55 protein-coding genes and 2 pseudogenes (1 of these 57 running past the window's edge) are annotated in these 57,671 nt (G+C 41.1%); 28 read left to right on the top strand and 29 right to left on the bottom strand.

The genetic code is table 11. From position 1 onward, the window contains the following. The 6 genes from VB836_RS06510 to VB836_RS06485 all read left to right on the top strand — a co-directional run. Positions 1 to 287, top strand: the 3' portion of a protein-coding gene (locus VB836_RS06510; protein ID WP_323218560.1) for an RNA-guided endonuclease InsQ/TnpB family protein. Its footprint begins 934 nt before the window's first position; 287 of the gene's 1,221 nt are visible here — the last part of the coding sequence; the start codon falls outside the window, past its left edge; the stop codon is at positions 285 to 287. A gap of 188 nt (positions 288 to 475) precedes the next feature. Next, positions 476 to 1,069 carry a thioredoxin family protein gene (locus VB836_RS06505; RefSeq protein ID WP_323218559.1) on the top strand — a complete coding sequence of 198 codons (594 nt, stop codon included), beginning with the start codon at positions 476 to 478 and terminating at the stop codon, positions 1,067 to 1,069. Positions 1,070 to 1,519: 450 nt separating this feature from the next. After that, the gene (gene msrA, locus VB836_RS06500; protein ID WP_046282370.1) at positions 1,520 to 1,987 is read left to right on the top strand and encodes a peptide-methionine (S)-S-oxide reductase MsrA; all 468 of its coding nucleotides are present in this window, start codon (positions 1,520 to 1,522) and stop codon (positions 1,985 to 1,987) included. Between the two features lie 97 nt (positions 1,988 to 2,084). Continuing rightward, complete coding sequence (locus tag VB836_RS06495) at positions 2,085 to 2,903, top strand: tetratricopeptide repeat protein (protein ID WP_046282371.1); 819 nt, start codon at positions 2,085 to 2,087, stop codon at positions 2,901 to 2,903. A gap of 41 nt (positions 2,904 to 2,944) precedes the next feature. Next, complete coding sequence (locus tag VB836_RS06490) at positions 2,945 to 3,496, top strand: cyclic nucleotide-binding domain-containing protein (RefSeq protein ID WP_046282372.1); 552 nt, start codon at positions 2,945 to 2,947, stop codon at positions 3,494 to 3,496. 175 nt (positions 3,497 to 3,671) lie between these two features. Further along, on the top strand, positions 3,672 to 3,911 hold the full coding sequence (locus tag VB836_RS06485) for a helix-turn-helix domain-containing protein (protein WP_046282373.1): 240 nt from the start codon (positions 3,672 to 3,674) through the stop codon (positions 3,909 to 3,911). A gap of 652 nt (positions 3,912 to 4,563) precedes the next feature. Here the strand turns inward: VB836_RS06485 and VB836_RS06480 are convergent. From VB836_RS06480 to VB836_RS06470, 3 genes are all read right to left on the bottom strand, one after another. Then, on the bottom strand, positions 4,564 to 5,091 hold the full coding sequence (locus VB836_RS06480; RefSeq protein ID WP_046282374.1) for a cold shock domain-containing protein: 528 nt from the start codon (positions 5,089 to 5,091) through the stop codon (positions 4,564 to 4,566). Between the two features lie 66 nt (positions 5,092 to 5,157). Further along, on the bottom strand, positions 5,158 to 6,051 hold the full coding sequence (locus tag VB836_RS06475; RefSeq protein WP_323218555.1) for a metal ABC transporter permease: 894 nt from the start codon (positions 6,049 to 6,051) through the stop codon (positions 5,158 to 5,160). A gap of 21 nt (positions 6,052 to 6,072) precedes the next feature. Further along, a complete protein-coding gene (locus tag VB836_RS06470; RefSeq protein ID WP_046282376.1) occupies positions 6,073 to 6,873 on the bottom strand; it encodes a metal ABC transporter ATP-binding protein in 801 nt (266 codons plus the stop codon). Positions 6,874 to 6,978: 105 nt separating this feature from the next. On the opposite strand from VB836_RS06470, the gene VB836_RS06465 reads away from it, so the two are divergent. Next, complete coding sequence (locus tag VB836_RS06465) at positions 6,979 to 7,938, top strand: metal ABC transporter substrate-binding protein (RefSeq protein WP_407659581.1); 960 nt, start codon at positions 6,979 to 6,981, stop codon at positions 7,936 to 7,938. A 241-nt stretch (positions 7,939 to 8,179) separates the two neighbouring features. Then, positions 8,180 to 8,461: a hypothetical protein gene (locus VB836_RS06460; protein WP_323218554.1), complete on the top strand. Its 282-nt coding sequence runs from the start codon at positions 8,180 to 8,182 to the stop codon at positions 8,459 to 8,461. A gap of 135 nt (positions 8,462 to 8,596) precedes the next feature. On the opposite strand, the gene VB836_RS06455 is transcribed toward VB836_RS06460, so the two are convergent. After that, entirely contained in the window at positions 8,597 to 9,883 is a 1,287-nt protein-coding gene (locus VB836_RS06455; protein ID WP_323218552.1) for a Glu/Leu/Phe/Val family dehydrogenase, read from the bottom strand. 404 nt (positions 9,884 to 10,287) lie between these two features. Between VB836_RS06455 and VB836_RS06450 the strand changes: the two genes are divergently transcribed. Further along, the gene (locus VB836_RS06450) at positions 10,288 to 11,442 is read left to right on the top strand and encodes a hybrid sensor histidine kinase/response regulator (RefSeq protein WP_323218551.1); all 1,155 of its coding nucleotides are present in this window, start codon (positions 10,288 to 10,290) and stop codon (positions 11,440 to 11,442) included. A gap of 81 nt (positions 11,443 to 11,523) precedes the next feature. Here VB836_RS06450 and VB836_RS06445 read toward each other — a convergent pair whose 3' ends face one another. The 4 genes from VB836_RS06445 to VB836_RS06430 all read right to left on the bottom strand — a co-directional run bounded on the left by VB836_RS06445 (position 11,524) and on the right by VB836_RS06430 (position 13,344). Further along, positions 11,524 to 11,784, bottom strand: a complete 261-nt coding sequence (locus VB836_RS06445; protein WP_323218550.1) for a DUF2584 family protein — start codon at positions 11,782 to 11,784, stop codon at positions 11,524 to 11,526. Between the two features lie 12 nt (positions 11,785 to 11,796). Then, positions 11,797 to 11,997: a type II toxin-antitoxin system HicB family antitoxin gene (locus VB836_RS06440; protein WP_323218549.1), complete on the bottom strand. Its 201-nt coding sequence runs from the start codon at positions 11,995 to 11,997 to the stop codon at positions 11,797 to 11,799. 92 nt (positions 11,998 to 12,089) lie between these two features. Beyond that, the gene (locus VB836_RS06435; RefSeq protein ID WP_323218548.1) at positions 12,090 to 12,830 is read right to left on the bottom strand and encodes a class I SAM-dependent methyltransferase; all 741 of its coding nucleotides are present in this window, start codon (positions 12,828 to 12,830) and stop codon (positions 12,090 to 12,092) included. Positions 12,831 to 12,951: 121 nt separating this feature from the next. Further along, positions 12,952 to 13,344: a winged helix-turn-helix transcriptional regulator gene (locus VB836_RS06430; protein ID WP_323218547.1), complete on the bottom strand. Its 393-nt coding sequence runs from the start codon at positions 13,342 to 13,344 to the stop codon at positions 12,952 to 12,954. A 372-nt stretch (positions 13,345 to 13,716) separates the two neighbouring features. Here VB836_RS06430 and ppsA point away from each other — a divergent pair, with 372 nt between their 5' ends. Then, on the top strand, positions 13,717 to 16,146 hold the full coding sequence (gene ppsA / locus VB836_RS06425) for a phosphoenolpyruvate synthase (protein WP_323218546.1): 2,430 nt from the start codon (positions 13,717 to 13,719) through the stop codon (positions 16,144 to 16,146). Positions 16,147 to 16,361: 215 nt separating this feature from the next. Here ppsA and VB836_RS06420 read toward each other — a convergent pair whose 3' ends face one another. Further along, on the bottom strand, positions 16,362 to 16,748 hold the full coding sequence (locus VB836_RS06420; RefSeq protein WP_049557642.1) for a nuclear transport factor 2 family protein: 387 nt from the start codon (positions 16,746 to 16,748) through the stop codon (positions 16,362 to 16,364). A gap of 313 nt (positions 16,749 to 17,061) precedes the next feature. Between VB836_RS06420 and VB836_RS06415 the strand changes: the two genes are divergently transcribed. Further along, positions 17,062 to 18,993 carry an ABC-F family ATP-binding cassette domain-containing protein gene (locus VB836_RS06415; protein WP_323218544.1) on the top strand — a complete coding sequence of 644 codons (1,932 nt, stop codon included), beginning with the start codon at positions 17,062 to 17,064 and terminating at the stop codon, positions 18,991 to 18,993. Positions 18,994 to 19,003: 10 nt separating this feature from the next. On the opposite strand, the gene VB836_RS06410 is transcribed toward VB836_RS06415, so the two are convergent. Beyond that, positions 19,004 to 21,754 carry a CHAT domain-containing protein gene (locus VB836_RS06410; protein ID WP_323218543.1) on the bottom strand — a complete coding sequence of 917 codons (2,751 nt, stop codon included), beginning with the start codon at positions 21,752 to 21,754 and terminating at the stop codon, positions 19,004 to 19,006. Positions 21,755 to 22,029: 275 nt separating this feature from the next. Between VB836_RS06410 and VB836_RS06405 the strand changes: the two genes are divergently transcribed. Then, the gene (locus tag VB836_RS06405) at positions 22,030 to 23,973 is read left to right on the top strand and encodes an FAD-dependent oxidoreductase (RefSeq protein ID WP_323218542.1); all 1,944 of its coding nucleotides are present in this window, start codon (positions 22,030 to 22,032) and stop codon (positions 23,971 to 23,973) included. Continuing rightward, complete coding sequence (locus tag VB836_RS06400) at positions 23,970 to 24,995, top strand: aromatic ring-hydroxylating dioxygenase subunit alpha (protein ID WP_046278418.1); 1,026 nt, start codon at positions 23,970 to 23,972, stop codon at positions 24,993 to 24,995. Before VB836_RS06405 ends, VB836_RS06400 begins: the two co-directional genes overlap by 4 nt. On the opposite strand, the gene VB836_RS06395 is transcribed toward VB836_RS06400, so the two are convergent. After that, entirely contained in the window at positions 24,977 to 25,561 is a 585-nt protein-coding gene (locus VB836_RS06395; RefSeq protein ID WP_323218541.1) for a cyclic nucleotide-binding domain-containing protein, read from the bottom strand. The genes VB836_RS06400 and VB836_RS06395 overlap by 19 nt on opposite strands. Before the next feature lie 77 nt (positions 25,562 to 25,638). Next, complete coding sequence (locus VB836_RS06390) at positions 25,639 to 26,262, bottom strand: alpha/beta fold hydrolase (protein ID WP_323218540.1); 624 nt, start codon at positions 26,260 to 26,262, stop codon at positions 25,639 to 25,641. Between the two features lie 141 nt (positions 26,263 to 26,403). Here VB836_RS06390 and VB836_RS06385 point away from each other — a divergent pair, with 141 nt between their 5' ends. The 5 genes from VB836_RS06385 to VB836_RS06365 all read left to right on the top strand — a co-directional run bounded on the left by VB836_RS06385 (position 26,404) and on the right by VB836_RS06365 (position 31,067). After that, positions 26,404 to 27,885 carry a BCD family MFS transporter gene (locus tag VB836_RS06385; protein ID WP_323218538.1) on the top strand — a complete coding sequence of 494 codons (1,482 nt, stop codon included), beginning with the start codon at positions 26,404 to 26,406 and terminating at the stop codon, positions 27,883 to 27,885. A 341-nt stretch (positions 27,886 to 28,226) separates the two neighbouring features. Beyond that, positions 28,227 to 28,496: a 30S ribosomal protein S15 gene (gene rpsO, locus VB836_RS06380; protein WP_046278411.1), complete on the top strand. Its 270-nt coding sequence runs from the start codon at positions 28,227 to 28,229 to the stop codon at positions 28,494 to 28,496. 65 nt (positions 28,497 to 28,561) lie between these two features. Next, positions 28,562 to 29,083 carry a PAM68 family protein gene (locus VB836_RS06375; protein ID WP_323218536.1) on the top strand — a complete coding sequence of 174 codons (522 nt, stop codon included), beginning with the start codon at positions 28,562 to 28,564 and terminating at the stop codon, positions 29,081 to 29,083. 131 nt (positions 29,084 to 29,214) lie between these two features. Continuing rightward, on the top strand, positions 29,215 to 30,276 hold the full coding sequence (gene aroF / locus VB836_RS06370; protein ID WP_046278409.1) for a 3-deoxy-7-phosphoheptulonate synthase: 1,062 nt from the start codon (positions 29,215 to 29,217) through the stop codon (positions 30,274 to 30,276). 113 nt (positions 30,277 to 30,389) lie between these two features. After that, positions 30,390 to 31,067 carry a class I SAM-dependent methyltransferase gene (locus VB836_RS06365; protein WP_323218534.1) on the top strand — a complete coding sequence of 226 codons (678 nt, stop codon included), beginning with the start codon at positions 30,390 to 30,392 and terminating at the stop codon, positions 31,065 to 31,067. Positions 31,068 to 31,145: 78 nt separating this feature from the next. Here the strand turns inward: VB836_RS06365 and VB836_RS06360 are convergent, their stop codons facing one another. The 3 genes from VB836_RS06360 to VB836_RS06350 all read right to left on the bottom strand — a co-directional run bounded on the left by VB836_RS06360 (position 31,146) and on the right by VB836_RS06350 (position 33,861). Next, on the bottom strand, positions 31,146 to 31,664 hold the full coding sequence (locus VB836_RS06360) for a KGK domain-containing protein (RefSeq protein WP_323218533.1): 519 nt from the start codon (positions 31,662 to 31,664) through the stop codon (positions 31,146 to 31,148). Positions 31,665 to 31,684: 20 nt separating this feature from the next. Further along, positions 31,685 to 32,617, bottom strand: a complete 933-nt coding sequence (locus tag VB836_RS06355) for an NAD-dependent epimerase/dehydratase family protein (protein WP_323218532.1) — start codon at positions 32,615 to 32,617, stop codon at positions 31,685 to 31,687. A gap of 134 nt (positions 32,618 to 32,751) precedes the next feature. Continuing rightward, the gene (locus tag VB836_RS06350; RefSeq protein WP_323218531.1) at positions 32,752 to 33,861 is read right to left on the bottom strand and encodes an S-(hydroxymethyl)glutathione dehydrogenase/class III alcohol dehydrogenase; all 1,110 of its coding nucleotides are present in this window, start codon (positions 33,859 to 33,861) and stop codon (positions 32,752 to 32,754) included. A gap of 284 nt (positions 33,862 to 34,145) precedes the next feature. On the opposite strand from VB836_RS06350, the gene VB836_RS06345 reads away from it, so the two are divergent. After that, positions 34,146 to 34,820 (top strand): phosphoribosyltransferase, encoded by a 675-nt coding sequence (locus tag VB836_RS06345; protein WP_323218530.1) that lies wholly within the window; start codon positions 34,146 to 34,148, stop codon positions 34,818 to 34,820. Positions 34,821 to 34,824: 4 nt separating this feature from the next. On the opposite strand, the gene VB836_RS30475 is transcribed toward VB836_RS06345, so the two are convergent. The 3 genes from VB836_RS30475 to VB836_RS06330 all read right to left on the bottom strand — a co-directional run bounded on the left by VB836_RS30475 (position 34,825) and on the right by VB836_RS06330 (position 38,667). Further along, a complete protein-coding gene (locus VB836_RS30475) occupies positions 34,825 to 36,987 on the bottom strand; it encodes a helix-hairpin-helix domain-containing protein (RefSeq protein ID WP_323218529.1) in 2,163 nt (720 codons plus the stop codon). A 61-nt stretch (positions 36,988 to 37,048) separates the two neighbouring features. Further along, entirely contained in the window at positions 37,049 to 37,564 is a 516-nt protein-coding gene (locus tag VB836_RS06335) for a GNAT family N-acetyltransferase (protein ID WP_323218528.1), read from the bottom strand. A gap of 104 nt (positions 37,565 to 37,668) precedes the next feature. Beyond that, positions 37,669 to 38,667, bottom strand: coding sequence for a zinc-dependent alcohol dehydrogenase family protein (locus tag VB836_RS06330; protein WP_323218527.1), 999 nt, complete (start codon positions 38,665 to 38,667; stop codon positions 37,669 to 37,671). A gap of 213 nt (positions 38,668 to 38,880) precedes the next feature. On the opposite strand from VB836_RS06330, the gene VB836_RS06325 reads away from it, so the two are divergent. The 3 genes from VB836_RS06325 to VB836_RS06315 all read left to right on the top strand — a co-directional run bounded on the left by VB836_RS06325 (position 38,881) and on the right by VB836_RS06315 (position 40,280). After that, positions 38,881 to 39,432 carry a dihydrofolate reductase family protein gene (locus VB836_RS06325; RefSeq protein ID WP_323218526.1) on the top strand — a complete coding sequence of 184 codons (552 nt, stop codon included), beginning with the start codon at positions 38,881 to 38,883 and terminating at the stop codon, positions 39,430 to 39,432. Between the two features lie 72 nt (positions 39,433 to 39,504). Beyond that, positions 39,505 to 40,029 (top strand): GrpB family protein, encoded by a 525-nt coding sequence (locus VB836_RS06320; protein ID WP_323218525.1) that lies wholly within the window; start codon positions 39,505 to 39,507, stop codon positions 40,027 to 40,029. Between the two features lie 26 nt (positions 40,030 to 40,055). Next, a complete protein-coding gene (locus VB836_RS06315) occupies positions 40,056 to 40,280 on the top strand; it encodes a DUF433 domain-containing protein (RefSeq protein WP_323218524.1) in 225 nt (74 codons plus the stop codon). Positions 40,281 to 40,437: 157 nt separating this feature from the next. Here the strand turns inward: VB836_RS06315 and VB836_RS06310 are convergent, their stop codons facing one another. The 4 genes from VB836_RS06310 to VB836_RS06295 form a co-directional block, all read right to left on the bottom strand. Beyond that, a complete protein-coding gene (locus tag VB836_RS06310) occupies positions 40,438 to 41,745 on the bottom strand; it encodes a dihydrolipoamide acetyltransferase family protein (protein ID WP_046279116.1) in 1,308 nt (435 codons plus the stop codon). A 379-nt stretch (positions 41,746 to 42,124) separates the two neighbouring features. Then, a complete protein-coding gene (locus VB836_RS06305) occupies positions 42,125 to 42,574 on the bottom strand; it encodes a YlqD family protein (RefSeq protein WP_046279115.1) in 450 nt (149 codons plus the stop codon). A 169-nt stretch (positions 42,575 to 42,743) separates the two neighbouring features. Next, entirely contained in the window at positions 42,744 to 44,690 is a 1,947-nt protein-coding gene (locus tag VB836_RS06300; RefSeq protein WP_323218522.1) for an AMP-dependent synthetase/ligase, read from the bottom strand. A gap of 157 nt (positions 44,691 to 44,847) precedes the next feature. Further along, entirely contained in the window at positions 44,848 to 46,176 is a 1,329-nt protein-coding gene (locus VB836_RS06295) for a dihydroorotase (protein ID WP_046279113.1), read from the bottom strand. 411 nt (positions 46,177 to 46,587) lie between these two features. Here VB836_RS06295 and lepB point away from each other — a divergent pair, with 411 nt between their 5' ends. Together lepB and cowN are read left to right on the top strand one after the other, a co-directional pair. Then, a complete protein-coding gene (gene lepB, locus VB836_RS06290) occupies positions 46,588 to 47,208 on the top strand; it encodes a signal peptidase I (protein WP_046279112.1) in 621 nt (206 codons plus the stop codon). Between the two features lie 88 nt (positions 47,209 to 47,296). Next, the gene (cowN, locus tag VB836_RS06285) at positions 47,297 to 47,584 is read left to right on the top strand and encodes a N(2)-fixation sustaining protein CowN (RefSeq protein WP_046279126.1); all 288 of its coding nucleotides are present in this window, start codon (positions 47,297 to 47,299) and stop codon (positions 47,582 to 47,584) included. Between the two features lie 171 nt (positions 47,585 to 47,755). Here cowN and VB836_RS06280 read toward each other — a convergent pair whose 3' ends face one another. The 5 genes from VB836_RS06280 to tnpA form a co-directional block, all read right to left on the bottom strand. Next, entirely contained in the window at positions 47,756 to 49,045 is a 1,290-nt protein-coding gene (locus VB836_RS06280) for a dihydroorotase (protein ID WP_323218521.1), read from the bottom strand. Positions 49,046 to 49,103: 58 nt separating this feature from the next. Then, a complete protein-coding gene (locus tag VB836_RS06275; RefSeq protein ID WP_323218520.1) occupies positions 49,104 to 50,462 on the bottom strand; it encodes a histidine phosphatase family protein in 1,359 nt (452 codons plus the stop codon). A 164-nt stretch (positions 50,463 to 50,626) separates the two neighbouring features. Next, positions 50,627 to 51,646, bottom strand: a complete 1,020-nt coding sequence (locus VB836_RS06270) for an AI-2E family transporter (protein WP_323218519.1) — start codon at positions 51,644 to 51,646, stop codon at positions 50,627 to 50,629. A 164-nt stretch (positions 51,647 to 51,810) separates the two neighbouring features. Beyond that, a complete protein-coding gene (locus VB836_RS06265; RefSeq protein ID WP_200906382.1) occupies positions 51,811 to 51,960 on the bottom strand; it encodes a hypothetical protein in 150 nt (49 codons plus the stop codon). A 327-nt stretch (positions 51,961 to 52,287) separates the two neighbouring features. Beyond that, a complete protein-coding gene (gene tnpA / locus VB836_RS06260; RefSeq protein WP_323218517.1) occupies positions 52,288 to 52,692 on the bottom strand; it encodes an IS200/IS605 family transposase in 405 nt (134 codons plus the stop codon). A 65-nt stretch (positions 52,693 to 52,757) separates the two neighbouring features. Here tnpA and VB836_RS06255 point away from each other — a divergent pair, with 65 nt between their 5' ends. The 4 genes from VB836_RS06255 to VB836_RS06240 all read left to right on the top strand — a co-directional run bounded on the left by VB836_RS06255 (position 52,758) and on the right by VB836_RS06240 (position 57,125). Continuing rightward, positions 52,758 to 54,044, top strand: a complete 1,287-nt coding sequence (locus tag VB836_RS06255; RefSeq protein ID WP_323218516.1) for an RNA-guided endonuclease InsQ/TnpB family protein — start codon at positions 52,758 to 52,760, stop codon at positions 54,042 to 54,044. Positions 54,045 to 54,667: 623 nt separating this feature from the next. Continuing rightward, positions 54,668 to 54,907 carry a DUF3134 domain-containing protein gene (locus tag VB836_RS06250; protein WP_046279109.1) on the top strand — a complete coding sequence of 80 codons (240 nt, stop codon included), beginning with the start codon at positions 54,668 to 54,670 and terminating at the stop codon, positions 54,905 to 54,907. A 125-nt stretch (positions 54,908 to 55,032) separates the two neighbouring features. Further along, entirely contained in the window at positions 55,033 to 56,148 is a 1,116-nt protein-coding gene (gene mraY, locus VB836_RS06245; RefSeq protein ID WP_323218515.1) for a phospho-N-acetylmuramoyl-pentapeptide-transferase, read from the top strand. 59 nt (positions 56,149 to 56,207) lie between these two features. Continuing rightward, complete coding sequence (locus VB836_RS06240) at positions 56,208 to 57,125, top strand: glycosyltransferase (protein WP_323218514.1); 918 nt, start codon at positions 56,208 to 56,210, stop codon at positions 57,123 to 57,125. A 17-nt stretch (positions 57,126 to 57,142) separates the two neighbouring features. Here the strand turns inward: VB836_RS06240 and VB836_RS30320 are convergent. Then, positions 57,143 to 57,259, bottom strand: a pseudogene (locus VB836_RS30320) (Uma2 family endonuclease); the annotation flags it as partial. An 89-nt stretch (positions 57,260 to 57,348) separates the two neighbouring features. Then, a pseudogene (locus tag VB836_RS06235) lies at positions 57,349 to 57,537 on the bottom strand (Uma2 family endonuclease); the annotation flags it as partial. Between the last annotated feature and the right edge of the window lie 134 nt (positions 57,538 to 57,671).

Genomic DNA, 57,671 nt, shown 5'->3' with positions numbered 1-57,671 from the left:
TAGATCGCTGGTTTCCCAGTTCAAAGCGATGTTCCAATTGTGGGTATATCGCCGAAAAAATGCCGTTGAATATCAGGGAATGGGATTGCCCTAAATGCAACTCTCACCATGATCGAGATATCAACGCCAGTATAAATATTTTGGCGGCAGGGCAAGCCGTGTCAGTCTGTGGAGCGAGTGTAAGACGAAGTCTTCGCAGCTCTCGGAGCTTGCATCCGAGAGAACGAAGACCCGAAGAGAGTAAATCTCGCAAGGCAACTGCTAAGAAGCAGAAACCCAAATCGTAAGGTTTGGGAATCCCCTTCGTTTACGGAGGGGAGGATGTCAAAAGAGGGAGAATGGACAACAAGGGCGATGGCGTGGACAGTTTCAACACCTGTACATCCCTCAATCATAGTGGCTCGCCACTGGGAAAAATGTAGATCTGATTTGTCAACTAAAATCAAGATGTGATTATTTTTTAATTTCGATATCAATGAACGATCAGTCCTCAACATCCTCCTCTTCCCCCACTCAGCCATCAACCTTGGCGACTCGCTTGAGAAACCTGTTAATCACTCTAGTCGCTGTTATTTTAAGTGTAGCTATCCTGGTGGGTTTACGAACAGATGTGACTTCAACTTCTCTGCCTGAACTCGCAGAAGAGTCAACCCCACTTGAAGTTGCTTTGAATAATGGAAAGCCAAGCTTAATCGAATTTTATGCGAACTGGTGTACCACTTGTCAAGCAATGGCACCCGAACTCAATAGGATTAAGCATGAGTATGAAAATAAACTCAATTTTGTCATGCTCAATGTTGATAATAGTAAGTGGTTGCCCGAGGTTTTGCAATATCGAGTCGATGGCATTCCCCACTTTGTCTTTCTCAATGATCAAGCCTCAGCGATCGCCCAAAGTATTGGAGAAATTCCGCCTGCTATTATGGAAGCTAATCTGGATGCTTTAATTGCAGGTATTCCTCTCCCTTATGCCGAAGCGACTGGACAAGTTTCTGCCTTTAAACCTTCTGTTACTCCTCAGCAAAGCAATACCGATCCTCGCGCTCATGGTTCAACGATTGTCAATTAAATAGACGGAGTTCCCGTAATAATTGGTAACTTCATAAAAAAAATCAGGGAATCGGTTCAAGCAAAATTCCCTGATTGATTCAACACAAAGCTTGGATTGAGTTGTGGATGCACCTGATTAAACGCCTAGTCTACTCCTAAGAATCTGCTAACTATAAAGCAGTATCTTATCAAGTTCTGATCTTAAAATATTTTGAATGACAAAAATAGAGAGTAGTGTAAATTCTAGTCGAATTAGATGTAAAGCTTTAGTAAAGAGCATTGTTTAAAATAGCGGGTCAGGTTGTGTTGCTCAAAAAGGAGATGAACGGGTGATCGTGACTGTTTGAGCAATATCGGGGAATGATAGCCGTTCAGGGAATATCAAATCAAATTTGATCTAACATTTTAGAGAGTCCCTTAATCTATATTAAGTCCGACTCATCAATTATATCTAAAAAGGTTCAAAACGATGGAAACAGCAACATTTGGAGCCGGATGCTTTTGGGGTGTAGAAGCAGCATTTCGCCGGATCAAAGGCGTGACATCTACATCAGTTGGATATATGGGCGGACATTTTCCCAACCCTTCCTACCTCGATGTTTGCGCCCGAATAACGGGTCATGCAGAAGTCGTTCAACTCCAGTATGATCCCGATACACTTTCCTATGAGGAATTATTAGCAATTTTCTGGACGATTCACGATCCGACTTCTTACAACCGCCAAGGGCCTGATCGAGGAGAACAGTATCGTTCAGTCATCTTTTACCATAGTCCCGAACAAGAACAACTCGCCAGACGATCCAAACACAAACTGCAAATGTCGGGACGCTATGAAAAAGACATTACAACTGAAATTCAGGCGGCTTCAGACTATTATCGAGCCGAAGAGTACCATCAACAATACTATGAAAAGCAACGGAACAGCAAAAATCCTTAACGGAGAATCGGTTAAAAACAGATTCCGGGGGCTAATTTTCCCCAACGGGTTTAAAATTTTAGGTATCTAATCATCATTCGTCAAGAAGAGTAGTTCAATGGGATATAGCATAGAAGTCAACAGTGACAACTTTGAACGTGAGGTTTTGCAAAAGTCAGATGAACAGATCATTTTAGTGGACTTTTTCGCAACCTGGTGCGGGCCATGTCAACTGATGAAGCCCTTACTCGAAAAGCTTGTCGAAGAATATGATTTTATTTTAGCGAAAGTTGATATTGACAAAAATCCCGATCTCGCTAATACTTACAACGTTGAGGGTGTTCCCGACGTGCGAATTGTTCAGCAAGGGGAAGTTCTACCTGGATTTGTGGGTGCATTAAATGAAGTCCAACTGCGTCAACTGTTAGGACAGCTTAATTTTAAGTCGGAAGTTGATCAAGAATTTGCCAAGATTAAAACGGCAATTGTTAATCGAGATTTAGACTTAGCCCAAAATCTGTTTAAACAGTTACTCAAAAAATATCCTAATCAACCTGATTTAACCTTACAAGCGGCCCTCTTTTTCATCGAGATGAAACAAAGCGATGAAGCGACTCAGTTATTAACAACAATATCTGAAGATCAACGAGAGTATTATCCTAAAGCTCAAGCTTTAAAACAGTTAATCGAGTTTCAAGCTGTCGTTCAACAGCCTGGGACAACTGAACTCGATCAGCTTTATGCTCAAGCTTGTCGTTTCACCTTAGAAAAAAATTATCCACAGGCTCTCAAAACCTTTTTAGAAGTTGTCAAGATTGATCGCAGTTACAAAAATGATGGCGCTCGCAAAGCCATGTTGAGTTTGTTTGAATTGCTGGGCGATGATCATTCGTTAACAAAAGAGTATCGCAAACAGCTTATGCTACAGTTATACTGAAAATTTTGTGATTCTCCCTCCAGAAATCTTCACTGGATCTAATGAACAAAGCGTTAGTAATTTTAAGCGAATTAAATGATCGCGATATTGATTGGATGGTTAAGCATGGAAACCGTGAAAAGGTTACGGCTCAGACGATTCTCATCCATGAAGGTCAGCCCATTTCAGCACTTTATATTGTTTTGGAGGGGACTCTCAGCGTTTCAGTCGCCGCAGTCGGAAATCAAGAAATTGGGAAAATCGGCTGCGGGGAAGTTCTCGGGGAAATGTCATTTATTGATGGACGTCTGCCCTCCGCGACGGTGAAAGCCGTTGAAGATTCGGTGGTATTAGCCATTCCCCGCCAACAATTAGCCGAAAAACTGGATCGAGATGTGTTGTTTGCTCTGCGGTTCTATCGCGCTGTCACGAAATTTCTGTCTTCTCGACTGCGAAATACAGTTAACCGTTTTAGCGAAGACTCTAAAACATCCCCTCGAACTCCGTCCAACTCTGAGGTGAATTCTCAGTTTGATCACGCCACCGAACCTAATTTGTGTCGGTTTGATTTAATTATGAAGCGTTTGCGAGGAATTGATTCTTTTTCTCCCTAAATTTAGCTTGGGCTACTCTTACGACGGGGAAAGACTTTCGAGAGTTGCATCCGTATTTTCTCGGAGATTGTGTTTTAAAAAGACACAAACCACTTAGCTCAAAGTTCAGTATCACCACTGTTGAATATAAGGGGTGTTATATCTTAACTTGGAGATAGAGTTTAGGAAAAAAACGATGCCCGTGATTACTCCAGTTTCAGATATTCCCTATCTTGTTCGTACCCTTCGTGAACGCTTAGGCTTATCCCAAGAAAAGTTAGCCATTACCTTGGGTGTTTCTTTCCAGACTGTGAACCGATGGGAAAGAGGACACGCCAAACCTTCTCAGCTCGCGTTAAACGCCATTGAGCAAAAACTTACCGATATGGGGGGACAAGGAGCTGATCTGCTACACCAATATTTTAAGAAAAAGTAGCCGCTCAAAATTCAATCCCCAAAGTTGTACTTATTCTCCTTTATTTTTCTGAAAAACAATCTGAGTGCATCAATGTCAATCAAACCGCTCAATATTCAACGCTGCTACTTGCTCTAAAACAGCGTTCATTCCATTTTTATTGGTGAATCATTAGCGGTAAATTTAAGCCTAAAAAAGACCCTAGTTAAACCTTTCCATTTATTGAGGGTGAAATCAGAGAAAGATAGCAGAGAACAGGGAAGATCAATCCCTTAAACTGCTAGAACCGGTAAAATTAGTCATCGGATTAACTCTGAAATTCACCTTCATTTGAGGTTTTACTCAACTCAAAACAGATGGAACATCTCAGACCGCTTTTAGTCTAGAATAACAACCATCTTGTTTGATTGGAGGTTATTCTCTTGCATTTAAGCAAACTGGTCAACTCAATTAAAACCGCCACCAGTCGAGTTCTTTCTAAGCAGTTTGAAACTCAATTGAAAGAGATTTATTGTGGAGGCGTAACCGTTGAGATACTGAAAGAGTACATTGAGGAGCAATAAAGACCCAATTAATTGTTTTGTTGGTCGCGATTCATCCCACCGCCAACGCGCTTCTTATGGCGTGGGTGCAACGAGGCGACCTTTTGATAAACCTTGTTGGACTGCTGCGCCTACCTCGGTGCTTTGCGCCAACCTGATGCGATCGCTTCTGACTCGGTACAAAACCACCTTTCTCCCCTTGCTGGATCGATAACTGTTGACTCGTAATCTTCCATCCCGGGAAGGTGATAAAGCTTGTCGCCTGTATTATGGGAAATGTTCCCTTTGATCAGACATTCTGGTTTTGTGATGGAGCTAATGACAGAGGGAGAGCGACTCGGACTAAATTCCATTGTAAAAAGCGCAGCAACAGCCAGAATTCCAAGACCAATAACAGTTTTGAGTAAACCTCGTTTCCTGGGTTTCTGCTGGGTTGCTAAGGGTCGAGATACAACACCCTCAATAGAAGCTTTAACAGCCTGAACCTTCCCGTTGGCTTCCGTAACTCGCTCGTACAAAATCCTATCTCCAACTTTTGGGCGACGACCTGATCCCTTCAGCGCACTAATATGCAGGAAAACTTCTTTACCGCCATCATCCGGTTTGATGAAGCCAAAACCTCTCTCATCAAACCATGTTGTTAGTTGCCCTTTATTCATAGCAGCTTCCTTGATACGCCACTATATATAATCTAGCGCTATCAATTTAACGATGGGAGAGCGGTTTTAGGAACGATTAATTAAGTTTTTTAACTCTTTAATAAATGCGGGTTGCTTGCTGGTTGTGGGTGGATGGGTGAGAATTCCTTGACTCGGACTAAATAGAAAGGCTAAAGTAAATAATCCCGATGCCACTAATACAATAGCAGGGCCTGAAGGAAGATTATAAAAATAACTCAGATACATCCCGCTAATACTGGAAAATACCCCAACTCCTACGCCTAAAAACATCATCAGATGTAAACGACTCACGAGTAAATAAGCTGTCGCCGCCGGAGTAATTAACAGCGATAAAACTAACACCACCCCAACCGCTTTTAAACTGGCGACGATGGTTAACGCAATTAACACCATTAACCCAAAGTTGAGTAAGTTCACAGGTAAACCGACGGCTTCTGCACCCAAAGGATCAAAGGTATAAAAGAGCAGTTCTTTATAAATTAAAACGATAATAAAAATAACAATAACAGCAATAATCGCTGTATCTCTAACCTCTCCTAATGTCACGCCGAGAATATTCCCAAATAAAAAGTGATTGAGGTCAATTTTGTTGTCTTTTTGAATCAGGGTAATTAACGTAATTCCGAGCGCAAAAAAGGCAGAAAATACAATGCCCATCGCCGCATCTTCTTTAATATTGCTGCGAGTTCTAATTAAGTTAATAAAAACGGTGCTAATTACCCCCGCAATAAACGCACCAATAAAGATATTGGCTCCAATAATATAGGCAATCGCTAACCCCGGCAACACCGAATGACTAATTGCATCTCCCAATAAAGCCAGTCGTTGCACCATTAAGTAACAGCCAACGACAGCACAAATAACACCGACTAAAATTGCAACAATCAAAGATCGTTGCATAAAGCTATATTGTAAGGGTTCTATTAAAATATTCCACATTTTATTTCACTCAGTTTCAGCTTAGGCAGCATTTTCTGAAAAGAAAATCACCTTTCCGCCATAAGCACGACTCAAATTTTCCTCTTGGAGAACCTGTTGACGGCGACCCGCAGCAATTAGTTCTTTATTCAGCAAAATGATCTCATCAAAATTGGTAATGGATTCTCCTAAATCGTGATTAATCACTAAAACAATTTTACCGGAATTTGCTAAATCTCGAAAGATTTTAAAAATGATATTCTCGGTTTTTTGATCAATTCCCACAAAGGGTTCATCAAAACAGAAAATTTCTGCTTCTTGAGCGAGCGATCGCGCTAAAAAGACACGCTGTTGTTGACCTCCTGATAATTGACCAATGGGACGATTTTTATACTCTGTCATTCCCACTCTTTCTAACGCTTCCGACGCCTGACGACGACTCACGGTAGAAAAGCGACGAAACCACCCCGTTTTACGAATTCTCCCCATCATAACCACATCCCAAACTGTCGCTGGATAGGTCCAGTCAATTTGCGATCGCTGGGGAACATAAGCCACTCGTTGACGCTGTTGACTCAAGGGTTGACTTCCATACAACACGGGTTCACCCATCGCCGGAATTAAGCCTAACATCGCCTTCATTAATGTACTTTTTCCCGCTCCATTGGGGCCAATAACTCCGGTTAGGCGTCCGGGTTTGATTTCCAAAGAAATGTCTTGCAACGCCTCAACGCCTCGATATTGGACGCTGAGATGGTTGATGCTAATCGCTGAAATCCCCATAGAGACGGATGTCAGTTGAGCCGAAGTCGCGCTATCGTCAAAGAATCGTAGGGTGTCCATCGCTTGATTATTCGTCGCTACAAGTTCTAGGATAACGCAAAAATGAAAGAATTATGAAATAATCAATGAAAAGAATATGAAAATCCTTCGGAAGTGAGGTTAAACGTGAGTATTCATCAGGCTTGGAACTCTGTCTTCAGGTGGACGACGGCGGGGATTCTATGGGGAACTTTATTAAGTAGCTGTACCCAAGAAGTTACAAATAATTCCGACAATGATCAACCCCAAGTGGTTTCAACGAGTACGATTATTGCGGACTTAACCGAAACCATTGGCGGTGATGAAATTGAACACCAAGGAATTTTAGAAGCGGGTGCTGATCCTCATGTTTATGAACCTGTTCCTCAAGATAGTATTGCCTTTGAAAAAGCCGATTTAATTTTTTATAATGGCTACAATTTAGAACCGGGATTAATTAAGTTAATGAATGCCGCAGGAGTCGGAGCCAAAAAAGTCGCTGTTGGGGAGATAGCCTCACCTTTAGAGATGGAATATAAAGGACAAACTGAACCCGATCCCCACGTTTGGGGAAATGTTGAAAATGTTATAATAATGGTGAATACGATTCGAGATAACTTGATAGAAATTTCTCCAGAAGACCGAGAAATATTCACCAAAAATGCAGCAAAACTCACCCAAGAATTGCAACAACTCGATAGTTGGATCGAACAACAAATTGCAACCATTCCTGAAAACCAACGTAAATTAGTCACCACTCACGATGCTTTTCAATATTATGCCCGTGCTTATGGTTTAGAGATAACAGGAACTTTAATTGGAATTAGTACCGAAGAACAACCCAGCGCCCAAACGGTTAGTCAGTTAGCAGATTCTATTCGGAAAAGTCAAGTTCCCGCTATTTTTGCAGAAACCACAATTAACCCAAAATTAATCACAACTGTAGCTGAAGAAGCCGGCGTAAAATTAGCCGAAAATGAACTTTATTCTGATTCAATTGGTGCGCCGGGAAGTGACGGGGATAGCTATATTAAAATGTTAGTGTCAAATACTGAAACGATTGTTGAAGCGTTAGGGGGAAAAGTCACTGCTTTTGAACCTCAGTAGAGTGGGTGACATTAGTTTAGCGATAATCTCAGCAATTGAATTAGAAATAGTCACCCAGCCTAGAACTCTTTGTGTCTTCGCGTCTTTGTGGTCAAAAAAGCCGACAGCAAAGGGACAAAAACAATACACTGACTTCCTGCACGGTGGCTACTCAACCCCCAATTATTACTAAAGAGAGAGGGTAGAGATTCCCAGAACCCAGTAGACTTAAATTAAGAAAAAATAGTTCATTTGATGATTCATGGAAAATAGCTTATTCGATCAAACTTTTCGAGACAACTCTGGCAATATTGTGATTGCTCAACCCCCAAATTTACCACTAATAGTCGGGATTACAACAACGGTACTCACATTTGTTTTTCCAAGTGGTAATCTCCATACAGGTTTAGATGCAATTGCTTTTGGTTCTTGGTTTACTTGGGCTTGGCTAGAACTTTTTGAAGGTGTTAACTACTTTCGTCGGGCGCTGGGTTTAATCGCGCTGCTAGGTATTATCGCTTTGAGATTCCCCAACACCTTCTAAATTCCCCTAAAATTAATCAACATTTGTAGAGACATACAAGGGTATATCTCTACATCTCAAATTAGCATGAACAATCCTTTTTCAAATCCCGGTTTCGCAGAAGTTACCGGGATTTTATTATACACTCATCAAACTTTATGGATACAAACCGCGATCGCTTAAGGCTTGCGCCACACGACCCACCCCCAAAGTATAAGCCGCCAAACGCATGGAAACACCTTGTTTTTGTGAACGTTCACTGACTCGATGATAAGCGTGTACCATCAATTTTTCCATTTCTCGGTTCACCCGTTTTTCATCCCAAAAAACATAAGATTGACCTTGCACCCATTCCAGATAACTGACCACAACACCCCCGGCATTTGCGAGAATATCTGGTAATACCATCACGCCTTTGGCTTCTAACATTTGATCGGCGATTAACGTAATGGGCGCATTTGCCGCTTCTACCACAATTTGTGCTTGAATTTTATCTGCATTGTCTTCCGTAATTTGATCTTCTAACGCCGCCGGAATTAGCACTTCACAGGGTAAGGTCAACAAATCCGCATTAGAAATCATTTCACCACCCGAAAATCCAGCAATACTATAATTATTTTGGGCGGCATATTGTTGCAATGCCGGAATATCTAACCCTTGTTCGTTAAAAAGTCCGCCGGAAACATCAGAAATCGCTAATATTTTAGATCCCGCTTCATGCAAGAGTTGTGCTGCTGCTGCCCCAACTTTTCCGAAGCCTTGAATCACTATTTTTACGCCTTTAAGACTGCGATTTTGTTCGAGTAACGCTTCTCGTACCGCAATCATTACGCCTCGTCCTGTGGCTAAATCTCGCCCTTTAGAACCGCCAATAGACAAGGGTTTTCCGGTGACAACTCCAGGAATTGCCCGACCCATATTCATTGAATAAGTATCCATCATCCAAGCCATTTCCCTAGATGAAGTTCCAATATCTGGGGCGGGAATATCGAGTTCGGGGCCGATATCTTTAATCAGTTCACTCACATAGCGACGGGTAATGCGTTCGAGTTCTCCTAAACTATAATGATTAGGATTAATGGCAATTCCACCTTTGGCACCGCCGTAAGGAATTCCCAGTAAGGCGCATTTCCACGTCATTAACATGGCAAGGGCGGATAATTCTTGTAAACTAACCGCAGGATGATAGCGGGTTCCGCCTTTGTAGGGGCCAAGAACATCGCAATGTTGCACCCGATGTCCGGCGAGGACTTTGACTTGGCCGTTATCGAGTTTAATGGGAATAGAAACGGTGACAACTTTGCGGGGTTGTTCGAGAATGACGATCACATTTGGATCGATTTGCAGTTGATCGGCTGCTTGTTGTAGATAGCTACAGGTGCGATCATAAGGGCAAATATAGGCGGGAGTTGGTGCGACGGGGACTTGCAGTGATGAAACCATGAGTTTTAACCTCTTAGCGTGTCGTTAAGACTGAGATAGGGGAAATCGATCATTGCACCCCAAAAAGGGACAGGAGGGCAGCTATTTTTCGGCTCCTGTACTTGTACTTATCAATTTATTGTACTAATTCCTTGATCCCTGACTGGATTTCCTCTATTTCTAGATTAACTTAAATTTTTGAGTTTGAGAGAAAATTGTAAAATTTGTTACAGTTTTTGATTTCAACCTGTAGTGCGTCGGCAAATAGGACTGGGGGGCAGAGGATCATGATCACCGATAAGGTTGTCTGAATAACGATAAGATTTAACTCAAGGTAGATGTGCTATTGTTCACAACGAGTTCTAGCTAAGTTTACCTCATGGGTGTTCACGATTTCTCTAGGCGTTTAACAGGTTGTGTGAGTGATGAGTGAGGCTAAAATTCTTATTGTTGAAGATGAATTTTTGATTGCTCAGGGGTTAGCCCGTAAACTCAAAAAGTTAGGCTATCAAGTTATGGATATTGTGGCTTCGGGGGTGGAAGCCATTCAACGAACCCGTGAGTTTCACCCCGATTTGATCTTGATGGATATTTTAATAGAAGGAGACAGAGATGGCATAGAAACGGCGGCTGAGATTTATCAATCTTATTTCGTTCCGGTGATTTATGTCACAGCTTATGCCGATGATCAAACCTTAAAACGCGCTCAAGGTACTGGGTCTTACGGTTATATTCTCAAACCCATTAACGAACGAGAATTGCACGCGACGATTCAAATTGCACTCAGCAAACATCAACAGGCGGTTCAACTCCAAAAGTCAATATTTGATGCTGAAGCCAAAAGCCAAGAAAAATCTCGACATCTTTCTCGGGCTTCTCATAATTTACGCAACCGCATGACGGTTATTCAGGCTATAGCAGGAATTTTGCATGAATATGGAGAGCAGTTATCTTGTCAGAAAAGGCAGAAACATCTGGACTTAATTCGCACTTCTATTCAAAATATGAATGATATCCTCGAAGATGTTTTATTTCTGATTCGCTCAGAAGCGGCGAAACATCCGTTTAATCCTGAGCCTCTAGATCTGATAAAATTTTGCCAAGATTTGCTGGATGAATGCCTTGCGATCGCCACAGACAAGCATACCCTGAAATTTACCTGTCATAGTAATTGTTCTCCAACTTCTCTGGATATTAAACTGTTGCATTATATTCTAACAAATTTACTCTCAAATGCGATTAAGTATTCTCCGAATGGGGGCTGCATTAACTTAGAGGTAAACTGTGATTTAAAACAAGTGATCTTTCGAGTAAAAGATGAAGGTATTGGCATTCCTAAAAACTATTATCAAAAACTCTTTCAGCAATTTGAACGGGCTTCTAATGTGGGGAATATTAAGGGAACTGGGTTAGGATTGTCTATTGTTAAGCAAGCGGTTGATTTACATCAAGGTGAAATTAGCGTTGAAAGTGAACTCGGGAAAGGAACAACTTTTACCGTCAAATTACCTCACGTTACATCATCTGAAAAAATAGAAGTTCAACCCGATCAAATTTCGGGATGTTTAGAGAAAAAATGATCAAGATTTAAGGAATTAAATTAAGCTAATTTTTGTTTAATTTATAGCAGAAAATCCGGCTATATTCTCATTTGAGATGAGCTATTTTACTTGAAAAGATTGACTGTATATTCTATCGATTTCAAATACTATAAATGTCTGATTTTTTTCCCATGTAAGCTTATGAATAACAATATCAGCGTGAGCAGTCCAATTCTCATCAACTAACAGAATAGGGACATCAATCGGGATAATTCTATAGCCCTCCTTGCAAACTTGATATTGTGATCCTAGATTCAATTCTTTTGGATAACTTTGTGGTGGCAGTTTTAAAATGCTATTAACTTCACAGGGCATACCCATTGTTTTTTCCTTTTAATTGACTTCCACAATCTGACTATTTGGTTCAGGAGTGTAAGAATTACTTGCAACCTCTAACCAACCTTCTATCGCATCCTGAAGATTGGTTAAAACTTCCTCCATTGTATCTCCTTCAGTAATACAGCCCGGTAACGCTGGAACTTCTGCCCAATATCCACCTTCTTCTGCGGTATGTATCACTGCTTTAATCTGCATAAGCCTTGTTTAGCTAGAGTTTTTATGATAATTATTATAACATTCTACACCCCAAAAACCCGGCGATCGCGAAAGTTACCGGGTTTTTCATTTCAAACTTGCATGAGATAAAAAACATACCCATAATAAGCGGAATATTGACGATAGAGATCAATTTCCTGTTGATGAAGTTCAACAACTTCTAATTTATCAGCATCATCTTTGTACTTTTGAGATAACGTAATTAATTTTTGTTCAAGCGGGGTGTAATAATGCACCCACCAAGCCGACTCAGGAAGCACAAAATAGCCGATTTCTTGATATCCCGCCCGTTGAATAATCAATCGATTCGCTTCAATATCCCGCATATGAGGATATTCTTGATCCCAAAATTGTTGTAATTCTTCTGGGGGGTTAGGTGCAAGCCAAGAAATCTCCGTTGCTGCTAAATAGCCTGGTTTTTTTAACAACGGTTTCCAACAAGAAAGCGCATTTTCAAAGCCAATACTATAAGCTGAACCTTCCGCCCAAATCACATCAAAACTGCTGTGATGAAATTCAAGTGCTGACATATCGGCGTTAACAATTTGAATCTGATCTGCAACACCTTTTTCCACCGCTTTTTGATGCAATTGATCGAGAAAAGGTTGATGATTATCAACAGCGATGACTGTTCCGTTTGAGAGTTCAACCAAATCCAGAGTTTGCATCCCTGGCCCACAACCCAAGTCCAAAATAAGCGGTTGGGGCGGTAAATGGGTTAACAAGGAATAGGCTTTTTGGGTGGACTCAAAATCACCTGGCCCTTCACGGGGTAAACCTTGATGAATCTCGAAGAAAGTCTCTAGGTTCATGTTAAAAAACACTCTCGTTTAAAAAATACAAACCACTAAGACACGAAGAAATAAAATCTTTGTGTATTAGTGTCTTGGTGGTGAATTCAGGATGCCAACTCAAGCAATCCTACAGTTCATCTCACCCGCTCAATTCTAACGGACAAACATGAGACTGTTGTTGTAGCCATTGTTGTCCGACTTGTTGTAACGCTTCGATAACGGGTTGAAGTTCTTCGCCTTTTTCAGTTAGAGAATATTCTACTTTGGGCGGAATTTCGGGATATACCGTGCGTTTAACCAAACCATATTGTTCGAGTTGTCGGAGTCGAATCGTTAAAGTTTTCGTACTAATTCCGGGTAACGCCTCAAGGAGTTCATAGGTTCGGCGACTTCCCTGAAACAGTTCTCTGAGAATCTGAAGCGACCACTTCCTCCCGACCCGATCCAAAATAAATTCGATAGGAGAGGTGATCTCTAGACACTGAGGGACATTCAGCAGCAAAGGGGTAGAATCGTCTGTTTTGACCTTCATCGAACCATCCTCATAAACTTCATCTTTTTTAATAATAACCTAAAAATCCTTGTCCTCGCTATTCTTTTCGTTTTGTAACTATGAGGAAGCACTCAAGGATGATGGCAATTTGCAGAGAAAAGAATAGGATAAAAGTAGAGTCAATCAAAAACCGATTGAACCTCCACTCCCCTTCAAGCCTTTCGTTAAAAAGACGTAACATTCGGCGAATAACCATTGGGGATCAATGTTTTTAAATTTTAAAGACTTGTTTTAACAAGATTGAAAGGAACGGTCAGCCCGTTTCCGTTTTTAGCCAAACCTGCAAAGAACTCTACTGAAAGATAGAGGCTTTGCGGGAGACTATCACTTTAGTTCGGAGTGAATTTACTGATGTTAAAAACTTTAGCCCTGCAAAATATCTCCCCAGTCAAAGAACAAGCACTCGTGTTATGGTTCGATCAAGTAGGAATCAATGATATTAGCTTTGTCGGCGGAAAAAATGCCTCTCTAGGCGAAATGATCCGGCAATTAACGCCCAAAGGAGTGAATGTTCCGCAAGGGTTTGCCATTACCGCTTATGCTTATCGCTACTTTTTGAAATCGGCGGGTTTAGATGTAAAATTACGTCAACTCTTGGCAGGTTTAGATGTCGATGATTTACCGAATTTGAGAACTCGCGCTGAACAAGCGAGAAATTTATTAATTAATACTCGATTTCCAGTAGACTTAGAAAGTGCGATCGCCCAAGCTTATTTAAAGTTATGTGATCTCTACGGAATGAAGGTAGATGTTGCAGTGCGTTCGAGTGCAACGGCTGAAGATTTACCCGATGCAAGTTTTGCCGGACAGCAAGAAACATACCTGAATATTCAAGGCTGTAAAGCTGTTATTGAAGCGACTCATAAATGTTTTGCTTCAGTCTTTACAGATCGGGCAATTTCTTATCGGACAATTAAAGGTTTTAATCACTTCGATGTTGCGTTATCAGTAGGCGTTCAGAAGATGGTTCGTTCAGATTTAGCGACTTCTGGGGTGATGTTTTCGATTGATACAGAAACCGGATTTAAGAATGCAGCTTTAATTACTGCCGCTTACGGTTTAGGGGAAAATGTGGTGCAGGGGGCGGTTAATCCTGATGAATATTTAGTGTTTAAACCAACATTACGAGAAGGTTTTAAACCCATTTTAGATAAACGTTTGGGAAGCAAAGCCATCAAAATGGTATATGATGCTGAGGGAACGACTAAAAATATTAGTGTGTCTTCAACGCAACAACAAAAATTTGCTCTTAATGAGTATGAAATACTGCACTTAGCGAAGTGGGCGATGTTAATTGAAGACCATTATTCCCGAGTAAGGGGATGCTATTCGCCGATGGATATTGAATGGGCAAAAGATGGTATCAGTGGAGAATTATTTATTGTTCAGGCGCGTCCAGAAACCGTACAATCACAAAAATCAACGCAGGTTCTCCAGCAATATAAACTTCAACAAAAGGGTAAAATATTAATCACAGGTCGGGCGGTTGGCGATCGCATTGGTCAAGGTAAAGTGAGGGTGATTTTGGATGTTAAAGACATGGATCAATTCCAAGCTGGGGATGTATTAGTTACTAATAAAACCGATCCAGATTGGGAACCGATTCTGAAAAAAGCCAGTGCAATTGTTACGAATTCGGGCGGAAGAACCTGTCATGCGGCGATTATTGCGCGAGAATTAGGCATTCCAGCAATTGTTGGTTGTGGCGATGCAACGACGGTTTTACAAACAGGTGAAACGGTGACAGTTTCCTGTGCGGAAGGCGAAGAAGGTCACGTTTATCAGGGTTTTTTACCGTTTGAAATCGAAGAAACAGTATTAGAAAATCTGCCAAAAACGCGCACCCAAATTTTAATGAATGTGGGGAATCCTGAAGAAGCGTTTCGTTTAGCCGCGATGCCTGCTGATGGCGTAGGGTTGGCGCGTTTAGAGTTTATTATTGCCAATCATATTAAGGTTCATCCCTTAGCATTGATTCATTTTAATCAATTAACAGATGAAAAAGTCAAAGCGCAAATTGAGCAATTAACTGTTCAATATGATTATAAACCGGATTATTTTGTCGATAAATTGGCACATGGAATCAGTATGATTGCGGCTGCTTTTTATCCCCATCCGGTGATTGTCCGAATGAGTGATCTTAAAAGCAATGAATATGCCAATTTATTGGGGGGTCGTGAGTTTGAACCGAATGAAGAAAATCCGATGATTGGATGGCGAGGGGCATCCCGTTATACTGACCCGAAATATCGAGAAGCCTTTGGGTTAGAATGTCAAGCGATTAAGCGAGTTCGAGATGAAATGGGGTTGGCGAATGTGATTCCGATGATTCCCTTTTGTCGCACTCCCGATGAGGGAAAACAAGTGTTAGCAGAGATGGCAAAATATGGCTTAGTTCGGGGTGAAAATGGATTACAAGTTTATGTGATGTGTGAATTGCCGAGTAATGTTTTATTAGCAGATGAATTTTGTCAGGTGTTTGATGGATTTTCGATTGGTTCTAATGATTTAACCCAGTTAACATTAGGTTTAGATCGAGATTCTGGCTTAGTGGCACATCTATTTGATGAACGTAACCTTGCTGTCCGCCGCATGATCAAAATGGCAATTGAAACGGTTAAACAGCAAGGACGGAAAATCGGAATTTGTGGTCAAGCGCCCAGTGATTATCCTGAATTTGCTCAGTTCTTGGTGAAATTAGGAATAGATTCGATCAGTTTGAATCCAGATTCAGTCGTCCCAATGATTCTTAATATTGCTGAAATGGAAAGATCGGCGTAATCGAATGATATAGTTTTGGTGGTGTAAGTCAAGTTCTAGAATTTGGGAGGAGTCCTAAGTTCTAGAAAAGCTGAGGCTGCTGAGGTTAGAGTATGACCAAAGCAGTCTTTTTTTTGAAAATCTTCGGGGAAAAAATAGAATTATAGACTCAAGATAGATAGAGGCTATCGGGTCTAGGACTCGGGAGAAGAGTCAAAATTCTACATAAAATGAACTTAACCCATTAATTTTGCTTTCATTGCGGCTTCATCCCAATAGGATTGCAATTTTTGAATTTTTCCGGCTTCATTGAATTCAATGATAGCAATTCCTTCAGCTTCAGCCGTGCGACCATTTTTGGTAACAACATTCATTTTCCAGTTGACTGCTGCTGCATGACCCGCCACAAAAATTTTCTCAGGTGTAACGTCTAATTTATCATAAAATTTCGATAATATTTCAAAAAACTTGTGAGCATCTTGTTGGACATTAAGCGGGGGTTTTCCCACCGGGTCATAAACGAGTGCGTCTTCAGCAAAGGTTTGTAGCCAGTTTTCAGGATTTAAAGTCGCGACTTGATGATAGTATTGGATTAAAAGCTGTTCAATCTCGGTTGGGGACATAGCAAGATGCTCTGAGGTATTGGTTTCAATTATAGATGTATTTTTAATTTTTTCCAAGCGATCGCAGTCACAGGTTTTGTGAATTATTTTTTAAAATTTAAAGCGTTGAATGCAGCTTTAAACTCCCGCTCATTTTTTGATGATCAGGGAAAAAATGTTCACCTAAAATCTAGCATTTTAATTTTAAATGCTAAAATTGGATTTTAAATAGAAATGTTAGAGTTGTCCGAAAGGTGATCACAGATGATAAAATAGGATAAACCCTTTTCACCCGTCTATATTTCTAGATAGAGAACACCACCCCAAACGCTGCATGAGTATCTTTACACTACAATCAGTCAAAAAAGATTTTGGAATCAAGGAAATCCTCAGAGATGCCAATCTCAGTCTTGATGCAACCGATAAAATCGGTTTAATTGGCACCAATGGATCAGGAAAGTCTACCTTATTAAAAATAATTGCTGGGTTAGAACCCATTGATAGCGGTCAAGTCTTAGTTAATTCTAAAGTCAACATTGTTTATTTATCTCAAGATCCTGAGTTAGACGAAAATAGCACAGTTATTGAACAGGTTTTTTCCAAAAGCGGCGAACAAATGAAGCTGATTTGGGAGTATGAAGAACTCTCAACAAAAATCGCTAAACATCCTGAAGATAGCCAGTTAGTCACTCGTTTATCAGCCGTTACTCAAGCCATCGATTCGGGTAATGCTTGGGAACTCGAAACGCAAGCTAAAATTATTTTAACTCAACTGGGAATCGAAGATTTTGAAGCAAAAGTGGGAAGTTTATCAGGAGGATATCGCAAACGAATTGCCTTAGCCTCAGCCTTACTTTCTAACCCGGATGTATTGTTAATGGACGAACCCACAAACCATTTAGATGCAGATTTAGTCGAGTGGTTGCAAGGGTATTTGAATACTTATCGCGGGGCTTTATTATTAATTACCCATGATCGTTATTTTTTAGATCGAGTCACCAATCGAATTATTGAACTCGACCGAGGAGATTTGTACACTTACACTGGAAATTATTCTTATTTCTTAGAAAAGAAAGCCGAATCCGAAGATATTGCAGTCAGTCAACAGCGCAAGCATAAAGGCGTTTTACGGCGAGAATTGGAATGGTTAAAACGAGGGCCAAAAGCCAGAAGTACCAAACAAAAAGCCCGAATTCAACGCATCGAAGGAATGCAGGAAACTGAATTCAAGCAAGCCCAAGGAAAAGTCGAAATTTCTACCCCAGGTCGTCGAATTGGCAAAAAGGTTATTGAGTTAAAAAATATCTCCAAATCCTACAACGATAAACCCATTGTACAGGATTTTACTTATACCTTTGAACCGGATGATCGCGTCGGAATTATTGGTAAAAATGGCGTTGGAAAATCAACGTTACTCGATATGATTACCGGGCGACTTCAACCGGACTCGGGAACCGTTGATATTGGTTCAACCATTCATATTGGTTATTTCGATCAACATTCAGAAGATTTAACCCAAGCGTTAAACGAAGAACAGCGAGTGATTGACTACCTCAAAGAAGTGGCTGAATATGTCAAAACAGCCGATGGGACGCAAATTACCGCCTCTCAAATGTTAGAACGATTTCTGTTTCCTCCCAGTCAACAATATTCACCCATTCATAAACTTTCTGGCGGTGAAAAACGGCGATTATTTTTATTACGAGTGTTAATGAGTGCGCCGAACGTGTTAATATTAGATGAACCGACAAACGATTTAGATGTACAGACGTTATCGGTTTTAGAGGAATATTTAGAAGAATTTAACGGTTGTGTGATTGTTGTTTCCCATGATCGCTACTTTTTAGATCGAACGGTTGAGATGATTTTCGCCTTTGAATCTGAGGGAAATTTACGTCAATATCCGGGGAATTATTCAGTTTATTTAGACTATAAAGCGAGAGAAGAAGAAGAAGCCGCAAATCTAGCCACAACCGTTAAAGAAAAAACGTCAGAAGCCCAGGACACAGAAAAATCTCAACGTTATTCTTGGGATAAAGACGGAAACCGCAAACTGTCTTCTAAAGAAAAAAAGGAGTATCAAGCGTTAGAAAAGAAAATTGCAAAATTAGAAGCTGAAAAAGCGAAGTTAGAAGCTGAATTATACAACGTTGCACCTGGAAAAGTCAGTCAAGTTCAAGAACTGCATCACAAGGTTGAACAGTTAACCGCAGAAATTGATCAAGCCACCGAACGTTGGTTAGAATTAGCGGAAATTGATTCTTAAACTCCTTCAACTACTGCCAATTCCCCACTAAAACAAACGGCGCCCAATAAAAAGGATGGCGAGTTCTGTCCTCATTTAAAAGATTCAGTTGAGCGGTTCGTAAGGCTTGCGCTTTATTGGATTTTTGTTGAGGATTGGCTAACTCTTGATAAAAATCAACCATTAAATTAGCGGTACTTTGATCTTCGACTGTCCATAACGTTGCGAGGGTGCTACGCGCTCCGGCTCTCACTGCAATTCCGGCTAATCCTAACGCCGCTCGATCATCACCTTTTACCGTTTCACAAGCGCTTAAAACCAACAATTCAATCGGAGTATTTTCATCAGGTTTCCGTAAGAGTTGATCGAATGTTCTCACATCTATTCTATCATTATACGTCAAAATAAATGTTTCTTCAGCATTAGAACCAAACTGACCATGAGTGGCTAGATGAACCACCGGAAAGGGAAGCTGATTAATTAAGTTTTGCAGATTTTCACGGGTAAATTCTTCGTTCTGACGCTTTTCGTGATTGGGAATGGTTTCTGCAATTTGATTTAATTCTTCATCAACGGCTGGAAGCGTTCCAAATTCCCCAAAAGTTGGGGCATCTGTTGCACCCCCTAAGAATGCTCTTAAGTCTTCCTGAGTCAAGGGTTGGGGGTTTAATAATTGTAAACCGGGAGTGAGTGCGATCGCATATTTTTCGACTAAAAACTCCTGACCATCATATAAACTTCCCATCGGAATATTGCGTAAACTGCCATCTAAAACAAACACTAAAGTATCAACTTGGCTATTCTTTAAATCCACTTCAGCCGGACGAATTAACCAGTCATAAACTTGTCGAGTTAATGTAAAAATTTCTGGCGTTGTTGCCGTGTTTCCATCCGTCGGAGGTTGAATTAATTCTCCTTGCAGTTTTCTGACTGTTTGATTGATTTCTTCTCGGTTTACTTGGGTTGTATAAAGTTTAAAGGTTGCTTCGGGTTCTGTCGGAAAACTGACAATAATTTCTAAGCGATTGGGTAAAATAATCGGATAAATAATAGCAGCAGTTTTAGCGACTTCATCAATGATTTTTGGGTTTGCATCAACACAAGCATCTCGAAAGAAATTATTGAGTTCTGCTAACTGCAAAGACTCAATCACTTGCCGAATTTCTCTAATTTGTAGCTGTAAGTTTTGCGAATCTCCCGCAATTTGAAATCCATTCGCTTCTTGTAACTGTAAATCAACTAATTCACGATAAACAGGTTCCACACTTTCACGGAAAGAAAACTGTACTTCGGGGTTAATGGCGACTAAATCACTGCGTAGAGATTGTAAGGTATTAAAGGCATTTTTATAAGCAGCAATTGCCCCTTTTCGATCCCCTTGTTGTTTACGAATTCGTCCCAGTTGCCAAGAAAATAGATAAGCAATATCGGGTGAATTGTAAGTCGGAGCAATACTCAAGGCTTGTTGAGTAAAATCTTCTGCTATTTTCCATTGTTGAGCCTGTTCATAGAGTTTTCCAAAGGTTCCAAACGCATAAGCTTGACCTTTAATATCTCCTAAATTTTGGGCTTGAGTCACTGCATTTTGTAAAATTTTATCGATTGTTTCCATCGTCAGATTTAGAGGGGAAGTTGCTAATTGCAGAGCCAATAAACTATTAGCAAAATTAACCTGAGTATAAATTACGCTTCGGCTAGGCGGCAAGGTTTTTAAAGGTTCATAAACTAAAGGCCATAATTGTTCTGCTTCTGACCATTGTTGACTATCAATTAATAAACTGAGTTGATTTAATTGGGCTTGTATTTGAGTTTGTAAGACTGAAGAAGATTCGACAGCCGCTTGATACAAACTTGAAGCTTTTTCTAAATTTTCTAAATGGGCTTGACGTTTAGTTTGTCGAACCCGATCTGAATCTCCATCCTTCACAGAAAGGCGACGTTCTCGTTCAGCGATGGATCGTTCTGTATTGCCTAAATTCAAATAAATTGTGGCGATCGCTTCTTGATTTTCCTGTTGTTTCGCGATTTGTAAACTCGCTTCTAAAAGCATCTGAGACTGTTCGATCTGACCCACAACCAGCAGTAAATTTCCTAAACTTCTTAGTCCTTCTAACTTCCAGGCAGAATTGGGTTGATCTAATAATAAATTGACCGTATTTTCTGATAAATTGCAGCCCTGTTCAATAGACTGTTCAACCTCAAGAACCTGTAATAAAGTTTGACAAACTTTCGGATATAAACCTAAATCTTGAAACCCTTGAGCTTGGTTTAATTTATTTTGTGCAAGTCGAGCTTGATCTCCCATCTCTTGATGAATTTTAGCCGCTTCTCCCCAAGTATCAATTGCATTTTGGATTTGTCCTGTCTCCCACTGCAAGCGTCCTTTAATATCAAGAGTTTGAGCTAAAATCTTTGAATTTTCCCGCGACTTTTTTAGAGATTGCAGTAAAGTTAAACTCTGGGTAATTGTTGATTCTGCATCTTGCCATTGATTCAATTTTTGATAGGTTAAAGCTAAATTACTCAACGCCATTGCTTGATTAATTGGATCACGGTTTTGAGCAAAAAACGTTGCCGCATCCTGCCAATACTCCACCGCTTTTTCAAACTGTCCCGCTTGATATAAATCTTTAGCTTGTTGAGTGAGTTGTAAGCCATCTTCCTGAGTTTGAACAGTAAGAACTTCCTGAGAAGCACGAGCTAAAACAGGCTGTATTACCATCGAAACAATAAATAAACCAATCAGTAAAAATTTGAAGTATTTTTTTAACTTTTTTTTCATCTTTTTGAGCGCTCATTCAATCATTTTTAAACTTGGATAATTCTGGTTATACTATTTTGGGTTGAATTCTAGATTTTTTAATAAAAAACTCAGAATTCCACAACTAAAATCATCAATCAAAAATTTAAACTTTAAGTAAGATTATCAATCTCCCAGATGCTCAACAGAATGCTACTATCAAATGGGTTTCCTTAGAATTTAAAATTTCAAAGTATAATTCTGAGGACTCCCAAACTCCCTGTAAATTTGGGAGGATGTTAACCCTAAAATTCCTAATGAGTCAATTTACTGATTTGCCTCAATTACCCAATTTTTCTCGACGAACAGCCCTTAAAATTCTAGGAGTTAGTGCGGTTTCGGGGCTGATTGGTTATTCTCGATTCCATAAGCCGCAACCCACTATTTTTCAACAAGATTCTCTGGAGTTACCTCGAACTCTCAATCAACCCAAACAGGTTGTCATTGTGGGGGCGGGGTTAGCTGGATTAGCCTGTGCTTATGAACTGAGTCAACGAGGATTTCAAGTCACCCTTTTAGAAAAATCTCCTCAACTTGGGGGTAAAATTGCCAGTTGGCTGATTCAAGTGGGTGATGAAACCTTCAGAATGGAACATGGTTTTCATGGCTTCTTTCCTCAATATTACAACCTTAATAGTATCATCAATGAACTCTATCTTCAAGATCAATTTATCTCGTTAGAATTTTACTCGGTTGTCTTTAGAAATCAACAATACAAACCCGAAGTTTTTCGTCCCAGTCGTTCAGCCTTTCCCTGGAATATTGTTGATTTAGCCATTTCCTCTCCGAACCGACTCCGTTGGGGAATCAACCTCACAAAACCTGCTCACTGGGAAGTTTTTAGAGAAATTGGGGGATTTAAAACACCCGATAGTTTTCAACGACTGGATGCGGTATCCGTTGCAAATTGGGTCGAAAAAGATTTTCCTCAAGGCTTGTATGATTTGTATTTTTTGCCCTTTGCCAAATCGAGTTTAAACGCACCCGATAAACTCAGTACAGCCGAACTGATGCAGTTTTTTCACTTCTACTTTTTCGGCAATCCTGAAGGCTTGGCATTCAATGGAACCCGCCAAGATATGGGCAGTAGTTTAGTCCAACCCATTGCTGAATCTATTCAACAACAAAACGGTAAAATTATTACCGAAGCAACCGTTAGTAATATTCAAATGAAAGCCGGAAAAATCGATTCACTCTCCTATTTTAAAGGCAATAATTTTAACCCGGTACCCTTTTGGGTAACGAGGAATCAATGGATAGGAGAAGATTGGGAATATTTTGGAGCGGGAGATAATGTTTATGCGATTCCTGAAGGCAAAAATGAAGCACTTTCTTTAACCTGTACTCATCAAGGCTGTACCGTTAAACTCGCAGTTGATGGACGGTTTTATTGTCCTTGTCATGGTGCCGTTTATGATCAAAATGGAACCGTTATTTCCGGGCCAGCCCAACGAAACTTAGCGAAATTTACAGTGATTCAACGTCAACCCGAACAAGTTAAACTTGTGGCTTTTAACCCCGAAATTAACAATAATAATTTAACAACAATTAAAGCCGATTACTATGTTTTTGCGACGGATATTCCAGGAGTTCAACACCTCTTTGATTTAACTAAAGGTGAAGTCAATTCAACAGTAAAAAAACAAATCAAAAAACTCCAAGTTGCTGATCCTTTTGCTGTTGGACGTTTTTGGTTTGATCGAGATTTTCCTTGGGAACATAGCAACTTTACCTCCTTATCCGGTTATCAACTCACCGATAGTATTACCCTCTATCATCGCATTCAAAAACAATTTATTGACTGGCATAAAAAAACCGGGGGAACTGTCGTTGAACTGCACGCTTATTGTTACAAAGAATCCCTATTTCCCACCCAAGAACACTTACTCACCACCTTTGAACAAGAACTTTATGAAATTGTCCCTGAACTTACATCTGCTCAGTTAATTCATCGAGAATTAGTCAATCAAAAAAACTTTGCTGGATATCCACCCGGAAGTTATGCAGAACGTCCCCAAACCAACTCCGGTATTTCTAATTTAATGTTTGCTGGAGATTGGGTGAAAATGCCTTTTCCCTGTGGTTTAATGGAACGAGCCGTCAGCAGTGGATTATTAGCCGCTAACGAGATTTTACATCAAGAAGGTTTACAACGACGCACATTGCTTTCTGTGAACCCTGAAGGTTTTTTACAAATATGAATCAAAAAATTCGTCAGTTAGGAATCAACCCAAATCATTGGTATGTTGTCGCTCGGAGTCGTGACGTTAACACTCAACCTTTAGACGTCATATTATGGAATCAAGCCATTGTTTTATTTCGGAATAAACAAGGAAAAATTCAGGCTTTAGAAAATCGTTGTCCCCATCGACAAGTTAAACTGAGTCATGGTAAAATCATTGAAGGGAATCTTGAATGTGCCTATCATGGATGGCAATTTAACGCTCAGGGTGAATGTGTAAATATTCCCTATTTAGCCGAACACCAGAGACTTCCAAACTGTAAAATTCTTCAGTATCCAGTTGAAGAATTAGACGGTTTTATCTGGTTATTTCCAGGAAAAAATCCAACTCAAAACCAACCATTAGGCGTTCCTGAATGGGATCATTTGAATTATATTGCGACTGTTTCTCTAATTCACTGTCAAGCTCATTATTCCTTTTTAATTGAGAACTTGATGGATATGTATCACGGACATTTACATCAAGATTGGCAAGCCTGGACAGATGCCATTTTAAAAAAAATAAATGAAGATAACCATCGAGTTGATGCCCACTATCAAGCCAAAAGCTACTATAAAATCGATAAAATCTGGTCAATTTCTCAGCTATTTTTCCCCGCTTTACGTCAACTCCATCCTGAACCCTTAGAAGTCAGTTATATCTATCCCCATTGGGTTTCAACACTCGGCAAAGACTTTAAAATTTACTGTCTATTCTGCCCCGTAAGTTTAACAGAAACCAAAGCCTATCTCATCCATTTTACCTCCCTACATTCCTTTTGGCGTCTGCACAAATTACCGATTCCCTTTCGGCGCTTTCTCAAAAACAAACTATTCGGTTCAGCCCAAAAATTACTCGATGGATTAGTTGAACAAGATGTTAAAATGATCGAAGAAGAACAACAAACCTATCTCAATCAACCTCAACAAAAAAGTTATGAATTTAACCCGACATTAGCCAGCGTTCAACGCTTAATCCAACATCAAGAATTCCTCGAGTGATGATTACTTTCTGACGCTTTTAAACTATGTACCAGCCAATTAAACTTAGCCTCAGCCAACTCCAGAAAATCTTGTTTACTCTCATTGAGTTCATTGGTATCCTCCTCAACTTCTTCGAGATAATGATCTTGAACTTGATATCCCAAACGCCTAACGGTTCCCCGCATCCGACTGGCTAAACACAAACAAATCCCTTGATAAAATCGAGAAGCAAACCCGGCATTCCGATGGAGTTGAGCGATTAATTCATAGCGAGGAACCATCAATACTAAACTTTCTTCAATTGCTTTCACCGTTGCTAAAGGAGGACGATTATCAATAAACGAAATTTCACCAACAACTTCTCCCTCATAGAGCTTTGCAAGTTCTCGTTCACCATTCGGAGAAATAGACACACTCAACACCCCTTTTAAAACAATATACAAAGCGCTAATGGTTCTCCCTTCATAAATCAGCGTTTCTCCGGGGGGAATCACCTGTGTTTTTCCCCGATTAATAATCCAGGATAAATCCTGATCATCCAGTCCACCCAGAATAAATAAAGCCTTTTTAGGTTGTTCACTCATAAGATTTTAGAGTTGATAAACGTGATTTTTTTTAAACAATTACACCCTTTAAACGATCTCTTCGGAGAGGCCCAAACTTAACAAGATTCTTCCGATTCTTCTTTCGTCACTTTCTCAACAAACTGAATCAATGCTTCGTGAAACTTATTCGTTGCTTTCATATAACAAGCATGACCCGCTTTGGGTAAAATAACCTTTTGAGCATTGGGCATCAATTCAACTAAAAGATCTGCCTGTTCAACCGGAACAATCCGATCATCACTCCCCCAAATTGCCAAAGTCGGGAGTAAAATTCCTCGAAGTTGCTGAGTCATTTTCAAAATTCCCACCGGAGCAACTGCCACAAACCCTTGAAGCTGTTCGGAATGCTTAACCACAAAAGACAAGCTGTAAGTTCCACTCATCGACGGAGACACTAAAACAGCCCCTTTGAGATTTAATTTATCAACCAATTTCGGTAAAAATTCAACATGATAATCGGAAATCGATTCGGACTTTCCATAACCCGGTAGATCAATCGCCACCACATGAAAACTTTTCTGAGTCAACCGCTTGAGCGTACCCAGATCTTTCCAAGTTTTAGAACTAAAACTCGATCCATGTAGAAACAACACGGACGGATATTGCGGATCTCCCCCCTCAAAATAATGAATATTTGCGGTTTGAATCTTGATCACCTTTGATATTATGGCAGGTTCCATAAAGGATTTAATATAAATAAACAAAAAGCAAGAATTACTCAGGATTTTATTGAATTATCCTAGCCTATTATATCTTATAAGCTCAGTTAGGGTTTATATTAAATTAAGAAAGTTTATCAGAATCGTTTCTACGCTTGTGCTATGGCAATCGATGGTTTACCACAATCTACCCCTTCTACCCCAGTAGATAGCCCACCAAAGCCCAAAGTTCACCTCCTCACCATGTTTCGGCTCGGTTTATTTCAGATGGGATTAGGCATTATGTCCCTGCTCACCTTGGGCGTGATCAACCGAGTGATGATCGATGAGTTAAAGGTTCCCGCTCTGATGGCCGCAGGTGCGATCGCCATGTACCAATTTGTCGCTCCCGCGAGAATTTGGTTTGGTCAGATGTCCGATGCCAAGACCCTATTCGGACACCATCGCAGTGGCTATATTTGGTTAGGTGCTATTTTCTTTACAATTCTCTCCTTCTTCGCCCTACAGGTGACTTGGCAGTTGGGAATCAGCCTACAAAATACAGGCTTGAGTAATATAACTTATGCTTGGGCAGCCCTACTCGCCCTCGTATTTGCCCTCTACGGCTTGGCTTTGAGCGCCAGTTCCACACCCTTTGCAGCGTTACTCTTTGATGTTTCCGATGAAGATAACCGCTCTAAACTGGTAAGTATTGTTTGGTCAATGTTAATGATCGGCATTGTTATCGGAGCGATTATTAGCTCAAAAATCCTCAACCGTCCCGAAGTTTGCGGCGCTGACATTCTCTCCGAAAATACCACACAAACAACTTCTGTTGTTAATATTGCTCAATTGCAATCTGTTATTAATCCCTTATTTATCCTCGTTCCAGCCATTGTTTTTGGTTTATGTTTACTCTCAACAGTAGGCGTTGAAAAGCGATTTTCCCGCTATGCTAGCCGTTCGACTGTCGTTGAACGAGAAGACCAAATTACCCTGGCTCGAGCGTTACGAATCTTAACCGCTAGCCGTCAAACGGGTTTATTTTTTACCTTCCTCCTGGTGATGAGTATTAGCCTGTTTATGCAGGATGCCGTACTCGAACCCTATGGCGGCGAAGTCTTTGAAATGTGTATTTCCGAAACCACCCAACTCAACGCCTTTTTTGGAATGGGAACCTTAGCCGGAATTGCTTCAACAGGCTTTTTAATTACTCCCCGTTTAGGCAAGAAAAATACCGTTAAAGTCGGCTGTATTGGCACGATTATTTGTTTAAGTCTATTTATCACTGCTGGCGTCGTCGCTGACCCCCAAATGCTGAAAGGCGGGTTACTGCTGTTTGGAGTGGCTTCAGGAGTCCTGACAGCAGGCGCTATTGGTTTAATGCTTGATCTGACTGCTGCTGAAACAGCCGGGACTTTTATCGGTGCCTGGGGACTCGCTCAGTCGATGGCGCGAGGAATAGCAACTTTAATGGGAGGCGCTGTGTTAGATTTAGGTCGAACAATATTTTCGGTTCCTGTACTCGCTTATAGTCTCGTCTTTGCGGTGCAAGCTGTCGGGATGATGATTGCCATTTCTCTACTCAGTCGCGTTAATATTCGGGAGTTCCAAGAAAATGCTCAAAAAGCGATCGCTACAGTCTTAGAAAGTGAATTAGATTAATATATATAAAAACTTTCTGTCTGCACTAAAGTTGGCGATTTTTGAATCTAGGTATCTCTCCCTTTGGCCGCGCGTCAAAGAATAAAGGGGTTGACAACCCGGAGCGCGATCGCTTAAAATGATGTTGTGGGGTTAACCTGAAGCTACGCATGACTAATACATCAACAATAATTCCACAACTCAAACAAAACAGGTAAATCAAACTCAGTGAGCAGTGCGCCTCCTGTGACGCAACAACCCCGCCAGTCGTTGGCCAGTACCCTAAGCTTATACTCAAGTCTAATAGAATATGATAGGATTAACAATTGTGTAAATTTAGCAACTAAGTACAATTTCAAGCCATGAGTCTGACCCAAGAACGTAAACAAGAAATCATCACCGACCACCAAGTACACGGAACCGATACCGGATCGGCTGAAGTACAAGTCGCTCTGCTCACCGAACGGATTAACAAACTCAGCGCCCACCTCAAGCAAAACAAAAAAGACTACTCCTCCACCCGAGGACTCCTGAAAATGATCGGACATCGCAAGCGTTTGTTAGCGTTTATTCGCAATGGAGACAATGATAAATATCGCGCCCTAATTCAACGCTTGGGAATTCGGGGATAAGTCCGACTGTCTCAATACCTTTAAAGTTCATCCCGCCCACACCCAATTTCAGAGGGAATCTTGCCATGTCTTCCGAACGCCCACGCCAACGTCTACCCTTTGAACCCGCTAAAAATCGCAAAAAAGCGGCTGATCAATCCCAACCGACCGAACCGGAAACCCCAAAAAATCCCCCAGCCCTTTCAACTCGCAAGTCGGAGAAGAAACAATCACCGGAACCGGCCAAAAAACGCTCTGCTTCTCGGGAAGAAAGCACAATTCCCGAAATCGTCAGTCAGAGGATGCTGTTTCGGATGGCTTTATTATCCGGCGTACCGCTATTCATGGCAATCAGCATCTTTATCGGGAGCTACTTTATTATCGTCAATGAAGTATTTATCCTCCCCAATACAGCCGTTTTATTAGCGAGTTTGGGTTGTTTTGGCTTAAGCGTTCTGGGATTGAGTTACGGAATATTCTCCACGTCTTGGGATGAAGATCGCCCAGGAGGCATTGTGGGTTGGCAAGAGTTTAAACTGAACATAGGCCGGACTGTACAAGCCTGGAAAGAAGCTCGACAAGAAAGTAGAGCAAAAATTAAGAATTAAAAACGGAAAAATTAAGGTGTGGGTCATACGCTAAAGTGATCTTTATAAAAGCAGCGGCCGGGTGTTGAGATGTTAGGAACTTCCAACGCCCCACCCATGACTCAAATTAACCATAGACCCCATAGCAATAAATGATTATTGTAATGAAAGTCGGCTCACCCGAAGCCGAAATTGAACGCTTAAGCGAAGACTTGAAGACCACTTGGAATGTTACCCCCGAAAAAATCGTGGGTCAGCATAAAGTTGTCATTGGTTTAGTCGGAGAAACTGCCGACCTAGACCCCTTGCAACTCCAAGAAATGAGTCCGTTTATTGAACAGGTGTTACGGGTCGAAAAACCCTTCAAACGCGCTTGTCGGGAGTATCGTCACGGAGAAGCTAGCGAAGTCGCAGTTCCGACCCCCGCAGGTACCGTTTATTTTGGTGAACATCATCCCCTCGTGATTACGGCAGGCCCCTGTTCGGTCGAAAACGAAGAAATGATCGTCGAAACCGCTAAACGAGTCAAAGCCGCAGGTGCAAAGTTTCTGCGCGGGGGTGCCTACAAACCTCGGACTTCTCCCTACGACTTCCAAGGACATGGGGAAAGCGCCTTACACCTATTAGACGCCGCTCGTCAAGCAACCGGCTTAGGGATCATTACCGAACTCATGGACGCCGAAGACCTGGAAGTATTGGGGAAATTCGCCGATATCATCCAAATTGGCGCCCGCAATATGCAAAACTTCTCCCTCCTCAAAAAAGTTGGCGCTCAAGACAAACCTGTATTGTTGAAGCGCGGAATGTCCGCCACCATTGAAGAGTGGATCATGGCAGCCGAATATATCTTAGCCGCCGGAAATCCTAATGTGATTCTCTGTGAACGGGGAATTCGGACGTTTGATCGCCGCTACACTCGCAATACTTTAGACTTGTCTGTAATTCCCGTATTGCGATCGCTGACTCACTTACCGATTATGATTGATCCCAGTCATGGTACTGGTTTAGCAGAATACGTTCCAGCGATGGCGATGGCGGCTGTTGCTGCGGGAACCGATGCGTTGATGATCGAAGTTCATCCTAACCCCGCTAAAGCCCTTTCTGACGGCCCACAATCCTTGACTCCTGAGCGATTTGATCGTTTGATGGAAGAAATGGCGGTAATTGGGAAAGCCGTTAATCGTTGGCCCCAACAACAACCTGTTTTAGCCTAGATTTTCACCCAATACAGGCGACAGCAGTCTGCCCCCCTTGGTCAGGGCTGTTTCATTTTACAAAATTGGGGAGTCAATTCGACTCCCCAATTTTCAGTTACTATTAAACGATCATGTCTGAAAATAACCTTGAAGCCCTTAGAAATAAAATCGTTTCTCTCGCAACAGAATCTCTAAAAAATAACGATGCGACGGGATGGTTTGAAACCGTGTATACTGACGCAGAAGGTGATACTTCTCAAGTTCCCTGGGCGCGTTCACAACCTCATCCTTATCTACAAGATTGGTTAGGGAAATATCCCCCAAAAACAGACGGAAAAACGGCGATTGTGATTGGTTGCGGGTTAGGCGATGATGCTGAAGCGTTGGCAAAATTAGGCTTTAAAGTAACAGCGTTTGATATCTCTCCGACGGCGATTTCTTGGTGTCATCAACGTTTTCCTGATTCCGAGGTTAATTATTTTGTTGGGGATTTATTTAACCTTGATTCTAGTTTACAACATAGTTTTGATTTTGTGTTTGAATGTCGCACCATTCAAGCGTTACCTCTGAATATGCGTTCAGATAGTATTCAAGCTATTTCTTCGTTAGTTGCAGAGAATGGTACATTAATCGTTATTACTCGTTATCGGGATAGTGAAAATGAACCCGATGGCCCGCCCTGGCCGTTATCTGAGGGGGAATTATCGCAGTTTAAACAGTTAGGTTTAGAAGAAATTCGCCGAGATCGTTTTATTGAAGAAGATAAACCGGGAGTTGTACAATTTCGCCTACAATATCAACGGCTTTAATAAAAACCCGGTTTCTTCGAGAAACCGGGTTTTTGGGATGTACCGCCACAGAGGGCGCAAGGCTTGCGCCCCTACGGTTTATGATTCTAGGTTCTGTTTTCTAAATTCGTCTAATGATGTTTCGATGTCTGATAGCGGTGGTTCGTCTGTTGCAAATTCCAGTTTAAGTTCGTTTATTTTAGCATTAATATTACCCCCATTATTAGTTATTTTTACATCAGAAAATATCCTTAACTTACCTAACTCCCATTCTTTAGTATTTAAGTTTAAGAGTTTACAATCCATTCCTTCTGTCGGAAAGGTGAATTGAAAATTACTCATACTAATTTTCACATTTTGTTCTTCACCAATAATAAGACCTTTAAGAAAAGATGATTGAATACTATACGAAGTATTTCCTGGTTTTTCAACTAATTTTTGATATAGTTTTTTAGAAATTAGTTGTTTCAACCTAGCAACAGTAAAAGTATCCTGATTAATCATCAAGATAGTAGTGTCATCATTTAATAATTCAAACTGACTCATATTAAACCCTATAAAATGATCTGTAGGGGCGCAAGGCTTGCGCCCTGAATTGGCATCCGAAATTGCGCCCAAAACTTACCAGATATGGTGCGTTACTTAACTGCGTTGATAATTTCGTCGTCTAAACTAAAATCAACCTCAGCTTTATCTGACATCTGATAATCATTTTGAAACGAATCTTTTAACCCCGAAATTAAATCATATTCCGGTTGCCAATTTAACTCGTTCATCGCTTTGTGAACATCCGCAAAGAAATGTTGAAGCCGCAGAGGAAAAGGCTTTTGTTTGCCAAAATCAAACTGTTTGGGGTCGTAATGAATGATGTTTAAATCTTCTGCTGATTTCCCCGCAGCAACCGCACAAGCACCCGCCAAACCATCAAAAGTAACATAGCGATCGCCAGAGATATTATACACCTGACCGATGGCATTTTCATTCCCTAATACGGCAACCATTGCCTTTGCTAAATCTTTCACATGACCTAACTGAGTAATATGCACTCCGTTACCGGGAATAGGAATAGGACGATTTGCAACAATGCGATCAAAAAACCAAGATTCTAAGGGGTTATAATTTTGAGGGCCGTAAATATAAGTTGGGCGAATAGATGTCCAGGGTAATTGCTGTTCTTGTAGATAAGTTTCGGTTTCGTATTTGCCTAAATGACGGCTTTTTGGGTCGGTTTTATCGCCTTCAACATGAGGCATTTCAGGAGATTTTAAATACACTCCAGCCGAACTCATATAGACAAAATGTTTGACTTTTCCTTTGAATAAATCTGCGAGGGGTTTGGTATCGCTGAGTTCCCGTCCATTGTTATCAAAAATCGCATCAAAGTTTTCATTAGCTAGTTTTTCTTTAATTTGATTGGCGTCGGTTCTATCGCCATGTATTTGTTGAATTCCTTCTACGGGGGCGGGTTTATTTCCTCGGTTAAATAATACGACTTCGTGACCTTGTTCGACTAAGATTTTCGTTAAGTAAACGCCGATAAAACGGGTTCCGCCCATGACTAAAATTCGCATTTTTATGTCCTTTTTATGTTGTGTGTTGTTTTCAGTCTATTTTGATTTTACTATAAGTAGAAGGTGTAAAACCGTCAAGTTCTAAAAACCCGGTTTCTTTGAGAAACCGGGTTTTTAGTTTTTAGTCAATTTTTTTAGTAGGTTAAAACCGTGCGAATTGATTCTCCTTTGTGCATTAAATCAAACGCATCGTTAATTTGTTCAATGGGTAATACATGGGTAATCAAATCATCAATATTAATTTTACCTTCCATATACCAATCGACAATTTTAGGAACGTCTGTTCGTCCTCTAGCGCCTCCAAATGCTGAACCTTTCCAAACTCGTCCGGTGACTAATTGAAAGGGTCGGGTGCTAATTTCTTGTCCGGCACCTGCGACGCCAATAATCACACTCACGCCCCAACCTTTATGACAGCATTCTAAGGCTTGACGCATGACGTTAACATTACCAATACATTCAAAGCTGTAGTCAGCGCCGCCTTTGGTTAATTCAACTAAATAGGGAACTAAATCTCCTTCAATTTCTTTGGGGTTAACAAAATGCGTCATGCCAAATTTTTCAGCAATTTCTCGTTTTGCGGGGTTAAGATCAACGCCAACAATCATGTTAGCCCCGACCATTTTTGCCCCTTGAATCACATTTAAACCAATGCCACCTAAGCCAAAAACAACGACGTTTGATCCGGGTTCAACTTTAGCGGTATTAATAACAGCGCCGATACCTGTTGTTACGCCACAACCGATATAACAAACTTTGTCAAAAGGGGCATCTTCCCGAATTTTTGCCACCGAAATTTCGGGTAATACGGTATAATTTGAAAAGGTAGAAGTTCCCATGTAGTGATGAATTTTTTCGCCCTTAATTGAAAACCGACTGCTACCATCGGGCATCAATCCTTTGCCTTGGGTTGAACGAATGGCTTGACAAAGATTGGTTTTCATGCTGAGGCAATATTCACATTGGCGACATTCCGGCGTGTAGAGGGGAATGACGTGATCGCCGGGTTTGACGCTTTTGACATCCGGCCCGACTTCAACGACGACTCCCGCCCCTTCATGGCCGAGAATTGTCGGAAACAGCCCTTCTGGGTCGGCGCCGGAGAGGGTGTAGGCGTCGGTGTGACAGACACCAGTGGCTTTAATTTCAACCAATACTTCTCCGGCTTTGGGGCCTTCGAGTTGGACTGTTTCTAAACTTAACGGTTTGCCCGCTTCCCAAGCAATGGCGGCTTTTACATCCATAGTTAATCTCTCGCTGCATTGTAATTATAAAACTTCAACGGTGGGATGAGTTCAAAAAACTTAAATTTTTGTTTGAGAAACTCGGTTAATTAATTTAGATTATTTGCTATGAATTGAGTTTAGGCGTGAAAATTTGTTAAAATAAATAGAGACAGACTGAAGTTAGGATTCGCTACATCAAGTTTATTTTGAATAGGTTGCTAGGGCTATATTTTAGTTTTGTAATCTATCGGTCGGTAGAAAACACACAGTAATAACAGAGGTCAAAAGAGAGGTAAGTCAAAATGACTATGCAACAATTTAAAAATCGAACTGAAGCAGGTTGCTTACTCGCATCTCGCCTGAGAGAATATGGAAATCGTTGTGATGTATTGGTGTTAGGTTTGCCGCGTGGAGGAGTTCCGGTTGCTTATGAAATTGCGCGATCGCTTCATCTTCCATTAGATGTCTGTTTAGTTCGTAAACTGGGAGTTCCTGCCCATAAAGAACTGGCAATGGGTGCAATAGGACAGGGAAACGCGATGACTCTTAATAAAGATATTATAGCAGATTGGCGAGTTTCTCCGCTAGATTTTGAGACGGTTTTAGCAGAAGAAAAACAAGAGTTACAACGACGTTATCATCTCTATTGTCAAGGGCGATCCCCTCTGAATTTACAAGATAAAATAGTAATTTTAGTCGATGATGGTGTAGCAACAGGTTCAACCCTTTTTGCCGCGATTGAAGTGATGCGATCGCATCAACCCAAAGCCATTGTTGTCGCGGTTCCTCTCGCGCCTCCAGCAACCTGTCAAAAGTTGAAAGAACAAGTCAGTAAAGTCATCTGTTTAGTACAGCCTAAACGTCTGAGTGCCATTAGTTTTTGGTATGAAGATTTTTCTCAAACTTCTGATGAAGAAGTGCAGGAACTCCTCTCAAAATCTCAGCGAGAATTATCGAGTTTATCGGATTTAAACTAAACGATTACTTGAGATAGATCAGTAGATTTAATCCCGGAATTGTACGAGAAAGTGTCCAAAATAAGAGAATGAGATAAAGAACACCTAAACCCCACTGATACCAGACTAAACTGGCAATTAATCCGGGTAGGTGTTCATCTCTTAAACGCAGATCATTAAAGCCAAATTTCAGAAAATTATTGAGGCTAAAATCATAATAATTTAGCCAATTCCAGCGTGTATCCCAGAGAATGGACATATAGCGATCGCGAAAGAAAACAAATCTCGGCATTAGCGGTAATCGCCCGATCATTAATCGCAGTTGTCGTTGACTGGCATCTTCGGTAAGATAAGATAAATCTAATAGGTTATGATGGCGTCTTTTGTAATAAAGAAATCCCAACAAAGCACCCGGAATGGGAACAATAAAAGCGGCTAAACAGAGTACAGTTAAAATCGGGTGACTCGAAGCACTAAAGATTTGAGTTAAACCCATAGAAGTCAATATTCCATAACTCGCTAACATCCACAGGCTTTCTGAAAATGTCGGTAAAATGGGGATTGGGTGTCGCCGTCTGACTCGATCTACAAACCAAAATATTAAGCCAAAATAAGCAATGGCAACGATACCCACGCCTGAGACTAATTCAAAACGGGTTCCATAGCCGCTTAAGAGTAATAATACACTCAATTCAACCCAATGTAAAGCCGTGTCAAAACTTGTGAATAACGGGATAATATAGCTATCAAGAATGACTTGTTTCCATCCAATTTTTACATCTTCTTCTCTGTCTCCCTGATAACGATTAGCCACGACGCGATCATAAACTTTGATATAAGTGGCTAAATCAATTTTATCTAGCTTTAAAATTTCCGTTAAGTTTCTAAAAGGCTGTTTGATTCTTGCATTAAAAATAGCATCAGCTTGTTCAGAAGTAAATCCAGCGTAGATTAACCGAGAAATAGAGGCGGTATTTATATCAATTCCAAAAATATTTCGTTTGAATTGTTGAAGTAATAGTTTAGCTTTCAAATATTCAATTTTATTCGCATCTCCGATCTGTTCTTGTTGACGGAAATTTTGAATTAAATTCCGAAGTAAGTTTTCATTTCCTTGTAACTTTTTGACGGAAAGTATCTCACCAATAATACCCGGATCACCCATGATTTTCGCTGAATTCGAGTCAAACATTAAATCAGAAACATTGATTTCTGTTAATAGTCCAAACCCAGAATCACTAAAATCAATCACACCTTGAATACTGGCTTCTCGCAGACTAAAATCTTGATTAAACCGAGTATCGCGAAAATCAACAGATTGTTCAAAAATGGCTTGTTGAAAACTCAAAGAATGAGTGAAGCGAGACTTTGAAAAAAGGACTCGATCTTGCCACCTAGATTCACTAAAATCGGCTTCTCCATCCCCAAAAATACTTTTAAAATTAGCAAAGGCTTGAAAATGAGCTTGATTAAAACTGACATCTTGAAACGTGCTATCCTCAAAATTGGTAAATGCTTGAAAATTTGCTTGGTTGAATTTTGCTTTAGTTAAAAAGACTGCATCTGTAAACTTTGTTTTTTGTTGAAATATAGCTTTTGTAAAGTTTGCAATTTCATTAAATCGCGTTTCAGTAAAAGTAGTTTCCTCTTGAAAGATTGCCTCTTGAGCGTCTATTCCGCGTAATAAAAAGGCTTTTTTAAAATCAACATTACCTTGGAATTCTGTATTTTTGCATTTGAGACGACTGCGAATAACCGTAATTTTAGGAAGTGTTACAGCCGTATTATTTTCTGATTGATTTATCAGCGAAAATTGAGCTTTTTCTGAAGTTAATATTGTCAGTTCATCTGCGGAAAAAATAGACAATAATGTTTCTTTGAGTAAAGGAACTCTAACGCCCATTTTACTCGCTAGAAAGTCTCCTTTAATCGTCGAGTTACTGAGATTTAAACCCACTTTATTTTCAGATTGATTGAGTGCCGCTTGAATTTGCTGATAAAATTGTTGACTAAACTCTGCATTTTTTTCTCGTAAATCAATGATAAAGTTTTCTAGATCAATCAGAGATGTACCCTCTGTATTAACGGGATTTTGGACTCTTTCTTGTAAGATTTCTAGGGTTAAGGGGATTTTCTCACTGGGGGAGTTGACAGCCAAGACTGGAGAATAACTCCAAACCCATATCATTAATACAACTATTGTTAAAATCCAAAGCTTTATCTGTTTTAAAAATAACTGATTAAAAGCATCAAAGATATTGTTTAGGCAAAGGTTCTTCTTCAACTTTGTAGACTTTAAATCCTCGTTTAAGATAATTATCCAAAGCATAAATATTATCAAGATTACAAGTATGCACCCAAAGACGTTGTGTATTTTGATTCCAAGCTTTTGTGATCCCATAACTGAGTAAATATTTCCCTAAGCCCCGACCACAATAACCCGAACGTAAACCAAAATAAGCAATTTCCGTAGAACTTTCACACTGACTTAATTCAATATAACCTGCGGGCGCTCCATTGACATACAAAACATCAATACTGGTTCCCGCATCTGCTAAAATATCAGTAAGTTGCTGATCACTTAATAATAAGCGATCGCGCCAACGCCAAGCGTTTCCCACCCGATCATACAAAAAGCGGTAAAATTCCAGATCGGGCGTTTCCAAGGGAAAGATAGTAATTCCTTGAAGATTCTCAAGAATAGCAGGTTTAAACTCTGCTGGATCAGTCATTTCTAGATAAGTAGTAATTAACTTTTCCGACATCTGTTTGTGATCCTTGACATTGAAAAGGAGCGTGAATTTAGGTATCCTCGCTCCTTGATAATTGTATCATCAAAAAAGCACATCAAGAAGTTTAAAACTTAAAATCAATCCATTGTTAATACAACTTTTCCGGTCATTCCTCCCGCTTCTAATTTTTCATGCGCTTTCGCAGCTTCCGCCAACGGATAAACATGATTCACATGAATTCTAAGCTTTCCTTCATCCATTAAACGCCCACATTGTTGTAGAATTTTCGCTTGATCTTTTTGTTCATCAATTAACCCTTGCAACATGGGTGTGAGCATCAATTCCAAACCGATTCTGAGATTCCGTTTACGGGCTTCCTTCAAATTTCCTAAACTCGTATCGGGTTCTAAAATAGTCACCAAATCCCCATACAGTTTAACCGCTTCTATTGTTTTGAAAAAAGTGTCTTGACCGACGGTATCAAAAGCCAAATCAACCCCTTCTCCATCCGTCCAGTCCAACACTCGTTGAACAAAATTTATCTGTTTATAATCTATGACCAAATCTGCACCCAACTGACGAACAAAATCAGCATTTTCCGGCGAAACTGTTGTCGCAACTTCCGCCCCTTGCAACTTTGCTAATTGTATCGCCACATGACCAACACCCCCCGCTCCCGCATGAATTAAAACTCGTTGTCCGTGTTGCAATTTTCCGCGATCATAAAGAGATTCCCAAGCTGTAATTAACACCAAAGGCGCCGCCGCCGCTTCTACAAAACTCAGAGATTGTGGTTTTTTGCTGACAAACTTTTCATCAACAACCGTCAACTCCGCATAGTTTCCCGTTTCATCACCCAACCCACCGTCACAAAAATAAACCTCGTCGCCCACCTGAAATTTTTCGACCCCTTTACCCACTGCTTCAACCACACCCGCGCCATCACATCCTAGAATAGCGGGCATTTTTTCTGGGTAAAATGTTCCTCGGCTACGGAGTTTCGTGTCAATGGGGTTGACTCCTGCGGCTTTCAGACGAACCAAAAGTTCTGTATCGGCTTTAATTTTCGGTTCTGCTACCTCCTTCAGCGTGAGAACATCCGGCGCCCCTGGTTTAGTCATCACAATGGCTTTCATAATGATTTTATCTTCTGATTGAGCAGTATCTAAGAATAAATCTACCGCTTTTTTGCAGTCCTGTAGAGGGGGGACGAACACTCAAAATATCAGAGACAATCAGCAAAAAGTTGTATTATTATTGTAGTACAGCCGGAATGAAATCACTGATATCCGATAGTTCAAGGGAGATTTACCAAGATTAACTTAAAGTTCAAAAATAGAGGTCTAACAATGCGAAAATTAAAATATTATGTGGCAACTAGCGTAGATGGATTTATTGCTCACGAAGATGGTTCATTTGATGGTTTTCTCTTTGAAGGTGAACAGGTCAGCGATTATTTAAACTCGTTGAAAGACTTTGATATTGTATTGATGGGACGCAAAACCTATGAAGTCGGTTTAAAAGAAGGTAAAACGAACCCTTACCCAATGATGAAAAGTTATGTGTTCTCGCGGACAATTAAAGAAAGTCCTGATAAAAATGTTGAAATCGTCTCAGAAAATATTATCGAACTCGTTAAAAGTTTAAAACAGGAAACAGGTAAAGACATTTACCTTTGTGGTGGTGCGAATATAGCCACAACCCTGTTTGACGCGAATTTGATTGATGAAGTGATAATTAAATTAAATCCTTTTTTGATGGGTTCTGGGATTCCTTTGTTTTCAGGAAAAATCCAACAAACAGCCTTAGAACTTACCCACAGCAAAATTTATGATAATGGAGTTTTGTTTTTGTATTATCAGGTAAAAACCCAAGAATATAGCCCTCTGCGATCGCGATAACTGTACATCCGAAAAACCCGGTTTCTCAATAGAAACTGGGTTTTTAATCGAAATAAACCTAATCTAACAGCGATGAAAAAAGTAGAAGTTGTTCCTCCTAACCCAAACGGTCAAAAAGACTTTCAGAAAGAATCCCAACAAATTGCTAATATTTTCGGCGAAAATGCGATCGCCATTCATCATATCGGTAGTACATCCATTCCCGGTATTTACGCGAAACCCATTATCGATTTATTAGTTGAGGTGAAAGAGATTACAAAAGTTGATGAAAAAAATGTCGAAATGCAGTCTTTTGGGTATACAATAATGGGAGAGTTTGGAATAGTCGGTCGTCGATATTTTCGCAAAGACAACTCAGCCGGAATTAGAACCCATCACGTTCATGTGTTTGAAGTCGGTTCAACCGAAGTTAAACGTCATCTCGCTTTTCGAGATTACATGATCGCCCATCCAGAAGCCGCCCAAAAATATAGTTTATTAAAACAAGAACTCGCCGCAAAATATCCCCATGATATTGAAGCTTATATGGATGGAAAAGATAGTTTTATTAAAGACATAGAGAAAAAAGCCATTGAATGGTTTGGAGAAAGAGATTAAACTGATCACACAGAGGAAACATCTTGATGAACTACCACGAGATTATCACAATTGAACCGGGAAAACGGAGCGGAAAACCTTGTATTCGAGGAATGCGAATTACAGTTTATGACATCTTAGAGTATCTAGCAGCAGGGATGACAGAAGAAGAAATTTTAGAAGATTTTTCTGAACTCACTTCAGAAGATATCAAAGCTTGTCTTGCTTTTGCTGCGGATCGTCAGAAAAAATTATTTATTGCATCCTTGTGAAACTGCTTTTAGACGAAAATCTCAGTTATGTCAGTTGGGGCTAGCACCCAGTGGAATTAAAAACCCGGTTTCTTTGAGAAACCGGGTTTTTTGGATAAGAAACCGGGTTTTTTGAGTTCCCCTTCGCCTTTGAGGAGAGGGGGTTAGGGGGAGAGGTCTACATCGTCAACGACTGCGGATTCGTTTCAATTAACCTGGCTAAATCTTGTAAGAAAGCCGCCGCATCAGCACCGTAAATAATCCGATGATCGCAAGTAATATTAACCTGCATTTGGCGCTTAACACCCATCAAACCATCCTCAGTCGCCACAACTTGCGGACGAGAAGCCCCAATCGCTAAAATCGAACCTTGACCAGGTGGTAAAATCGCATCAAAGCGATCAACGCCAAACATTCCCAAATTAGAAAGCGTAAACGTTCCGCTATTATATTCATCGGGTTGTAATTGTTTCGCCCGTGAACGTTCAACTAAATCTTTCCAAGTGCGAGACAACGAATAAATATCCATTTGATCCGCATTTTTCAACACAGGCGTAATTAAACCGCCATCCGCCATCGCCACCGCTACCGCAATATTAATCGCAGAACTGTATTGTATCCCCGACTCCACATAACTCGCATTCACTAACGGATGCTTCTGCAACGTCACCGCCACAGCCTTCGCCAACAGCGCCGTCATAGTGACACCCTTAGACTTAATTTGCTTATACAGTGCGTCTAAAGCATCTGTGGTAATCGTATACCCAACCCGGAACCCAGGCACTTGCAGACTCGCCACCATATTTCGCACTACCGCATTTTGCAGCGTGTTCATGGGAGTGACTTGACCCGGTGCTGCCGCCCGAACAGGTTGAGGCGCAGGAGCGGGTGCTGCTGGCTTCTGTGGCTGATGAGAGACAGTGGGAGCCGAACCCGTCGCCGCAGGTTGTTTCGGAGCCGTCTGAGACGATTTACCCGCCACAGCTTCCACATCTTCAGCCACAATCCGACCATGAGGGCCACTACCCTCTACCTTACTCAAATCAACCTTTAAGTCCTTCGCCAGTTTGCGGGCGCGAGGAGAAACAACAATCCGGCCATTCCGACGGCTAGCGCTTTGGGCGGTTGTTGTCGCAGAAGCGGTAACAAGTTCAGCAGGGGCAGGTGTTGAAGGTTTAGCAGAACTCGGAGCAGTATCCGCTTTCTTGTCGCTAGAGGCTTGCTGTTTCGCCTGTTCAATTTCAGCCTCTGTTTCCGCAATTAAAGCGATCGTATTACCAACCGGGGCAAATTCTCCTTCCGGTACCAAAATTGTAGCTAAATAGCCCGAATAGAAGGCTTCTACATCCATATCTGCCTTATCGGACTCAACAACGAGAACCGTTTCTCCTTTCTCAACTTGATCGCCAGGTGCTTTTTGCCATGAGACAATTTTACCCTCTGTCATCGTTGAACTTAGGGCAGGCATGAAAACTTCGTGAATCATAGGTGTGTGGTGTTTTGGATCGTTAGAAATGGAACATCAGAAAAATTTTAAAAGAATTTAGGGAAACAGTTTACAGTTGTAGGGGTAATTGATGAATTACCCGTACCAGTTATCAGTCAATGTGGGGGGCAGGTTTATGTAGGTTCCTTCAGGGAAAACATACATAAGTATGGAACCCGCCCCTACAAAACTGTTCACTGTGGGGGGCAGGTTTATGTAGGTTCCTTCAGGGAAAACATACATAAGTATGGAACCCGCCCCTACAAAACTGTTCACTGTGGGGGGCGGGTTTATGTAGGTTCCTTCAGGGAAAACATACATTAAATATGGAACCCGCCCCTACAAAACTGGTCACTGATAACTGTAAACTGGTCACTGTTTAAATCTCGCCGCGAATCTCCTCAATCACCCCATCACGTAAGATGACTTCTACCTGCATTTTACGAATGAGATTATCACCCTTTTCAACAGCAAATACACTTTCAATCTGCCCTTGACTCACTTCTTGTTCGAGTTCTAAAGTTTGAATTTGTTGCAGTTGTTGTAAGCTTTGATTTTTTTGATCAAGAAACTTACTTTTCTGTTCATTCATCTGAACTTGAATAGTATCAATTTGCTGCATGACTTCAGGGCCAGGAGGATGAATAGTCTGCTTTCTTAACTCCGCAATCATGCGTTGTCCTTGCATTTCTAGCTGCTGCAACTGACTATCAAGCTGATTAATTTGAGCTTGAAGTTGCTGTTGAGCTTCTTCTCTCCATCGGGGTGTAACAACCGCTTTGACATTAATCGCTCGTTTGAGAAGGAGTTGATTGTTCGAGATATCCATGAGTATGTTGCCTGTTTATTGTCCTTGTCATTCAAAACAGATAATAACCGAAAAAACAGATGATCTAGAGATTTTTACAGTGATCAGTTTTAACATCACTGGTACGAGCAATTCATAAATTGCCCCTACAACACTGATTACTGGTCACTGTTTACTGGTGGTCACTGTCTTAATACATTGCGTCAATCATATCGCGGTAACGTTCCATTACGACAGGACGCTTGATCTTCAGGGTTTGAGTCAACATCCCATTTTCCATCGTAAAGGGTTCTAAAATCAAGCGAAACGGCCCAATGCGATCATCAATGCGATAACTCGGACGGTTCTTTACCTCTCGGTTTAACTCCTTGCGGAATAAGTCTTGAACTGGGGGACTTTCAAGATCGAGGGCTTCGTTGTCGTTTACAGACTCGGAATTTGGTAATTTCAATTTCAGATTTTGACTATTGGCCCATTTTTCCAACGCATCAAAGTTCGGTACAATTAACGCACCCAACACTTTTTGATCCTGGCCGACTAAAACCATTTGATCAATATAGGGACTACGAATACAAGCATCTTCAATCGGCTGCGGTTCGATATTTTCCCCATTACTCAAGACAATCGTATCCTTCGCCCGACCTGTCAATACCAAATCATTCTGTCGGCTTAACCAGCCTAAATCTCCCGTATCAAACCATCCTTCTGGATCAATCGCTTTAGCGGTGGCTTCTGGGTTTTCAAAATACCCCTTCATAATCTGCGGCCCCCGTGCCAACACCACACCCTTTTCCTGGCGAGGTAGAACTTGCCGCGTTTCAGGATCAACGATCCGAATTTCGGTTTGCGGAATCGGTTTTCCGGCTGAACCCCGTAGGTTATGCAATGGACGCCGAGCTGTTAATACCGGGGAAGTCTCTGTTAAGCCATATCCCACTAACAAATCAACCCCGACAATCTCATAAAACATCTCTAGGTGCATCGCCAGAGAACCGCCACCACTAATGGCAAATTTAAACTCTCCGCCTGTCGCCGCCCGAATTTTTTGGTAAACCAATCGATCCGCTAACCGATGTAAAGGCGTCAACAGTCCCATTTGTAAACGAGCGCTCGCTTTTTCCATCCCCGAAGGCGATTTTGCATCCAGGGTTAATCCATTAACCCGACGACGCGCCAAAACATACCGTTCACTAACGTTAAAACAGAATTTAGCAATCTTTTGACGACTTGCAGGTTGTTCGCTTAACTGTTTTTGAGCGGCTTCATAAATCGATTCCCAAATGCGGGGAACGCTGGTCATATAACGCGGCTTAAATTCTTTGAGATCCCGCTTAAAATAGCGAATACTACTATAAACCTGAGTACAGCCTTGCGATAAAAAGAAATATTGTCCAGTCCGTCCGAAGCTGTGCCAAGTCGGAAGTAGACTCAAAACACAGTCGCCAACTTCCGGTTGAAGAAAATCAGGAATAGCCTTAAGTTGATGCAGCAAATTACCATGAGTCAGCATCACCCCTTTCGGTTTTCCGGTGGTTCCCGAAGTGTACAGCAATGTTGCCAGACTATCTTGACCAGAAATCCTGGGTATTCTCAGGGTGAAATCTCCTCCCTTATTCAAAAGTTGGGAAAAGTTCAATACAGGTATGCTGGGAATTTCACTCGGATCGGGTTCTTCATCGGACAGCAATACAATAAACTTGATCGGCAGATCTTCAATACTTGATCGCAAACGTTTCAGTAAATTCAGATCTTCAACGACTAACCCAACACTGCCGCTATCTTTGAGAATATAAACTAATTCTGCCGGATCGGCCGTCGCCCCCCGCACGACATCAGCAGCCCCAACCGTCATAATTCCTTGATCGGCGATCATCCAACGAGGACTATCATCAGCAAATAAGGCAATTCGACTCGGTAAGGCATCCTCACTAACCGCTTCTACCCCTAAAGTTTGCAGTCCGGCGGCAAATTGTTGAATTTGTAGCCAGAGTTCACTATAGCTGAGTATCACTTCCGGTTGGGAGTGGGGGTCGTGTAGGGCTATTCCTTGACCGACTTTTTTGGCTAAAATCGGCCAAATTTCAGGCAGAGATTGAATCGAAGTGTAGTTGAGATCCGATGAGGAGGATTTATTCATAAACGTTCAATGTAACAAATCGGTTTATTTAACGCTTTGGAATCAGTTGACAACGATGATCGGTTGGTAACTGCTTCCTTTCAACTATCCTATGTCTAACTCAAGGATGAGGAATTAAGACTGAGGACAGATTTTTGTCCGTCATTGAAGTTGAGAATCAATCAAATTTTAAAGCTTGACCCCGGACTTCGGTTTTTAACTGACCTCGATCATAAACGATTTGACCGCCGACAATAGTAAATACAGGCCATCCGGTGAGGTTCCAACCTTCAAACGGACTCCAGCCACATTTCGTCAGAAGTTGTTCGGCTAAAACCGGACGATAGGTGTTTAAATCTACTAACACTAAATCCGCATCATAACCCGGAGCGATCGCGCCTTTATTGGGGATTTTATAATGTTTGGCGACGGCTGTAGACATCCAATGAGCAACTTGAGCAATTGTACAACAGCCTTGTTCGGCTTGGGTTAACATTAACGGTAAGGATGTCTCAACTCCAGGCATTCCCGAGGGAGAATTGGGATATTGTTGGGCTTTTTCTTCTAAAGTATGCGGTGCGTGATCGGTGGCAATAAAATCAATTACCCCATCCCGTAAAGCTTGCCATAATATTTGATTATCTTCCGGCGATCGCAAGGGGGGATTCATCTGGGCTTTTGTTCCTATTTTTTCATAGGCGCTGGTATTGAGAAGTAAGTGTTGAGGGGTGACTTCTGCTGTTACCCAAGCGGGTTTTTCTTGTCGTAAAAATTCGGCTTCTTCTCCCGTAGAAAGATGTAATATATGCAGTCTTCGTTGATATTTTTTAGAGAGTTTGACCGCTAATTTTGTGGCGAGTAAGGCGGCTTGATTATCTTGAATTTGAGAATGAATGGCTGGATCGGAAATTCCGGCAAATTCTTGACGACGTTGATTAATTCGGGCTTGATCTTCTGCATGAACGGCAATTAAGCGATCGCCTTTGGCAAAGATTTCTTCTAAAATCGCTTCTTGATCGACTAATAACGGCCCTTTCATTGACCCCATGAAAATTTTAATTCCCGGAGTTGGATTAACGGTTAATAAATCTTCTAAATTCTCCCCCGTCGCCCCAATAAAAAAGCCATAATTGACTAAACATTTTTGACTCCCTCGAAATAATTTATCATCTAAAGCCGCTTGATTTGTCGTCAGGGGGCGAGTATTTGGCATTTCTAAAAAAGAGGTGACACCGCCTTTTGCACAAGCACAACTCGCCGTAAATAAATCTTCTTTGTGTTCTAATCCTGGTTCTCGGAAGTGAACCTGCGGATCAATCACTCCCGGTAACAAAGTCAAACCTTGGGCATCAATTTCTAAAACATTGGGTTCGGCTGGATCATAGTCAACATCTACCCCAACTTCGACAATTTGAGATCCCTGAACTTTGACATCTCCTAACAACAATTCACCATCCGGTAGGATAATTGTCGCTCGACGAATCAACAAACAGGTATGTTCAGACATAGTATTACATTTTTTGAGCGTTAACTGTGTTTTTAGTTTACGGTATCGGGCAGGTTTATATCGGTGATCTAATAAATCTTTGGAGAAGCTGCCCCTAGACAGTACCCAGTACCCAGTACCCTTTACCCTGATCCGGCGTTCCCTGACACCGGAACCTTTGTAAACTTTTAGAGTCTAGAGGGTATGGGCGATCGCTGACTCAATTTGGTAGGATGGATTACATAACAGACTTAAATTCAAGTGTACAACAGACATTAGATGATTCAGTGAACCAAAAATCTGAGCTTTAATTGAGTTAAGGCTTGGACAGTATAGCGATTTCTGCACTATAATTCACTTTACCATTACTAAAACTCAAAATTTCGGCTTCGCATTCCTAACCATTCTTAACTGCCCTTTGAAATACGGCCTATGAGTAGCCTTCCAAATCAAGAGCCACATAATCATCATTCACCTCAAGACCATTCAGAAAATGCCTGGATTGAGGGATTTAAAACGATTGGGCTAAGTATCATTTTAGCTTTGGGGATTCGCACCTTCGTCGCGGAAGCGCGTTATATTCCTTCTGGGTCAATGTTACCGACTTTAGAAATAAACGATCGCCTGATTATTGATAAACTGGGGTATAAGTTTCAAGATCCTGATCGCGGAGATGTCGTTGTTTTCTCTCCGACTGATCAACTCAAAACCCAGTACAAAGACGCCTTTATCAAGCGGATTATCGGTTTACCGGGTGAAACGGTTGAAGTTCGTGATGGACTGGTTTTCGTTAATGGTCAGCCATTGACGGAAAAATACATCGCTGAAGAACCTCAGTACAATTGGGGGCCTGAAACGGTACCCGAAGATCAGTATTTGGTTCTCGGAGATAACCGTAATAACAGTTATGACAGTCACTATTGGGGATTTGTCCCTCGTGATCATATCATTGGTCGGGCAGTGGTGCGGTTCTGGCCACCGAATCGGGTGGGAGGATTAGACGAAGTTCCTTTATATGCAGCTCCGCTCTCAGAAACCTACAATAATCAGTAAAATCTAGAAATTTCTGATTATCTGTTCTGTTCGATCCTTAAGTTTAGAGATCTTCCCCGGATTGTCATCTAAGATCATGAAAGTTCCCATGACTTCAGATAAAAAACTAGACCGTTACATCACTTTTAAAGATATCGACTGCGATCGCCTTGCCCGGAGACTGGTTGACCGTATTGAGTATTATCTTGATCATTCATCTGAACCGAGTTCTTGGTTGGAATATTTCAAGATGAAATTGGTTGAACGTCAGAAAATGGGACAAGATGAACTTTTTTTCGTCGGTAGCCAAGTGAATAGTATTCGCGCTTTGTTTGAGCAATTTGAAGATGTTGAAGCATTGAATTTACTCGATCAGGTTGAAGAAGATTGCTGTTAAACGGCTTGGAATCAAATTTGTTGGTTAGAAGCGATCTGAGGTTAGATAACGGGCGCAAGATAATAGGTATTACGTCCGTTGAGTTTAGCTTGCTAGAGAGCTTCATTTTAGTTCACTGTTGACGGATAAACCCGCCCGAAGTGTGAATTAATCCCGAAATGATGACCCAAATTATGGAGTATAGGTTCTCACCACTTTACCTGTGATTTCTTGTCTCATCCAAGGCGTATTCACCGACAAAGATTTTAAAGTTTTTGCGGCTACTTTCCAAGGAGTTTGAGGGGAAAATAATGTCAGTTCCGCCGGTTGACCTACAGCAATCTTTGAGGGTTTTTGTCCGAGACATTTTAACGGCTTTGTACTTAAAGCTTGCCATAATTCCAAGGCTGACCACTGACCCGAACTGACAAATGTTTGCCACAATAACGGTAAAGCTAATTCTAAGCCGATTGTCCCGGCTGGCGCATCTGCAAAAGCAACGGTTTTTTCTTCGTAGGTGTAGGGCGTATGATCAATGGCGATCGCATCAATTATACCATCTTTTACCCCTTGAATTAAAGCGATTTGATCTTCAGGATTTCCCAAAGGAGGATCTAGGTTTAAATGAGGGTCGTAAGGCGTGAAGTTAAAGGGTAAAATCTGCTTTTTACCGCTAATGGCTTGAGTATTGAGTAATAAATGCAGCCAAGTTGTACTCGCTGTAATTGGTAAATTTCTAGCTTTAGCTTCCCGAATTAATTCTACACTACGAGCGGTTGAAACTCGCATTAAATGAACAGGGGTTTTTGTGGCAGCGACGATTTCTAATACGGTTGAAATGGCTGTTGTTTCCGCATAAGCAGGTATTCCTGGTAAACCGCTTAAAATCGATTCATTTCCTTCTCGCATCACCCCATTACTGGAAAGTTGGCGATCGCAACAATATAATGCGATGGGTTTATTAAAAGGTTTAAGATATTCCAGTAACCGTCGCAATAACATTAAATCTTGAACAGGTTTACCATCAGCAAAACCGATTATTTCTGTTGTCGCTAATTCCGCCAATGGACTCATTTGTTTTCCGGCGACACTTTGCGTTAAAGCGCCCCAAAGATAAACTTGAAAACCTGTTTTACTTTGAGCTTGGTGATGAATTAAACTAACAGTAGCGGGATTGTCTATAGGCGGAACAGAATCCGGTAAAATAGATAATCGGGTAAATCCTCCAGCAGTGGCGGCGTCAATCAGAGAAGAAATGGTTTCTCTTTCTTCAAAACCTGGTTCTCCCGTGTGACTATACAAGTCTACTAAACCGGGGCCTAATATGAACCCTTTAGCGTCTCTAACTTCGACATCAGACGATGGAGAAAGATTAGGTTGAATGGCGTTAATGATCCCCTCTTTAATTAAAATATCTGTAACGGTATCAGTTGCTAATTCTGGATCAAGTATTCTGACGTTTTGTAGCAGTTCACTACTCATAATTTAATTAGTAATTTTTGACTTTTGATTTCTGGGCGCAAGCAAGAGCGCCCCTACTTTATAAGGCTCCGGCGGCTGTTTTATCAAGAATACCCTCAAATAAATGAGTGGTAATATTAGAAGCTTGTAAAACCGGATCACCGTTAATTCCATTAGGATAGTCAATCACTGTAACCGCCCCATTCCCTTGTTTAAAGTTCCAGAAATGTTCAGGAGGCAAGTTAAAAAGTTGAGCCAGAATTGCTTTATTAATCGCGTCGTGAGCGACTACAATTCCAGTAACAGGTTGTTGATCATAAGCTTTAACAATCCGCTCCCAAGCTAGTTTTGAGCGAGTCCAAATTTGTTGTAAATTCTCTCCTTCTGGCATTTGTACGGTTTCCGGGGCGATTTTCCACTGTTGCAAAAGTCCGGGATAAAGCTGTTCAATTTGAGCTTCAAATTTACCTTCCCATAATCCATGACTAATTTCCCACAAATCCCGATCAAATTGTAACTCAATTTCGGGATGATATTGGAGAATAATTTCAGCCGTTTCTTTGGGACGCAATAACGAACTACTGAAGGCAAAATCGAGTTTAACGTTTTTGAGAAATTCGGCGGCTTTCTGGGCTTGTTCTCGACCATTATCATTTAAAGGAACATCTATTTGTCCTTGAAATTGTCCGTTGCGGTTCCATTCCGTTTCCCCATGTCGAACTAATAGAATTCTCGGCCCTTTGTGTTCAGGTCTCACCGAAGGAAATGGGTTTCCGACGTGGCTTGTCAGGTTCATAGACTGAAGTTGAACCGAAGCGGGTTTAGGAAGTTCTCCGGCTGTGACGTCTGAAAAGTTTAAAACACTAATTCCACAGTTAGACTGTTGAATGGATTGATAATATTTAGCTTCGATGCTTAAAGCCGTGGCAATTAATGAGCGATTAATGCCATTATGAGCTACAATTAAAACAGTTTGATCTTGATGACGAGCTAAAGTTTCTCGCCAAAATTGTCGGGCTTGTTCAAAGACTGCTAAGACTGGAAAATGCTTTCGTTCTCCATCCGGTTCAGAGAGAAGCATAAAAAATTCGTCAGGGCGTTCATGCCAACATTGATAGTCTTGGGGATATTTTTCGATAGCGTCTTGACGCAGTAAACCCGCCCACAGAGGAAGATCAATTTCCATCAAAAGTTCGGTGGGTTGAAGTGGCGGCGGTGTTTTCAAGCGTGAAACAATGAGTTCAGCCGTTTGTTTAGCACGTTTGAGAGGGCTACAATAAATCGCATCAAATGTTAAATTAGCCAGAGTATCGCCAACCTGATAAGCTGCGTTACAGCCTTTTTCAGTTAAAACAGAATCATCGAGGCGTCCTTGAATACGGTGTTGAGCATTATAGCTACTCTGACCATGACGGACAAGAATTACACGGGTTGTCATCTGGGTTTGTGGATGTGTGATGGTTGAACAAGTAAAGCTGATTAAAGCCAGAAGCATTTTACCGTGTTTTTGTAACCCGCTCACATTGGAAGTTCAACTCAAATACCCAGTTTCTTCGAGACAGGGGTTTTTTTCAAAAGGTTTTTTCAAAATTTGGAGTTCTATTACTGATATTGGTTCATTACATCTTTAACTAACATTTCTTGAAACCAAACCTTTAAGACTGCAACCAGGGGAATGGCTAAAAGTAGACCTAAAGTTCCAAAGAAAATGGTAAAGATGACTTGAGATAATAAAGTTATAGCCGGAAGTAGAGAAACTTCGTGTTTCATTACGAGGGGCGTTAAAATATTACTTTCTATCTGTTGAATGGCGATATAAAGTCCAATCACAGCCAAGGCTTTCCAGGGGGCATCCATCAGGGCGAGTAAAGCGGGCGGGATGACGCTAATTGTTGGGCCAATATTAGGAATAAACGTTAAAAATCCGGCGAGTAAAGCATTAACTAAAGCCAGTCTAACGCCTAAAATCCATAAGCCAACACCACTGAGAAGCGTAATCACCGTCATATTAAATAAAAGACCAATTAAAGAGCCGACTAAGTTTTCTTCACACTCATTTAAAATCTCATCAACCCGAGGACGGTAAAAGGCGGGAAATATCAAAATAAAGTTGCGTCGATAGGGTGTGGGATCACTCACTAACATAATCGTGATAGCTATCACGAGAATAACGTTTAAGGTAATTCCCAATGAAGTGGAAAAGAAGCTAAAAACGTTATTAAATAGTCCAAAACCAGGAACAGGTATTTGCTCAATCAGACGTTCGGGACTTTGCAGATTACCGAAAATTTGGTTGGGAATGATATCTTGTAAACCCAGATACCAAGTTTTAAGCTGTTCAAATCCCATCGGAACTTGTTCACTCAATTCTTGCCATTGGTCTACCACTGGAGGCACAATAATTGAGATAAATCCCGCTAAAACCAATAAAATAAAAAACATGGAAATGCCTACAGCCACACCCCGCTTCATTCCCTGTTTCTGAAGGATTTTAACAATTCTGTTAATAGCCGTTGCCAAAACAATAGCACTAAAAGCGAGTAAGAGAACTTGTCTGATTTTCCATAAAATATATAGGGAAATTAAAAAACAAATAATTCCAACCGTTTTCCCAAATGTCACGAATTAACCCTCCCCCCGAGCAATTATATTGTATTCAATTAAATTCAATCCAATCCCCAAACAATAATTACAGTCTTGGAAAATACAAGAAATAGGATTTTAGATAAAAAAATGGAGTGACTTCAATTGATTTTAAAAGTTACTCCCCCCCTCAATGAGCGCAATTATTCAGGATTCTTTTGACGGGATCGATCTCCCTCATAGGGTTGAACTCCTGTTTTGGGATATTGATCCGTATTTCCGCTAAATATTCGTTTGACACCTAAGCCGATAAATTCAAATACTTCTTGAAATCGTTGAGTAATCTTAGACATTTTTTTCTTCCTTTAGACAATCAATCCTCTTGTTAGACGGTTTTTCCGTTATTCAGAGAGGAAAATTTTTAACCCACAAGTTCAGAACATTTTATCAAATGTATTTGAGAGGGATTATTCCTGTATAATAAGGGTTTATACCTGCCTATTCATCTATCGAATGATAGACTTTACTCGATTTTTGAATCAAACTTTGCATCCAAGTCAAACTCTCAACCAGAATACAGTCCAATGCACTCTAATCAAAATAAAAATTATATGAAATTGAACGATTTGAGCGGCAGTCCCCACCCGAGCGCAAATCGGGGTGGGGAAGGATAGCGATTTCTAGGAACTTGCTTGGTTTTGGATATATTTCTTAAGAACTTCAATTGGTGCGCCTCCAGCAGACGCAACATAGTATGAGTTAGACCAAAACGAAACTTTACCCCAGTAATGCTTTTCAACTTCTACAGGAAATTCTTTTTTAAGCATTCTTGCGGTAGAACTTTTTAAACTTCCAACAACCGCAGCAATTGAGTTTTTAGGATGGAAGTCTAAAAGAATATGGATATGGTCAGACTCTCCATTAAACTCAATCAACTGACATCCCATTTTATTTGACACTTGCTCAACCATTTCTTTCAATCGGTTGAGCATTTCTGTGTTTAAAACCTTTTTGCGGTAATGGGTTACAAAAACAAAGTGCAGTCGCACACTAAAGACGCTGTGAGAACCTTTTCTGATAGACATATTGACAGACTATACCTGCTTAACTATAATAGTTAACCATAAATATAACAGAAGGTCGATATGTTATGGCTACCAAACGAGTGACATTCCGGCTATATCCAACTAAGGCACAAGCCAACAAAATGCACTATTGGCGAAAGTTGCATTGCGCTTTATACAATGCTTGTGTGGAACACCGGAAAACCTCTTACAAACGATTCAATAAGTCAATTAGTTACTATGACCAGCAGAATTGTTTGCCAGAGTTCAAAGAATTTTGGACAGATTACAAAGAACTTGGTAGCCACGCATTACAAGACACTGTTAAACGAGTTCATTTAGCCTTCCAACGCTTCTTTAAACTCAAATCTGGGTATCCCAAGTTCAAGAAAAGTCGGCGTTACAAAGGATGGACATATCCTTGTAAAAGCGGATGGAAAGCTTTGACTGATGGCAAAAATGGTTCCCTAAAAATAACAAATCTGGGAACCGTTAAAATGCGAGGTCAAGCTAGAGATTGGGGGAAGCCTAAAACCTGTACTATACTGTTCAAACAAGGGAAATGGTATGCGTCAATTACTATTGATTGTATCCCCACCCGTTATCAAACTGATCTTGGTGCAATTGGTTTAGATTTTGGAACCTATCACGCAATTGCCGACTCGAATGGGAATATAATTGATAACCCCAGATTTGGTAAAGTTGCTCAACACCAAATCAACAAAATTGCTAAAACCAGTCGGAGAAAAAGACCTCCAAAGAGAGGAACTAAAGCTTCGCGACGCTGGAGAAAAGCAAATCAAGCTATTGCCAAAATTCAGTCTAAAGTTGCTAGACAAAGACAAAACTGGCAGCATCAAGTGTCTACACAAATTGTTGGCTGTAATAGCTTGGTAGCCACTGAAAAATTAAACCTTAAAGGGATGACTCGCAAATCGAAGGGTAAAAACAAACGTCAAAAGTCGGGACTGAATCGTTCATTGCTTGACGTTGGGATTGGGAATCTTAAGGATTTAATTAAATATAAAGTCACCGAAGCAGGTGGGTTTTATGTTGAGATTCCAACCCAAAAAGTAAAGCCTTCACAAACCTGCCCTAACTGCGGTCATCAACAAAAGAAAACATTAGCAGATAGAGTTCATCATTGTGTTAAATGCGGGCTTCGTTGCGATAGAGATGTTGCGGCAGCAATGGTGATGCTTAATTACGCAAGCGGAAAATGCGGTCTTGGGGTGTCCCCAAGTGGAGCAATTTTCCAAGACAGGGGTATGGAACGTGCCTCTAAAAACGCGGATGAGACAACCTCTACTTGGTGCGGAAGCTTCAAGAAAGTTTCTCAGTTGAAGCGTCAGAAACACACATCTCAGCCATAGCGGATGTGTGTAGTTCATAATATAATGCTACAAAAGGGAGCAGGAAACCGAGAATAGGCAAAATAGAATAGGGGACAGGTCACAGTGAAAAAACCGATAACTGCTAGGGATAATTCATCAATTACCCAGACTGTCTCCCCATCGATTATCTGTAGCCAAGATTTAAGTATTTCATATATAGCAGAAGTCAGGAGACACCGAGACTGGAGACAGAATTGAAACCTTGATCATAAAAGGATTTGACAGAAAAACACTGTCCTAATCAAAGGCTTCGACTGCTATAAGATATAAAGTGGAACCGTTAGAAATTGGCTCGGGGAACACCCAGCAGCCTGTGAAGCAGCCTGTGAACGCGGTGTGATTCGGGTGAGCAATGATTTAGCAGTTGATCAAGTCGCGATACTTAAATAAAGCTTATCGAATTGTCCGGAATTTGTTCAAACTCCAAAACAGATGATCATCGATCCGTGATCCAGTTATGCTAATTTATGGGGGGATTGTTTTTGGCATTGTAGACATGGGCTTGGTATCCATCCGGTTTTGCTCTCGTCTTTGAGTAGAAAGCAATAGCTAGAAACATTCTCGTTGTTCAGGTCTGATATTCTGCACTCTATTAGCTGAAGATGTACAATCCTTCTTTGCGTAAGATTCCCGTCCATGAACCCGCAGACGTCATTCCCTCACAGCAGCATATCTCGCTGTTGGAATGGCTACAAGCAACGGGTCGTTTAATTCCTCGGGATAATGTTCCAGAAACCAATGCTTTTCTAGAAGCCGAAGAGGAAATCTCAGAACTGATAGTTGATGAGGGTGCCTACGATGATGATGATGATGATGACGACGATGATCTGATGGAAGATTAGGCAAAAACTCTGAAGCAATGTTGCACTTAGACAGTATTATGAGAGTGCAACTACCCAGGATGCTCAGAAAAAAACCTAGCTTCCCGATTTGTAGTTGGTGTTGAGGATTGATTCTTTATATTTCTGTGGATAGTCTATTTTCACGAATTCGCTCATCGAATCTATCAGGACGCAACCTGTTCTGGTTACTCACTGCGGGATTGAGTGCCTTTACGATTAGTCTGGACTTGACAGCTAACCGCTTTCTCAATCCCCAAGCGTCCTTGTTCCTACCCCTAGCCGTTTGTGGCTTACTCTCTGCTGCATTCGGGTATTGGGTAATTCCTCTACTGGTTCGGATTAAAGCGGGACAGTTTATTCGAGAAGATGGCCCGCAAGCTCATCTCAAGAAAGCAGGTACTCCCACAATGGGCGGTATCTTTTTCATTCCCGTCGGAGTGGGGATGGGTTTAATCTGGTCAGGATTTCATCCCCATGTGATTGCTGTTTCTACTTTAACGCTGGCTTACGGTTTTGTCGGTTGGTTGGATGACTGGCAAATTCTCAGACGCAAATCCAATAAAGGCATTTCTCCTAAAATGAAGTTAGCCTTGCAGGTGGGGTTAGCAACATTATTTTGTTTAGTCTTAGCAACCAATGGGTTTGGCAGTCTGTCTCTACAATCTTCTGACATTTCTACTGTTGCTCTACCTTGGGGTTTAGTTTTACCTTTAGGTTTATTATTCTGGCCGTTAGCGGTTTTTGTTCCTGTCGCTGAGAGTAACGCCACAAATCTCACCGATGGCGTCGATGGCTTGATGGGAGGACTAGGGGCAATTACGCTGTTAGGACTCGCGGCTTATCTGATGCCGACTTCCCCGGAATTAATGGTGTTTTGTGGGTGTCTGAGTGGCAGTTGTTTAGGCTTTGTTAGCCATAACCGCAACCCCGCTAAGGTTTTTATGGGGGACACAGGTTCACTCGCCCTGGGCGGCGCTTTAGCAGCGATTGCTTTGATGAGTAACACGTTATGGGTTCTCCTGATTATCAGTGGAATTTTCCTGCTAGAAACCCTATCGGTTATCGCTCAAGTCAGCTATTATAAAGCAACCAAAGGGCCTGATGGCGTCGGTAAGCGTCTGTTTAGAATGGCACCGTTGCATCATCATCTAGAACTGTGCGGATGGTCAGAAACTCAGGTGGTTGGAACGTTTTATTTGATTAATGTGATTTTGGTGTTGCTGAGTTTGGCGATCGCTTAGGGGTTAAAATTGAGGGAGGAACACCGCCTCTTTAGAGGGGATAGCAGCCAAATTTCAATATGATTAATGTCTCTGTCGTCGTACCGATTTACAACGGTGAGGCAGATTTACCGGATTTGATTGAATGTTTGCGATCGCAAACTTATCCCCAAGATCGCTTAGAGTATTTGTTGGTGGATAATAACAGTCGCGATCGCACGGCTGAGATCTTGCAAACCTTAGCAACTGATCCGATTCGTCCCCTCTCAGAAAATCGCATTCAAAGTTCCTACGCCGCCCGTAACCAGGGAATTCGCATCGCCCAAGCGGAAATCGTCGCGTTTACAGATGCGGATTGTCGTCCACAGCCCCAGTGGTTAGAAAAACTGGTCAAACCTTTTGAGGATGCGGCGATTGGGATTGTTGTTGGGGAAATCGTCGCCTTACCGGGTCAAACGTTACTAGAAAAACACGCCGATCGACAAGATACTCTGTCTCAAAAGCATACCATCACTCACAAGTTTTTTCCCTACGGTCAAACCGCTAATCTTGCCATCCGTCGTCAAATCTTTGCCCAGGTGGGTTTATTTCGTCCCTATTTAACGACAGGCGGAGATGCAGATATTTGTTGGCGAATTCAGCAGCAAACTGATTATAAAGTCTATTTTGCTGAAGATGCAATTATCAAACATCGACATCGGGCAACTTTGCGACAACTACGCAGTCAATGGCGGCGTTATGGTGAGTCTAACCGCTATTTACATGAACTGTATGGCGTGGAGTTGATGCGAGATTTCACAACCCAGGATTATCTCTATCGACTCGGACGTTGGTTGTTAAAAGAAATGCCCATTAACAGTATAAAGGCGATCGCACAACAAGCCGATTTAGTTGATATTCTCAATACTCCCATCGGTTTGCTGAATGTTCAAGCCCGTTGTCAGGGGCAAAAACAAGCAAAACTCCCTGAAAAAGCGAAAGAAATTGAACAATTATAGACATCTGAAACGAATACTTATTCCCCCTCAAAAATTTGTTTTGCAGTTAAATTCAACTCAGGAAAGACTACAGATTCAACCCTTTCACTGTCTCGAAATAGCTGAATTTTATACTCACCTTCTACTAACTGATATAGCAGTACAAAATTCGGTTAGGACATTTCTACATCCTAGAATCCTTTCATAGTCTGCTGTTGCCTGTTCCCTGTTCCCTGTTCCCGATTCAAGTAGCGCTATAAACCGATAAAGTCGGCTGTTTTGGAGAACCAATATAACGACGACCCCCTAAACCTAAATAATCGACAATCCAATATTCAGGAATGCCTAATGCTTCATAATCGATCATTTTGTGTGCATAATCATCCCGCCAATTTGTGCTAACCACTTCAACGATGAGAGGAATCGATGATCCTTGAGCGTTTCCTGATCCCCCTAAAACTTGATTTGTGGGGAGGTGGGGAGGCGCGGGAGGTGGGGTTCCGGGGGGGAATTTTTATTAACAGAAAGCTATTTTTCATGTTTAAAAAAGTCCTATCCCCATCACCC

It is taken from the genome of Limnoraphis robusta BA-68 BA1, from assembly GCF_034932365.1.
GTDB lineage: Bacteria > Cyanobacteriota > Cyanobacteriia > Cyanobacteriales > Microcoleaceae > Capilliphycus > Capilliphycus robustus.
The sequence above is the reverse complement of the archived record's forward strand: the minus strand, read 5'-3'. Positions and strand labels throughout refer to the sequence as shown.

Coding starts and splice junctions, on each gene's coding strand:
- VB836_RS06505 (WP_323218559.1), top strand. CDS start 476: ATGAACGATCAGTCCTCAACATCCTCCTCTTCCCCCACTCAGCCATCA.
- msrA (WP_046282370.1), top strand. CDS start 1,520: ATGGAAACAGCAACATTTGGAGCCGGATGCTTTTGGGGTGTAGAAGCA.
- VB836_RS06495 (WP_046282371.1), top strand. CDS start 2,085: ATGGGATATAGCATAGAAGTCAACAGTGACAACTTTGAACGTGAGGTT.
- VB836_RS06490 (WP_046282372.1), top strand. CDS start 2,945: ATGAACAAAGCGTTAGTAATTTTAAGCGAATTAAATGATCGCGATATT.
- VB836_RS06485 (WP_046282373.1), top strand. CDS start 3,672: ATGCCCGTGATTACTCCAGTTTCAGATATTCCCTATCTTGTTCGTACC.
- VB836_RS06480 (WP_046282374.1), bottom strand. CDS start 5,091: ATGAATAAAGGGCAACTAACAACATGGTTTGATGAGAGAGGTTTTGGC.
- VB836_RS06475 (WP_323218555.1), bottom strand. CDS start 6,051: ATGTGGAATATTTTAATAGAACCCTTACAATATAGCTTTATGCAACGA.
- VB836_RS06470 (WP_046282376.1), bottom strand. CDS start 6,873: ATGGACACCCTACGATTCTTTGACGATAGCGCGACTTCGGCTCAACTG.
- VB836_RS06460 (WP_323218554.1), top strand. CDS start 8,180: ATGGAAAATAGCTTATTCGATCAAACTTTTCGAGACAACTCTGGCAAT.
- VB836_RS06455 (WP_323218552.1), bottom strand. CDS start 9,883: ATGGTTTCATCACTGCAAGTCCCCGTCGCACCAACTCCCGCCTATATT.
- VB836_RS06450 (WP_323218551.1), top strand. CDS start 10,288: ATGAGTGAGGCTAAAATTCTTATTGTTGAAGATGAATTTTTGATTGCT.
- VB836_RS06445 (WP_323218550.1), bottom strand. CDS start 11,784: ATGGGTATGCCCTGTGAAGTTAATAGCATTTTAAAACTGCCACCACAA.
- VB836_RS06440 (WP_323218549.1), bottom strand. CDS start 11,997: ATGCAGATTAAAGCAGTGATACATACCGCAGAAGAAGGTGGATATTGG.
- VB836_RS06435 (WP_323218548.1), bottom strand. CDS start 12,830: ATGAACCTAGAGACTTTCTTCGAGATTCATCAAGGTTTACCCCGTGAA.
- VB836_RS06430 (WP_323218547.1), bottom strand. CDS start 13,344: ATGAAGGTCAAAACAGACGATTCTACCCCTTTGCTGCTGAATGTCCCT.
- ppsA (WP_323218546.1), top strand. CDS start 13,717: ATGTTAAAAACTTTAGCCCTGCAAAATATCTCCCCAGTCAAAGAACAA.
- VB836_RS06420 (WP_049557642.1), bottom strand. CDS start 16,748: ATGTCCCCAACCGAGATTGAACAGCTTTTAATCCAATACTATCATCAA.
- VB836_RS06415 (WP_323218544.1), top strand. CDS start 17,062: ATGAGTATCTTTACACTACAATCAGTCAAAAAAGATTTTGGAATCAAG.
- VB836_RS06410 (WP_323218543.1), bottom strand. CDS start 21,754: ATGAAAAAAAAGTTAAAAAAATACTTCAAATTTTTACTGATTGGTTTA.
- VB836_RS06405 (WP_323218542.1), top strand. CDS start 22,030: ATGAGTCAATTTACTGATTTGCCTCAATTACCCAATTTTTCTCGACGA.
- VB836_RS06400 (WP_046278418.1), top strand. CDS start 23,970: ATGAATCAAAAAATTCGTCAGTTAGGAATCAACCCAAATCATTGGTAT.
- VB836_RS06395 (WP_323218541.1), bottom strand. CDS start 25,561: ATGAGTGAACAACCTAAAAAGGCTTTATTTATTCTGGGTGGACTGGAT.
- VB836_RS06390 (WP_323218540.1), bottom strand. CDS start 26,262: ATGGAACCTGCCATAATATCAAAGGTGATCAAGATTCAAACCGCAAAT.
- VB836_RS06385 (WP_323218538.1), top strand. CDS start 26,404: ATGGCAATCGATGGTTTACCACAATCTACCCCTTCTACCCCAGTAGAT.
- rpsO (WP_046278411.1), top strand. CDS start 28,227: ATGAGTCTGACCCAAGAACGTAAACAAGAAATCATCACCGACCACCAA.
- VB836_RS06375 (WP_323218536.1), top strand. CDS start 28,562: ATGTCTTCCGAACGCCCACGCCAACGTCTACCCTTTGAACCCGCTAAA.
- aroF (WP_046278409.1), top strand. CDS start 29,215: ATGATTATTGTAATGAAAGTCGGCTCACCCGAAGCCGAAATTGAACGC.
- VB836_RS06365 (WP_323218534.1), top strand. CDS start 30,390: ATGTCTGAAAATAACCTTGAAGCCCTTAGAAATAAAATCGTTTCTCTC.
- VB836_RS06355 (WP_323218532.1), bottom strand. CDS start 32,617: ATGCGAATTTTAGTCATGGGCGGAACCCGTTTTATCGGCGTTTACTTA.
- VB836_RS06350 (WP_323218531.1), bottom strand. CDS start 33,861: ATGGATGTAAAAGCCGCCATTGCTTGGGAAGCGGGCAAACCGTTAAGT.
- VB836_RS06345 (WP_323218530.1), top strand. CDS start 34,146: ATGACTATGCAACAATTTAAAAATCGAACTGAAGCAGGTTGCTTACTC.
- VB836_RS30475 (WP_323218529.1), bottom strand. CDS start 36,987: ATGATATGGGTTTGGAGTTATTCTCCAGTCTTGGCTGTCAACTCCCCC.
- VB836_RS06335 (WP_323218528.1), bottom strand. CDS start 37,564: ATGTCGGAAAAGTTAATTACTACTTATCTAGAAATGACTGATCCAGCA.
- VB836_RS06330 (WP_323218527.1), bottom strand. CDS start 38,667: ATGAAAGCCATTGTGATGACTAAACCAGGGGCGCCGGATGTTCTCACG.
- VB836_RS06325 (WP_323218526.1), top strand. CDS start 38,881: ATGCGAAAATTAAAATATTATGTGGCAACTAGCGTAGATGGATTTATT.
- VB836_RS06320 (WP_323218525.1), top strand. CDS start 39,505: ATGAAAAAAGTAGAAGTTGTTCCTCCTAACCCAAACGGTCAAAAAGAC.
- VB836_RS06315 (WP_323218524.1), top strand. CDS start 40,056: ATGAACTACCACGAGATTATCACAATTGAACCGGGAAAACGGAGCGGA.
- VB836_RS06310 (WP_046279116.1), bottom strand. CDS start 41,745: ATGATTCACGAAGTTTTCATGCCTGCCCTAAGTTCAACGATGACAGAG.
- VB836_RS06305 (WP_046279115.1), bottom strand. CDS start 42,574: ATGGATATCTCGAACAATCAACTCCTTCTCAAACGAGCGATTAATGTC.
- VB836_RS06300 (WP_323218522.1), bottom strand. CDS start 44,690: ATGAATAAATCCTCCTCATCGGATCTCAACTACACTTCGATTCAATCT.
- VB836_RS06295 (WP_046279113.1), bottom strand. CDS start 46,176: ATGTCTGAACATACCTGTTTGTTGATTCGTCGAGCGACAATTATCCTA.
- lepB (WP_046279112.1), top strand. CDS start 46,588: ATGAGTAGCCTTCCAAATCAAGAGCCACATAATCATCATTCACCTCAA.
- cowN (WP_046279126.1), top strand. CDS start 47,297: ATGACTTCAGATAAAAAACTAGACCGTTACATCACTTTTAAAGATATC.
- VB836_RS06280 (WP_323218521.1), bottom strand. CDS start 49,045: ATGAGTAGTGAACTGCTACAAAACGTCAGAATACTTGATCCAGAATTA.
- VB836_RS06275 (WP_323218520.1), bottom strand. CDS start 50,462: ATGACAACCCGTGTAATTCTTGTCCGTCATGGTCAGAGTAGCTATAAT.
- VB836_RS06265 (WP_200906382.1), bottom strand. CDS start 51,960: ATGTCTAAGATTACTCAACGATTTCAAGAAGTATTTGAATTTATCGGC.
- tnpA (WP_323218517.1), bottom strand. CDS start 52,692: ATGTCTATCAGAAAAGGTTCTCACAGCGTCTTTAGTGTGCGACTGCAC.
- VB836_RS06255 (WP_323218516.1), top strand. CDS start 52,758: ATGGCTACCAAACGAGTGACATTCCGGCTATATCCAACTAAGGCACAA.
- VB836_RS06250 (WP_046279109.1), top strand. CDS start 54,668: ATGTACAATCCTTCTTTGCGTAAGATTCCCGTCCATGAACCCGCAGAC.
- VB836_RS06240 (WP_323218514.1), top strand. CDS start 56,208: ATGATTAATGTCTCTGTCGTCGTACCGATTTACAACGGTGAGGCAGAT.